Origin of the sequence: Rhodanobacter thiooxydans (assembly GCF_021545845.1) — a bacterium.
In the GTDB taxonomy this organism is placed as follows: domain Bacteria; phylum Pseudomonadota; class Gammaproteobacteria; order Xanthomonadales; family Rhodanobacteraceae; genus Rhodanobacter.
Genome location: NZ_CP088923.1, coordinates 3,854,384 through 3,912,054, shown reverse-complemented (window position 1 = coordinate 3,912,054; position 57,671 = coordinate 3,854,384). Strand labels below are relative to the sequence as shown.

Below are 57,671 nucleotides of genomic sequence, written 5' to 3'. Positions count from 1 at the left end.
ACTGCTCGACACCCAGCACAGCCTGGAACTGAACGTGCAGCTGGCGCGGGTGATCGGCGTGGATCTCGGCGCCTATCGCTACCAGCTCACCCTGAACATGGGCGCCCGCGACGGAGTCAGGCCAGGCCAGCCGGTGATCGACGCGCACGGGGTGATGGGCCAGGTGAAGGAAGTGCTGCCGACCACCTCGGTGGTGATGCTGATCACCGACCCGGCCCATGCGATCCCGGTGGTGGTCGAGCGCACCGGCCTGCGCACGGTGGCCTACGGCTCGCGCGACGGTGACCAGCTCAGCCTGCCGACCATTCCACAGGCTGCCGACGTGCGCGTGGGCGACAAGTTGCTCACCTCGGGTCTCGGCGGGCGCTTTCCGCCGGGTTTTCCGGTTGGCGAGGTGCGCTCGGTGGCGCCATCGGCGACCGGCATGTTCCTGGTGGCGATGGCGAAGCCGTCGGCGGATCTCGACCGCAGCGAGGACGTGCTGCTGCTGCATGATCAGGCCGAGCCGGACGGCCCGCCGGCGCCGGTGACCCCGATGGGGCCGCCGGCCGGGCTGGCGCCGGCCGTTGCCGGCTCGACCCCCGCGCCGGCGAGCACCAGCGGAGCGCCGCGATGAACCGACAGCGCCTGAGCCTGTGGTGGTTCGTCGGCACGCTGGTGTTCGCGCTGGCGTCTATGCTGGTGCCGCTGCCCGGCGTGCTGGAGCCGTTCAAGCCGTACTGGCCAGCGCTGATCCTGCTGTACTGGTCGCTGGAATCGGAAGACCGGGTTACCCTCGGACTGGCGTTCACGGTGGGCCTGGCGGCGGACCTGCTCAACGGCGTGGTGCTGGGCGAGCAGGCGCTGCGCCTGTGCGCGCTGGCATTCATCGCGCTGCGCTTCCGCTCGCGGCTACGCTTCTTCCCGATGTGGCAGCAGGCGCTGGCGGTGCTGGCGCTGCTGCTGAACGACCGCATCCTGCTGCTGATCGTGCGCGTGCTGGCCGGCGCGTCGCTGCCGCCGGCGAGCTGGTGGATCTCGCCGTTCGTGGGCGCCGCGCTGTGGCCGTTCCTGTTCCTGCTGCTCGACGACCTGCGCGCGCGGCTACGGATCCAATGAGCCATGAACCCGTGACATGAAACCCCGGCGATCGATCAAGGATCCCCGCGGCGAGAGCCTGCTGTTCCGGCGTCGCGCGCTGGCCGGTTTCGTGCTGATCGTGTTGTGCCTGTGCCTGCTCGTCGGCCGCTTCGTGTTCCTGCAGGTGATGCGCCACGACGAGTTCGTCACCCGTTCGCAGGCCAACCGGGTCAAGCCGCGCGCGATCCCGCCGGCGCGCGGGCTGATCTACGACCGCAACGGCGTGCTGCTGGCCGACAACGTGCCCGCGTTCCGCCTCGAAGTGGTGCCCGAGCAGGTCAAGGACATGCCGGCGCTGCTGGCCCGGCTGGGCGAGGTGGTGCCGCTGGACCCGGGCGACCTGGACGCGTTCCGCAAGCAGCTGAAGCAGAGCCGGCGCTTCGAGAGCGTGCCGCTGAAGCTGCACCTGACGGAGGACGAGATCGCCCGCTTCGCGGTGAACCGCTGGCGCTTTCCCGGTGTCGACGTGGTGCCTTACCTGACCCGGCGCTATCCGCTGCGCGGGTTGTTCGCGCACGTGGTGGGCTATGTCGGGCGCATCGACGCGGACGATCTGGAACGGCTCGACCCCAAGCGCTACCAAGGCACCAGCCACGTCGGCCGCAGCGGCATCGAGCGTTCCTACGAAAACATCCTGCACGGCACGCCGGGCTACGAGCTGCTCGAGGTGAATGCCGACGGGCGCACGCAGCGCGTGCTGGAGACGCATGCGCCCACGCCGGGCAGGAATCTCTACCTGAGCCTCGACGTGCGCCTGCAGAAAGCTGCCGAAGCGGCGTTCGAGGGCCGTCCCGGCGCGGCGGTGGCGATCGATCCGCGCAATGGCCAGGTGCTGGCGATGGTCAGCGTGCCCAGCTTCGACCCCAACCTGTTCGTCAACGGTATCGGACAGGCCGACTACGCCGCGCTGACCAACGACCCCGAGAAGCCGCTGTACAACCGCGCGCTGCGCGGGGTGTATCCGCCCGGCTCCACGGTGAAGCCGCTGATCGGCCTGGCCGGGCTGGAAACCGGCATGCGCACGCCGCAGGACACCGTGGTCTCCACCGGCGTGTTCTACATTCCCGGCCAGCAGCGCGGCTATCGCGACGACCAGCGTGGCGGCGTGGGGCGGGTCGACCTGGTGGGGGCGATCGAGCAGTCGGTGAACACCTACTTCTACAAGCTCGCGCTGGACATGGGTATCGACCGGTTCAGCGGGTACATGGGCAAGTTCGGCTTCGGCCGCCCGACCGGCATCGATCTGGTCGGCGAATCCTCCGGCGTGCTGCCCTCGCGCGAATGGAAGGCGGCCAACTTCCGCCAGCCGTGGTACCCGGGCGAGACGGTGATCGCCGGCATCGGCCAGGGCTACTGGGCGGTGACGCCGCTGCAGCTGGGCCACGCGATCGCCACCTTCGCCGGCCATGGCGTGCCGTACGCGCCGCGTCTGGCGATGGCGACCCAGGGCGGCGTCAACGCAGCGCCGCAGCCGCTGGCCAATCCGCCGAGTGGGCCGTCGGTGATCCGCAAGCCGGCCGACTGGGACGTGGTGAACCAGGGCATGCAGCAGGTGATCTACGGCGCGCGGGGCACCGGTCGCCAGCTTGGCGTCGGCTTTCCCTACCTGATGGCCGGCAAGAGCGGCACCGCCGAGCGCTTCTCGCGCCGGTCCGAGGCCTACGATACGAACCGCAGCACGGAGTACCTGGCGACCCGCCATCGCGCCTGGTTCGTTGCCTACGCGCCGGCCGACAACCCGCAGATCGCGGTGGCGGCGATCCTGGAATCCGGCGCCTGGGGCGCCTCGGCGGCTGGACCGATCGTGCGTACCATCCTCGATACCTGGCTGGCGTCGCACGGTGGCGAGATCGCGGACGCGAAACGCCTGTCGGTATCGGCCGCGCCGTTGCCGCCGATAGCCCGGAACGCTCCGCCCGACGCCGGCGTGGAAGACAGCGAGCCGGTGGAGGATCTGCCGACGCCGGCCACGAGCAGCGGAGGCACGCCATGATCGAGGCGCTGTACGCGCGCACGCGCCGCTTCCTGCGCCGCAGTCTGACCCGGCCGCGGATCGACCTGCCGCTCGCGCTCGGCCTGTTGGTGCTGGGGCTGACCGGCCTGGTCACGCTGTACAGCGCGGGCGACGGCAACCTGGCGCTGGTCGGCGGCCAGGCCGGCCGCTTCGTGCTGGGCGGCGTACTGCTGCTGCTGGTGTCGCGCATTCCGCCGCCGGTGCTGCGCGGCTGGACGCCCTGGCTGTATGCCGGCAGCACCGCGCTGCTGGTGGTGGTGGCGATCCTGGGCGAAGGTCGCGGCTCGACCCGCTGGCTGGACCTGGGCTTCATGCGCTTTCAGCCGTCCGAACTGCTCAAGCTGACCATGCCGATGATGGTGGCCTGGTACCTGCACCCGCGCCAGCTGCCGCCGGGCTGGAAGGACATCGCGGTGGTCGGCTTGCTGATCGCGATCCCGGCCGGGCTGATCGTCGAGCAGCCCGACCTGGGCACCGCCGTGCTGGTAGCCGCGGCCGGCGCGTTCGCGCTGTTCCTGTCCGGCATGGCGTGGTGGCGCATCGGCCTGCTGCTCGGCGCAGTGGCCGGGATGATTCCGGTCGGCTGGCACTTCCTGCACCAATATCAGCGCGACCGCGTGCTGACCCTGCTCAATCCGGAATCCGATCCGCTCGGCAACGGCTGGCACATCATCCAGTCGCAGATCGCGGTAGGCTCCGGCGGCGTCTTCGGCAAGGGCTGGCTGCACAGTACGCAGTCGCGGCTGGATTTCCTGCCCGAGCACACCACCGACTTCATCTTCGCGGTGTTCTCCGAGGAGTTCGGCCTGGTCGGGGTGATCGCGCTGGTCGCGCTGTACGCGTTCATCATCGGCCGCTGCCTGTGGATCGCGATGGAGGCGCGCGACACCTATTCGCGCTTGCTCGCCGGCGCGATCGGCATGAGCTTCTTCGTTTACGTGTTCGTCAACGGCGGCATGGTCGCCGGCATGCTGCCGGTGGTCGGCGTGCCGCTGCCGCTGATCAGCTACGGCGGCACCTCGGCGGTGTCGCTGCTGACCGGCTTCGGCGTGCTGATGTCGATCCACGCCAACCGCAAGATGCACCTTTAGAAACGCCGACTTTCCGCCCGGCTCGCGTCTGCGTGCGTGCTAGGCTTCCGGCGACGTCGACATTCTGTGAGGCAAGCCACGACATGACAGTTGCGCCCGTGCCGTCAGCGGCCCGTTTCCTCGCCATCCTCCTCGTGCTGTGGATGGGCGCTTCGACCCCCGCCACGGCGACGACGCACCCCGGCCAGGCCGAGCTGGTGCGCGAGGTGGCGCGCGAGACCGGCAAGAGCCCGCAGGCGCTGAATGCGTTGCTCGACGGCGCGAAAAGGCAGCAGGCCATCCTCGACGCGATCAGCCGTCCGGCCGAGGCCAAGCCATGGAAGGACTACCGGCCGATCTTCCTCACCGACGAGCGCATCAATGACGGCATCGCGTTCTACCGCGCGCACCGCGCGCTGCTGGAGCAGGTCGGCAAGCAGTACGGCGTGGCGCCCGAGTACATCGTGGCGATCGTCGGCGTGGAGACCAGCTACGGCCGCAACACCGGCAAGTACAAGGTGCTCGACGCGCTGGTCACGCTGGGGCTGTACTACCCGCCGCGGGCCACGTTCTTCCGCGCGCAGCTGAAGGAACTGCTGAGCCTGCCGGACAACCACCTGGCCGGGCCGGTCGACACGCTCACCGGCTCCTACGCCGGCGCGCAGGGCTGGGGCCAGTTCATGCCCACCAGCATCCGCGACTTCGCGGTGGACGCCGACCACGATGGCCATATCGATCTGTCGAATTCGCTGCCGGATATCTTCGCCAGCGTGGCGAACTACTTCGTGCGGCACGGCTGGATCGCCGGCGGCCCGGTGGCGGCGCAGGCGCAGCCGGACGGCGCGGCGAAGCCGATCGCGGTGAAGGACGCCACGCCGCAGTGGCCGCTGGAACAGCTGGTGGCGTGGGGCTACGCGCCGCTGCAGCACCTACCGCCGGGCGAACCGGCCAGCCTGCAGACGCTGGACGGCCCGAACGGACCGGAATACTGGTTCACCTTCCAGAATTTCTACGTGATCACCCGCTACAACCGCAGCCCGCTGTATGCGCTGGCGGTGGACCAGCTGGCGCAGGCGATCGCCGCCGGCGCCGACCCGGCGGAAGTCACGCGATGAGGGCGGCGGGTGCTGCGGTGCTGCTGCTGGCGGCCCTGCTGCTGGCCGGCTGCGGTGGTCATCGGACCAGGCCCTCGCATGGCGGCAGCCGGCAGGATCGCGCCTGGGGCCAGCCGGCAGACAGCCGCGGCGGTTTTTACGACGACCTCGGCAAGCCACAGGGCAGTCGCTATCGCGACGGTGCCGACAGCGTGCCGCCGCCATTGGACGTCAGCAAACTGGTTGAGCCGGTGCCGAAGGTCGAGCCGCGTTCGCTGTACGGCAACAAGTCGCCGTACAGCGTGCTCGGGCAGACCTACCGCGTGCTGCCCAGCGCGCGCGGCTACGACGAGCGCGGCATCGCCTCGTTCTACGGCAACAAGTTCCACGGCTACAAGACCTCCAGCCTGGAGACCTACGACATGTACACGTTCAGCGCGGCCAGCACCACGCTGCCGCTACCCAGCTACGCGCGGGTCACCAACCTGGAGAACGGCAAGAGCGTGATCGTGCGGGTCAACGACCGCGGCCCGTTCCATCAGAACCGGCTGATCGACCTGTCCTACGCCGCCGCGGTGAAGATCGGCATCTGGCCCAAGGGCACCGGACTGGTCGAGGTGCGCGGGATCGATCCGTCTACTCCGGCGCAGGAACTGCCGCCGCCGGTTGCGGTCCCAGCCGGACAGCCGGACATCTATCTGCAGGTGGGTGCGTTTGCCGACGCCGACAACGCCGAAAGGCTGGCCCGGCGCCTGCGCCAGGCCAACCTGGGCGCGGTGCAGGTGAGCGATGCCACGGTCAACGGCCGTCGCGTGCGCCGCGTGCGCGTGGGGCCGCTGGTCAGCGTGGATCGCGCCGACCAGATCAGTGCCCGGATCGAGAACATGGGTCTGCCGCGGCCCCAGGTCGCAGTAGACTGAGCAGGATTTGCGCATTCTTTTTCCTTCCGCCGGCGCCGCGACGCCGACACCAGCCATCGGACCGATTTCCACGATGAATTTTCTCCGCCGCACCCTGATCCCGTTCGCCACCGTCCTGCTGGTCGGCGTTGCCGTTGCGCAGACGCCGCCGCGCCCGTCGCCGGTGCCGCGCCCGGTGGTGCCGGACGCGCCGGTGCCGCCGCCGCCGGACGTCGACGGCAAGAGCTGGGTGCTGATGGACTACGCCACCGGCCAGATCCTCGCCAGCAAGGAGCCGGACCTGCGCGTGGAGCCGGCCTCGATCACCAAGGTGATGACCGACTACGTGGTCTCCGCCGAGATCGCCAACGGCAAGATCCACATGACCGACCCGGTCACCATCAGCGAGAACGCCTGGCGCGGCGGTGGCGCCGGCACCGACGGTTCCACCAGCTTCCTCAAGCTCAACAGCCAGGTGCCGCTGAAGGATCTGCTGTACGGCATGATCATCCAGTCCGGCAACGACGCGGCGATCGCGCTGGCCGAGCACACCGCCGGCTCCGAGCCGGCGTTCGCCGGGCTGATGAACGCCTACGCCAAGCAGCTGGGCATGGTCAACTCGAACTTCCAGAACGCCTCCGGCTATCCGATCGCCAACCACTACACCACCGCGCATGACATCGCGATTCTGTCGCGCGCGCTGATCCACGACTTCCCCGAGGACTACGCGATCTCCGCGGTGAAGGAGTTCGAGTGGAACGGGATCAAGCAGCACAACCGCAACACCCTGCTGTGGCGCGACCCCAGCGTGGACGGCATCAAGACCGGGCACACCGCGGCCGCCGGCTACTGCCTGGCCGCCTCGGCCAAGCAGGGCGAGGCGCGCATGGTCGCGGTGGTGATGGGCGCCAGCAGCGAGAAGGCGCGCGCCGATTCGGCGATGGCGCTGATGAGCTACGGCTTCCGCTTCTACGAGACGCACAAGCTGTACGGCGCCGACAAGCCGCTGGCCACGCCGCGGCTGTGGAAGGGTGCGGCCAACCAGCTGCCACTGGGCGTGGCCGAGGACGTGCTGGTCACCGTCAAGCGCGGCCAGTACGACCAGCTCAAGGCGACCATGGACATCCCCGCCACGCTGATCGCGCCGTTCACCAAGGGCCAGCAGATCGGCACGCTGCGCATCACCCTGGACGGCCAGCCGGTGCAGAGCGTGCCGCTGATCGCGTTGCAGGATGCGCCGCAGGGCGGCTTCTTCTCGCGCCTGTGGGACAGCATCCTGCTGTGGTTCCACAGCGACAAGAAGGCCGATGCCCCGGCACCGGCCAAGGGCGCGGACGCGAAGTGATGCAGCCGATCGACTTCAGCAAGGCGAAGCAGGAAGGCAAGGGCTTCCAGTTTCCCGGCGAGTTCGAGATCACCGCGGTCGGCAACGCCAGCGCGAACCTGCCGGCGCACGTGCCGCAACTGCTGGAGCGCGCCGGCCTGCACGTGCTGCACGAAACCGTGCGGCACCGGCACTCCGGCGCCGGCAACTTCGTCTCGGTCACGGTCAGCTTCCGCTGCGACACCCGCGAGCAGTACGAGGCCGCGCACCACGCGCTGCGCGCCGACCCGGATATCCGGTATACGTTGTGAGAGCCGGGATTTAGGATTCGGGATTCGCAAAAGCCGCCCCCCGACCCCATGACGGAAGCGAGTTGCGCTTCTTTCGCCTAGGAAAAATGCAAGGCCACAAGCTCGCCGTGAACCACGAATCCCGAATCCCGAATCCCGGCTTTCAACAGCCGCATGGCTGGTCATCCCGGCCCCTCGCCATCCGCCGCCTCGGTCGCCAGCCCTACGCGGCCACCTGGAAGGCGATGAGTGCGTTCACCGACAACCGCACCGCCGACACGCCCGACGAATTCTGGCTGCTGGAGCACGACCCGGTGTTCACCCTGGGCCAGGCCGGCAAGATGGAGCACGTGCTGGCGCCGGGTGACATCCCGGTGATTCCGGTCGATCGCGGCGGTCAGGTGACCTACCACGGGCCGGGCCAGATCGTCGGCTATCCGCTGATCGACCTGCGCCGCGCCGGCGTGGGCGTGCGCGAGCTGGTGCACCGGATCGAGCAGGCGCTGATCGACACGCTGACGCACTGGAACGTGGTGGCGGTGCGCCGCGAGGGCGCGCCCGGGGTCTACGTGGCCGACGCCAAGGTCGCCGCGCTCGGCCTGCGCGTGCGCCGCGGCTGCAGCTTCCACGGGCTGGCCTTCAACGTGGCCATGGACCTGGAGCCGTTCCAGCGCATCAACCCCTGCGGTTACAAGGGTTTGGCGGTCACGCAGCTGCTAGACTTGGGCGGTCCGTCGCAGTTGGCTACGGTCGAGGACGTGCTGGTAGAGGAGTTTTGCCGCCAGTTCGGCTTCACCGCCATGCCCGCCGCTCCCATCCTGCCCGAACTCCCCGCCCGCAAGGCGGTCTGAGCCGTCTACCCATGAGCGAAATCTCCGCCCCTTCCCCCAAGATCATCCCGCTCGCCGTGGTCAGCGGCGCGCCCGCGGGCGAAAAGCAGCTGGGCAACGACAAGATCGCGCTGAACCGTGCCGGCTTCGATACCGGCGCGCCGACCCTGCGCAAGCCCAGCTGGATCCGCGTGCGGCTGCCGCAGGGCAACGCCGTGCAGCAGCTGAAGGCGCGCCTGCGCGAGAACTCGCTGGTCACGGTGTGCGAGGAAGCGTCCTGCCCGAACATCCACGAGTGCTTCAGCAAGGGCACCGCCACCTTCATGATCCTCGGCGAGGTGTGCACGCGGCGCTGCTCGTTCTGCGACGTGGCGCATGGCCGCCCGGTGGCGCCCGATCCGCTGGAGCCGGCGCGGCTGGCCGAGACCATCGCCGACATGCGCCTGAAGTACGTGGTGATCACCTCGGTCGACCGTGACGACCTGCGCGACGGCGGCGCCGAGCACTTCGCCGCCTGCATCCGCGCCACGCGCCATGCCAGCCCGCACATCCGCATCGAGATCCTCACCCCCGACTTCCGCGGCAAGGGCCGCATGGAACGCGCGCTGGAGGTGCTGAAGGACTTCCCGCCGGACGTGTTCAACCACAACCTGGAAACCGTGCCGCACCTGTACCGCGAAGTGCGCCCCGGCGCCGACTACCAGTGGTCGCTGGACCTGCTCAAGCGCTTCAAGGCGCAGCACCCGCAGGTGCCGACCAAGTCCGGCGTCATGCTTGGCCTGGGTGAAACGATGGAGCAGGTGCTCGAGACGATGCGCGATCTACGCGCCCATGACGTCGAGATGATCACCATCGGCCAGTACCTGCAGCCCACGCCGCACCATCACCCGGTGCTGCGCTACTGGAGGCCGGAAGAATTCGATGCGCTGCGCGCGGAAGGCGAGGCAATGGGTTTTCACCACGTCGCCTCCGGTCCGCTGGTGCGCTCGTCCTATCACGCCGACCTGCAGGCCCATGCAGCCGGCGTCACCGAGTCAGCCTGAGAACCCCCATGAAATTTCGTCCCGCGCTGCTCCTGCTGCTTGCCTTCACCGCGACCTGCGCGTTCGCGCAGTCGGCTGCCGACCTCGGTGCCGGCAAGGCCCGCAAGGCGGCTACCTGGCCGCTCACCTCCACACCCGAGGAGGCGCAGGCCGCGCAGCTGTCGGCGCGTTTCCTGACCCGTTTCCACTACGACGCGCAGCCGCTCGACGATGCGATGTCGGCGCGCATCTACAAGGCGTATTTCAAGCTGCTGGACAGCGAGAAGGTGTTCTTCACCCAGGCCGACATGGCCAAGTTCGCGCCGCTGAAGACCCAGCTGGACGACGCGATCTGGAACCAGGACCTGTCGGCGCCGTTCGCCGTGTTCAACCTCTATGTGCAGCACGCGGTGGAGCGCATGAACTACGCACGCGGCCTGCTCAAGCAGGGCTTCGACCTCGCTGCCGACGAGAGCTACACCTTCGACCGCGAGCACGCCGACTGGCCGAAGGACCAGGCCGAGTTGAACGACCTGTGGCGCAAGCGCACCAAGAACGACTGGCTGCGCCTGAAGCTGGCCGGCAAGGACGATGCCGAGGTCCGCAAGACGCTGGACAAGCGCTACGCCAACTACATCGAACGGGTCCGCCAGCTCGACGGCCAGGACGCGTTCCAGGCCTTCATGACCGCGTACGCGGAGACCACCGACCCGCACACCGACTACCTCGGCCCGCGCGCGGCGGAGAACTTCGACATCGCGATGAAGCTGTCGCTGGAAGGCATCGGCGCGGTGCTGCAGCCGCGCGACGACTACACTCAGATCCGCGAGCTGGTGCCGGCCGGGCCGGCCGCCAAGTCTGGGCGGATCCAGGTGGGCGACCGCATCGTCGGCGTCGGTCAGGGCGACAACGGCCCGATCGTCGACGTGATCGGCTGGCGCCTTGACGACGTGGTCAACCTGATCCGCGGCAAGAAGGACACCACCGTGCGGCTGGAGGTCATCCCCGCGGACGTCGGCGTGGACGGCAAGCACGAGATGGTCAGCCTGGTGCGCAAGAAGGTCAGCATCGAGGAGCAGGCGGCGAAGAAGAAGATCGTGGAGATCAAGGAAGGCGGAGCCACCCGCAAGATCGGCGTGATCGAGCTGCCCACGTTCTACTCCGACTTCGGCGCGCGCAATGCCGGCGACAAGGATTTCAAGAGCGCCACCCGCGACGTCGCCAGGCTGCTCGGTGAACTGAAGCATGAGGGCGTGCAGGGCGTGGTGATGGACCTGCGCAACAACGGCGGCGGCTCGCTGGCCGAGGCCAATACGCTGACCGGCCTGTTCATCGACAAGGGTCCGGTGGTGCAGGTGCGCGACTCCAAGGGCGGGGTCGAGGTGCAGGGCGACGACGACCCGGGCATGGCCTGGAGCGGGCCGCTGGCGGTGCTGGTCAACCGCGGCACGGCGTCGGCTTCGGAGATCTTCTCCGCGGCGATCCAGGACTACCACCGTGGTCTGATCATCGGCGAGCCCACCTTCGGCAAGGGCACCGTGCAGAACCTGGTGGACCTGGACCGCTTCGCGCAGGGCGACAGCGAGAAGCCGCAACTCGGCGAGCTGAAGATGACCATCCAGGAATTTTTCCGCATCAACGGCGGCTCCACCCAGCTGAAGGGGGTGACTCCGGACATCGCGTTCCCGAAGAACGGCGACGACAAGGACTTCGGCGAGTCGACCTACGACAACGCACTGAAGTGGACGCAGATCGCGCCGGCCGACTACCAGGTGGTGGCCAATCTCGCCGCCTACCTGCCGCAGCTGCAGCAGAAGCACGCCGAGCGCGTGGCCCATTTGCCGGCGTGGAAGCTGATGCTGGACGAGCTGGCGCAGTACCGCAGCATGCGCGCGAAGACCTCGGTCTCGCTGAACTTCGCCACGCGCGAGGTCGAGCGCAAGCAGCTGGAGGCGATCCAGGCCGACTTCCGCGCGCGGCACAAGGCCATCGACGGCAGCGACGCCTCGCTCGCCGACGAGGCCAGCAGCAGCCTCGATGACGGCCTCAACGCGAACGAGCGCAGCCTGAAGAGCGAGCTGAAGCAGGAGAAGGACGCGAAGAAGGCGAAGGACGTGCAGCTCAACGAGACCGCGCACATCCTGTTCGACGCACTCGGCATGATCAAGACCGACCCGAAGCTGGCCAGCGAAGTGCTGCCCTATGGCGGAAAAGACAGCGGCAGCCTCGCTGCGGCACCCGCCACACCGGCGGCAGCGAAACCTACGCACTGAAAAATCGTGCGATTGAAGAAGGGCAGCGCGAGAGCGCTGCCCTTCTTCTGCCCGATCATCCGGCGCCGGCCACCCACGGACTCGGCAGCCTTGACGGCAAGGGTCAGCCCGGCGTGACAGGTATCTCGCAGGACTGGTTGAAATCGCCGATCGCCTCGACCAGGTCGGTCACGGCCGCGCGCTCCGCCTCGCTGAGGTCGGGATGCCAGCAGTCCAGGATCAGCACCACGCGCGTCTGCCCGCTGCGGTTCCACGCCTCATGCTCGTAGGTGTCGTCGAACGTCACGCATCGACCTTCCTGCCAGACGTGCTCTTCGCCACCTACGCGGATGGCGCAATCGGGCGGAACGATCAGCGGCAGATGGGTCACCAGTCGCGTGTTGGTGACCCCGGTGTGCGGCAGGATGTGGGTACCCGGACTCAGCACCGAGAATAGCGTTTCCGGCGCGTGGTCGCGGATGCGTACCAGCGGCAGCGTATCGAGCAAGGCGGTCGTTTGCGGGCAGCGCGCACAGTGTTCGTCATGGCGCTGGCCGTGGCGATAGAAAAAGTACGCATCCCAGGCGGGATCCTGGTTGCTGGACGAACGCAGCATGCTGCGACTGGCCTGCGCCGGCACCTGGCCCAGAAACGCCTCCAGCTGCTGTCCCCGCGACAACACGGCGTGCAGTTCCGCGCGCACCGTATCGGTCGCCGCCTCCAGCTGCTCCAGCCAGGGGAAGTGCTTGCGCGGATAGTACGGCTGACTGGCGATGCCGGGGAAATACAGGAATTTCGGCTTCTGTCGTGGATCGGGGATGTTCGCCGGCTGATCGAGGAAGTAGATCGCCAGACTGCGTTCCACCCGCGCCAGTTCGTCGCTGCCGTAACGCTCGCGCAGCGGATCCAGCGCGCCGCGGAACAAGCGGCGCCGTCCCTGGTTGACGTAACTCACAGCATGTTTCACCGCATCGCGCAGACCCGGCGCGGTGGTTGCGTCGTCCTGCCAGCGCCCCCGCGCCCGCGCGCTTTCGATGGCCATGAAATAGGCCTTCAGCGCCTCGTGCGATTGCCCCAGTTGTTCCAGCGCCATGCCCAGCTGCAGGCGTACCACGAACGCCCGTGGCGCCAGCGAAAGCCCGCACCTGAAGCTGGTGACGGCTCCGCTGAAATCATCCACCGCCATCTGTGCGGTAGCCAGCTGGACCCAGGCAGCCGGGTCGTCCCGCGTCACCTGCACGGCGACCTGCAGGCGCTGGATGGCCGCCGCATGCTCCCCGCGCGCGGAGTGACAGCCGGCTACGAACCGCAGCGCCTCGACGTCCTGCGGGTGCCGCTCGAGCAGGCTCAGGAAAGACTTCTCCGCAGCGTCCGGCTCGCCCCGCTGCGCCTGTTGTCGCGCCACGCTGCGACCGGCTTCCAGGGTATCGTCGTGCGATCGGCTCATTGGCGGTCAATGGTCTCGCATAAACACGGTCGGCTCCCGCAGCGCAATCCGCGAGAACTCCGCGTCGCCATCATACGCGGGATGCCCGGCCGATCGCCGGCTCCGCATGGCGTCGGGTGACAGGGGCGCGGGACCCGCGGCGCGCCTTGCGCAACCCGGCCTTCGCCGGCCGCGGGCAAGCGTCAGTCCGCATAGCCGAGCTGCTTCATGACGGGGCGCAGGGTGGGCAGCACCGGCTCGAACCATTCGCGGTAGGCGTGCCAGCGCCCCACCGCGTTGCCGTTGATGCCCTGGGTGACCTGGGCATAGCTCGGGGTACTGATGAACGACTTGCTCCGTGCGTGTTCCGAAAAGCGTGCCATCGGCGACGCATCCTCGATGCCGAGGAATTCGCCGAGGCCGGCAACGCTGGCCTCGAAGCGGCTGACCACCGATTCGTAGCGCCACTCCAGCAACTGCGGCGCGAATACCTCGACCTGCTTTTGCCATTGCCCGAAGGCCTGCACGTAGCCATCCGCGAGGCGCTGCAACGACGAGCACAACACCATGAAGGCGGGCGAGCGGAATGGCTGCATGTAACAGCTGAGCAGCACGTCGCAGGGGTGGCGCAGGCACAGGATGATGCGCGCTTGCGGGAACAGCCGCATGATCATCGGCAGGCACAGCATGTTGAGCGGATTCTTGTCCACCAGCCGGCGCCGTCCCCGATCCGGCAGGGCACGGTCGACCCGGCGGAAGTAGACGGCGCGCAACTGGTCGGCTTCCGTCTGCGTCAGGTTTGCCAGATCGGCCGGGTAGTGCTGGCCGAACAGTTCCATGCCTTCGATCAGCTCATGGATGAAGGCACGCTCGTCCATGGACTGGAAGTCCGGGTGGGCATCGAGCATCTGTTCCAGCAAGGTAGTGCCGGAACGCGGAAAGCCGACCACGAAGACCGGACTTTGCCCGGCGGAAGGCGAGGACAGCGGATGCCAGGCCTCATGGGCGGCGCGGCCGACGACGCGATCGGCCATCTGCAACGGTTGGCTGTCGGGTGCCAGCAGCTCCGGCAGCACGTTCCGCGCAATATCCAGTTGTGCCGCATGTGCGGTCTGCAGCGCTTGCCAGGCCTCATGTTGCCGGCCCTGCTTGTCACAGGCAGAGGCCAGCCCAAACGCGGCGCCGGCCCGGCTCTGGTCGTCGGGGGCAACGGCAAGCACGCGCTGGTACAGCGCCGCGGCGCCGCCATGGTCGGCGCCGCGCATGGCCAGTGCGGCATGCGCGCTCCAGCCCTCGGCGCGTGCGCTCTGCGCTTCCGGTGGCAGCCGGTCGAGCGTGCCCAGCGGCAGCTCCAGCAGCTCGTCCCGCGCAAGCTCGACCTGGTTGCTCCTTTCGTGCAGCGCGATCCGTTGTGCGGCGATCCGCAGCAGCATCACCCCGGAATCGGGTCCAGGAGGCAACTGCGCGTGTGCCAGCGTGCGCAGCGCCGCATCCAGGTCGCCCTGCACGGCCAGCATCGCGGCCAGGACCAGGGCCTGCTCGGCGGGTTGCGGCGGCCAGTCGATGGCTCCAGCCAGCATCGCCTCCTGGCTGCCGTTGTCGCCGCAGACGTAGCAGGCATGCGCCGCCTGCAAGCGGGCTTCGATGAAGTGCGGCTCGAGGGCCACCGCATCCATCAGGGTCTGTCGGGCCGGCAGCCAACGTCGCTGCTGGAGGTAGAGCAGGCCGAGGTTGTAGAGCACCTCGGCATCTTCCGGTGCCAGCGACTGCGCCTTCAGAAAAGCCTGTTCGGATGCCGCCGTATCGCCTGCGTGGCGACACGCAAGGGCCAGGTTGTTCCAGTACGCGGAGACCTCCGGCCGCAGCTGCGACAGCCGATGAAACGTCGCTGTGGCCGGGCCGTAGCGATGGGTGGCCTGTTGCGCCAGGCCGAGCCACAGCATGGCGCTTTCGTCCGCGTCGCCGGTTTGCGGGGCCTGCGCCGCGAGGGCGATGACGTGTTCCATCTCGCCGGCGTGGTAGGCGGTGGCCATGGCGTTGGCGAGTGCGCTGGTTGGGGTAGGCATGCCTTCTCGATCGATCGTCCGCCGAGCCCCATTATGCAAGAGGGCCGCGAGAGTATCCCGCGGCCCTCCTGGGCAGCTTGACGCTTTCCTGGGTGATCAGGAAATCAGAACTTGAACGTGGCGCGCATCCAGTAATAGCGTCCGAGCGCGTCGTAGGTGGCGGTATCCACGTTGTAGTTCAGGCCGTTCTGGTAGACCAGCGGCGGAGCCTTGTTGCTGAGGTTGTCCACGCCGAGGTCGATCCGGGTATGCCATTCCGGGATCGCATAGCCAACCTGGATCGAGTGATACAGCACCGAGGCCATCGGTATGTTGACTCCGGAGAAGCTGGCGTCCGCATTCAGGTTGGTCAGATGGTGGATGTAGCGCGTCTGCCACTGCGCACTCCAGTTGCCCTTCGCCCAATTGAGCGTGCCCGTCCCGCGCCAGCGCGAGATGTTGCCGAACTGCTGGGAGTAGGTACCGGCGTAATTGACCGTCTGCGCGCCGGCTTGGCCGGGAGTGGCGTTGTTCTTGTAGCTGGAGAGATAGGTGGTGGAAAGGCCGGCCTTGAAATTGCCGGGGTCGACGCTGCCCAGGTCGAAATGCGGGATCTTGTAGTTCAGCGTGAAGTCGATGCCGGTGGTGCTCAGGTTGCCCAGATTGACCACCGGCGTATTGATGACGTTCACCTGGCCCGGCTGCTGGGTGGTGGTGGTGTAGCGATTGATGAACGAGCAATACGGGCTGCTGTTGTTGGCGAAGCACGCATTGACCACCGTCGACGCCTGAATCGGTGTCAGCAGGTCACTCAGGTAGATGTGCCAGAAGTCGACGCTGGTGGACAGGCCATCGGCCCAGCTGGGGTTGTAGACCAGGCCGAAATCGATCGATTTGCCCTGCTCCGGCTTGAGCGAGGCACCGACCGTCTTGGCGCCGGCGTAATAGGTGTTGACCTGGGCCGGTGAGTTGCCAGCCCAGTTGACCGGGACGTACTGGCAGGCGGCGGGGTGCTGTGCGAGCTGGGCGGCGGTGAGACCGACGCAGGGGTCGTTCAAGTTCGGCTGGACCAGGGTGACGCCGTCGTAGAGTTCATCCAGATTGGGGGCGCGGAATACTTCGGAGATGGTGCCGCGCAGCAGCAGATCCTCGATCGGGCGCCACTCGATGGCGATTTTCTTGTTGTTGGTGTTGCCGGAGGAGCCGTACTTGGAGGCACGGATACCCACGTCGAGGTTCAACGAATACGCCCACGGTTGCTGTGAGAGCAGCGGGATCAGCGATTCGGCATAGACTTCCTTGACGTGGTCGGCGCCACGACCCGGCGAACCGCAGGCTTCCTGCAGTATCTGGCAGCCGCCGGTGGCGAGGTTGAGGACAGCGTCGGGTGACACCGTGTAATTCATCGATTGATGGCGGTACAGGGCGCCGACGGCCAGTTGCACGGCACCTGCCGGCAGATCCCACAACTCGCCGTTGGCATCGATCTGGACTTGCTTGGTGGCATTGGTGAATACGTACTTCGGGGTATCCACGCCGGCCTTCAGGGCGGCCGTCTGGTGGGCCTGGTCGAAGATGTTCACGCCGCTGTTGATGGCCGCCTGGAAGTCGGCGATGTTGACCTCGTTGTAGTCGCGCTGCACGCGATTGGCATGGCCGTAGTTGAGCGTGGCATCCCAGCTCCAGGTGCTCTGGCCGAATGTGCCGCGCAGGCCCGTGTTGATCTGCACGTTGGAGGTGGTGTACGTGTGCAGGCGCGTACCGAGCCCGGTCAACCGGGTGTTGAAGCCATAGCCGGTGCCCGGAGCACCCGGGTGGGCGGGATCCGTGCCGAACGTAACCCCGAACGGATTGATCGGGTTGCTGGCCAGCACGTACCAGCCGTCGCTGTTGGCCGAGGTCGGCGCGGGCGCGTCCTGACCGCTCGACTGGGTGTGGTTCAGGAACGCATCCGCGAAGAAGGTCAGGTTGTCCGCCAGCTTGTAGTTGCCGAGCACGAAGGTGTTGAAGCGCCGTTGCGCGGTCTGGATGTAGTTGAACGCGTTGTAGTTGTACGCATCCGGGTTGCCGCGGTCGCAGCGATAGTCGCTCACGCTCGATCCATTGCCTTGCGCCAATGTGATGTATTGGGTCGGGCAGGTGCCGGCGGCTTTGGCGGCGATCGACGCGGGCGTCTGGATCTTGCCGGTCGGAAGGGTGCTGGAACCGGCCGGGCTGATCACGCCGCTGGACAGGTACAGCTGGTGCGCGGAGTACTTGCGCTGGGTGGCGAGCACGGCGTCGTACTTGTTGTAGTCCATGCCGCCGACGATGTTGTAGTTGTCGCCGCTGGCGCCGGCGGTCAGGCTGATGCCGTGCCGATGGCCATCGCCGTGGTCGGACTCACCCACGTTGACACTGGCTTCGGCGCCCTTGTAGTCCTTGCGCAGGATGAAGTTGACCACGCCGCCGATCGCATCCGAGCCATACACCGTCGAGGCGCCCTCGGCCAGCACGTCCACCCGCTCGATCATGTTCTGCGGGATCATGTTGAGATCGGAGTTGGCCATGCGCTGGCCGTCGATCAACATCAGCGTGCGGTTGGTGCCCAGGCCGCGCAGGGAGACGCGCGCCGCACCGTCGCCACCTTCCAGCAGGGGGCTGGCGACACCGCCGCCATTGCTGTTGTTCTGGGTGTTGGTGGCATTGCCGGAAATGCTGGGCAGCTGTTGCAGCACGTTGCCCAGGGTCGGGCTGCCGGCATTGGTGATCGCGGCGCGATCCACGGTCACCACCGGACTGGACGTCTCGGCGTCGACGCGACGGATCAGCGAGCCGGTGACGACAACCGCCTCGAGATTCTTTGCCTTGCTTTTTGCGGCTGGCGCCGGCGTGACCTGCTTGGCGGCCGGTGCATCGCTGGTGGTCGATTCCTGTGCCTGGACGGCGCCTGCCGCCGCAAAAATGCCCACGCTCAATGCCAGACGCACGGCCAATGACAGGTGATTCAAGTTGTGTTTCATGTGTTATCCCCGTTTGAAGTAGAGAGTTCCCCGTGCTTTCCCGGCGTGTCGGACGCGGTACGGATGGGTACCGGTCGCGCTAGGTCAGGCACTAATTGCTCGATGGCGGCAGTCCGTATTTCTCGGGCGGAACGATGCTGCCGCTGAAGCCGCTTCGGGCCTCGCCGTGCTGCAAGCCTTGGTTACCTTGCCTGCAGACGGATGGTGCACCCGTCGCCGGACTAGGTGACGCTGAACGGATGGCGGCCCTGCAGGTGGCGTGCGCTCGGCGGTATGTCGATGAAAAGTGCGGTGGGCGTAGCCAGTGGGGGCTGGCCAGGAGGCAGTACGCGATGCATCTAGTTCTCCCCGATCGTAGTGAATGGTCCGGGATTCATGAAGGTGGCGCTTCTTCTGATTCAATCCCTGATGAGCGCTTCCAGCGGCCCTCTTAATGGGGCGCGTGTCGCCATGATCCGGTGTGTATGACACAAGGCGGGTGGGTTTCGCCGAGAGCGTGCCGTATCGCAATATATTGCGATACGGCTGGCGCGGGCGACGGAAGACACAGGCCAGTATTCAGGATCACACGGAAGCGGAGAAAAAAACAGCGTCATGACATCAGTTTTGTTTTCCGTGCCAACCCGGCACTCGTTCAGCGCGGGGCGCCGACGGCCGGGTCCGCATCCGTGATAGCCGTATAGACGTCCGCCATGGCACGCACGAGACGGTGCGGCGAGCTGCTTCTCGCTGATCGTGTGGTGCCGGCATCTCCTGCGTAACGGGCATCGAGCGGCTGGACAGACGTCGGTGTCGCACGTACACCCTGCACTGCAGGGCGTCCTCCGCGCGAGAGGATCCGCATGACGTGTTGCCGAACGTTGCGCCTGCCGGTGGCCTGGCCTCAGCCAGTATCATCCGCCTGTATGCCACGATCTTGTGGCCGGCATGCTGGCCGGTACGGCTGCGTACGCCTGCCGGACGGTCTGCTACCGCTGACTGATACCCTGGCGCAGAAAATGCGCGGCCTGCGCGGCGCGTTGCCCGGCAGCGGTTGACGGGTGCGCCGCGGCGGCGCGCCCGCGGCTCTCACCGTTTCGCTGCCTCGCGCTGCGCAGGTTGCTGTTTCATCCACTGCTGGAATTCGGTGATGCGCGGCTCGTCGCGCAGCAGTACCGAGTGCGGATCGATCATCACCAGCGCGCCGGTGGGCACGGCGAGGCTACCGGCGTCGTCCGTCATCGGCACGGTGTGCACGACGTCGCCCACCTGCACCTCGATCGGCATCGGGAACGGCTTGCCGTGTCCGGTGATCCAGCGCAGCGTCGGCGTGTCGCCGTCGCGCTGCTGCTCCAGCCGCGGCAGCGCGGCGTCGCGCAGGTAGACGTCGAAGAACCAGTCGAGCCGGCGCCCGCTGACCTGGTCGACGATCGCGACGTAGTCGCCGGTGCTGGCGTAGCGCGGGCTGAAGTTGCCGAGTTGCGGGTCGGGGCGGCCATAGACCAGCCGGCGGATGCTGTCGAAGAAGGCCTCATCGCCGATCAGCTGGCGCAGCGTGTGCAGCATCAGCGCGCCCTTGTTGTAGATGTCCTGACCCGGACCGGCCTTCTCGTCGTAGACCTGTTCCTCGGTGCGGCTGCTGCCGGAGACGATCGGATGGTGGTTGCGCAACTTCAGGCGCAGCTCGTGCAGCCAGCTGAAATAGTCCATGTCGCCGTTGAGGTACTGGCTGTACAGCGGCTGCATGTAGGTGCCGAAGCTCTCGTGCAGCCACATGTCGTCCCAGCCGGCGTTGGTCAGCTGGTTGCCGAACCACTCGTGGGTGAATTCGTGCTGCAGCAGGCTGTCGTAGCCGTAACCGTTCAGGCAGTAGCGGTTGCCGTAGGCGTCGATGGTCTGGTGCTCCATGCCCAGGTGCGGGGTTTCCACCACGCCATCTTCTCGTCGCCGAACGGGTACGGGCCGATCTGCTGCTCGAAGAAATCCAGCATATGCGGGAATTCGCCGAACAGCTGCTGCGCCTGCGCCTCGTGCCCACGCAGGTACCAGAACTGCATCGGGATGGTGTTGCCGTAGCGGCTCTTGTAGTCCGCCTTGAGCTCGTCGAAGGGGCACACGTTGATCGAGATCGCGTAGGTGTCCGGCTGCCTGGCGCGCCAGTGGTACGTATGGCTGTCGCCCGCGTCGGTGACGCCGACCAGCACGCCGTTGCCGGGCGCGACCAGCGTCTTCGGCACGGTGACGTAGGTGTCGACCAGGTCGGGCTCACCCTGCGGCTGGTCGATGCACGGCCAGAACAGGCCGCAGCCTTCGCCCTCGACCGCGCTGGCCACCCACGGCTGGCCGTCGGCGCTGTGGCTCCACACGAAGCCGCCGTCCCACGGCGCCTTCTTCGCCACATGCGGCTTGCCGCCGTAGCGGATCGTCACGCTGACCTTGTCGCCGGCGGCGAGCGGCGCGGGTAGCCGGATGCACAGGCGGCCGTCAGGGTTGCTCCAGGCGTCGGCGGCGAGCAGTTGGCCGTCCAGCGCGATCGCGCCGATCGCGAGGTTGCGGTCCAGGTCCAGCAGCAAGGTGTCGGTGGCGGACTTCGCGGTGAAGCTCAGGATGGCGCACGCGTCGATGCTTTGCGTAGCTGGCACCACCGTGAAGTGCAGCTCGGCATGGTCGAAGTGCACGCGCGCCTGTTCGGCCGGCATGGTGCCGCCGGAGTTCAGCGTCTGCGCGGTCAGCGACGGCTGGGCCGGCGCCACGGTTCGGGCGACCGGAACGCTGGTGCAGGCGGCGAGGCCGAGCGCTACGCTGATGGCGAGCAGGTGCAGGCGGGAACGCATGGATGCTACCGACAGAAGGGATTCCGCAGCATGCAGTCTTTCACCCGGGCGCGACAACGCCGGAAATCATGCCGCGGCCCGGCCACCGTAGCGCTGCCGCAGGAACGCGAACATCGCGCGCAGTCCCATCGCCTCGCCGCCGCGCGGGCGGCCGGGGCGGTCGGCGTCGTTCCAGGCGTAGGTGTCCAGGTGCAGCCACGGCGTGCCTTCCGGCACGAAGCGCTCCAGGTACAGCGCCGCGGTGATCGCGCCGGCGTGGCGTGACGCGCCGGCGTTGGCGAAGTCGGCCAGGTAGGAATCGAGCATCTTGCGGTACGGCCGCCACAGCGGCAGCCGCCACAGCGGGTCGTCGACCGCGCGGGCGGCGGCGAGCAGCGCGACGGCCGCGGCTTCGTCGTTGGCAAACAGCGCCGGCAGGTCCGGGCCCAGCGCCACACGGGCGGCGCCGGTGAGGGTGGCGAAATCGAGCATCAGCTCCGGCTGCTGTTCCGCGCCGTAAGCCAGCGCGTCGCACAGCACCAGGCGACCCTCGGCGTCGGTGTTGTCGATCTCCACCGAATGGCCGGCGCGGGTCACTACCACCTCGCCCGGGCGCAGCGCGTTGCCGGCCACCGCGTTTTCCACCGCGGGGATCAGCAAGGTGAGGCGCACCGGCAGTTGCGCCTGCATCACCAGCCCGGCCAGCGCGATCGCGTGTGCGGCGCCGCCCATGTCCTTCTTCATCCAGCGCATGCCGTCGGACGATTTCAGGTCGAGCCCGCCGGTGTCGAAGCACACGCCCTTGCCGACGATCACCAGCTTCGGGTCCGCCTTGCGGCCCCAGCTCAGCTCGACCAGCCGCGGCGCGCGATGGCTGGCGCGGCCCACCGCGTGGATAGTCGGGAAGTTCGCCTTGAGCAGTTCCTCGCCGACCCAGTCGCGCACCTTCGCCTGGTGCACCTTGCCGAGCCGCCTGACAGCATCGCCGAGCTGCTCCGGGCCCATGTGCTCGGTCGGCGTGTTGACCAGGTCGCGCACCAGCACGGTGGCTTCGACCAGCGGCGTCAGCTGCTGCAGCAGGTCCGCCGGCACGGCGAGCCGGGCCGGCGCGCGCTTCGCCTGGCGATAGCGGGTGAACTGGTAGGCGCCCAGCGCCCAGCCCAGCGCGGCTTGCAGCGGATCCGCCAGCACGCCTTCGTCGGCGAGATGGTAGGTCGCTTCGGGCAGGCTGCACGGCAGCGCGGCCAGCGCCGCCAGCGGCTCGCGCGAATCGACGGCCGCCAGCACGCGCACCGGCTTGCCCGTGGCATCGGACAGCAGCGCGTACGTGCCCGCCGCCGCCTCGAAACCGCTGTCGGTCAGCCAGCGTCGCTGCGCCGCGGTGAGCCGGCGACGGGTCGCGGCGTAGTGTGCGGCGTCGGTGGTCTCGATGGCGATGCTGCGGCGGTTGCCGGACTGGCGTTCGATCAGGGCGGACATGCGGGATCCTTCGGGCTTGCGGCGGCACGGTGCGCCACGACATGGGCGATGAGCCGGCAATGATGCGCGCATCGCGCACAGCTTGCCTATGGTCCCTTGGTCAGCGGGCGCCGTGCGCGTCGAGCCAGTCGGCCAGCTCGGTCATGTCGCGCAGGTCCAGCTCCGGCGCCACGCCCAGTTCGGCCGGCCAGGGCAGGCCCGCGCGGTTGATCCAGGCGGTACGCAGGCCGGCATCGCGGGCGCCGGCCATGTCTATCGCCGGATCGTCGCCGACGTGCAGGATCTGCCCGGGCGGCACGCCCAGCCGTTCGGCCGCGGCCAGGAAGATGCGTGGGTCGGGCTTGGCCACGCCGCTGTCGCGCGCGCAGACGTGGTGGGCGAAGTGCGCGTGGATGCCGATACGCCGCAGGTCGGCGTTGCCGTTGGTCAGGCTGGCCAGCGGCCAGCGCGTGGTGATCCGTTCCAGCGCGGGCAGGCTGTCCGGGTACAGCTCCACGCGGTTGCGCGCGGCGAAGTAGATTTCCCATAGCGCTTCTACCGGCGCGTCATCTACGCCGCAGGCGGCGAATGCCTGCTGCAGGGTGAGCTGGCGCTGGCGGGTGAAGTCGTGCGCCAGGTCGAGCCGCTCGGCGGCGACCTGCAGGCGCAGCGCGCGCATGGCCCCGATCGGCCAGGCGCGGGCGACCTCGGGGTGGTGCTGCCGCAGCCACGCGTCCACCGCCTGGTCGGCGCGTTCCAGCGCCGGCAGCACCGGCCACAAGGTGTCGTCGAGGTCGAGCGTCAGCGCGAGGATCGGCACGTCCGCGCGGGCTTAGCGGTCGCGGAGGCGCAGCACCTGGCCGAGCTTGAGCTGGTCGTTCTTCAGGTGGTTCCACTGGCGCAGCTGGGCCACCTCGACCGAGTGCCGCTTGGCGATCGTCGACAGCGTGTCGCCCTTGGCCACCTTGTAGGTGGTCAGCGCGTGGCTGGCGTTCGCGTCGACCTTGCCGAAGTCCTTGCCCACGCTGCGATCGAACGAGGTAGCGCTGCCGCTCGCATGGTCCACGCCGGTGACGGTGACGTCGCTCACGCTGCCCTGGATCCGGCTCAGGCGGGCGTTGTCCTGTGCTTCGGCGCGGCGGCGCTCGACCGCCTGCCGGGCCGCCAGCGTATCGGGCGAGGTCGGCGCGATCGCGGCGCGTGCCGCGTAGGTGGCGCCCGGCGCCGACAGCGGCGTGCCGCGGACCGGGCGCGCGCCCGCTTCGGCCAGGATCCGGCTGCGCCGCGAGGTGTCCAGCGCCACCAGTGCCGCACCGTCCTGGTAGGGCAGCACCGCGTGCTTGCGCAGCGTGGCCTCGGCCGGCGCGGTCTGCATGAAGTCGATGAAGGCTTGCGCCTGGGCGGCCTTCGGGCTGCGCGGGTTGGTCACCAGGTACAGCGGGATGAACAGCGGGTAGCTGCCATCGGCGATATTGGCGGCGGTGGCCGGCTTGCCGTCGATCGGGATCGCCTTGAGCTTCGGGTTGCCGCTGATGCTGGCCAGGGTGCTCACGCCCAGGCCGTTCGGGTTCAGCGCGATGCCTTCCTCCAGCTTGCGCGTGTTGACGTACAGCCGGGGCGCCGCCACCGGCTGGTTGCCGCGGCCGAACAGCAGCTCGCGCAGGCTGTATTCCACGCCGTCGCCGGGGCTGGCCACCGCGTAGACGTCGATCGGCGCGTTGCTGCCGCCGACTTCGCTCCAGTTGTGGATGCGGCCGTAGTAGATGTCGTGCACCTGCTTCAGGCTGAGGCTGCGCACCGGGTTGGACGACTGGGTGACGATCACCAGCGCGTCCCACGCCACCGGGGTGAAGGTGAGGTTCGCGTTCTGCGCGCTGTTGTCGCTGGCGCGCGCGCTGCCGGCCAGGTCGGCAGCGCCGCTGGCCACCGCGTCGATGCCCGAGGCGGTGTTGAACGGCTGCAGCTCGATCCGCCCGTGGCCGCTCTTCTCCCACGCCTTGGCCACTTCGTTGACCACGCCGTTGGCGGTGGCCACGTCGCCGCGCCACACCAGGCTGCTCTTGGCGGGAGTGCTGGCGTGCTGCGCCTTGGACTTGCTCTTGGCGAACGCGGGAGTGGCGAGACAGGCCCCGATCAGGGCAACGGACAACAGGCGGGCAAGACGGACGGACATGATGGTGGGGAGCCCCGGGGTCAATGGGTGTGGAAGGAGAGGCGCGAGTATGGCGCCTCGCGGGCGCACACTGGGTGAAGCGGTGCGCGTATTTCATCGGCCCGAATGCAGAACATCAAGCGCTTTCACCGCTTCGCGCGGCGGCACGGGCCCAAGCTGTGCACCGGGACACGGCGCGTGGGCGATCCCGGCCACGCTTTCGCCTGAATGGTTTTGGCCCAAGGATGCACTGAACGGGTCAGCGCATCCTTGGAAAGGTCTTCTTGCCCGTCATTCCTGCGAGGCGCGTTTCAACAGCCTTCGGCCGCTGAAACGCGCCTCGCATGGTGCGCAGAATCCAGCGCGTCGCTAGTTCACCACCACGTAGCGCGTGCCGTCGTCGTCGGCGACCACCAGCACCAGCTGGCGCGGTTTCACCCCAGCCAGCCCGCGCAACATGTGCAGGCTGGTGATGCGCTGGCCGCCCACGCCGATCACCACGTCGCCGGCGCCCAGCCCGGCGCGCGCCGCGCGGCTGCCCGGCTGCACCGCGCTCACCGCCGCGCCGTACCAGCCCTGGTTGCGCTGGCCCTGGCTCAGTTCGCTGAAGCGCACGCCGGCCAGGCGCGGATCGAGCTGGCCGCCGTCGACGCTGGCCAGCTTCTCCTCGGTGAGCGTAGCGTTGACCTCGCGCAGCTTGCCCTCGCGCAGCACGCCCAGGCGCAGCGTGCTGCCCAGCGGCAGCAGGCCCTCGGCGTTGTTCAGTTCCTGCACGTTGTGCAGCGGCTTGCCGTTCAGCGTGGTCAGCACGTCGCCCGGCTGCAGGCCGGCGTGCGCGGCGGCCGAGCCGTCGGTCACGCCGGTGACCACCACGCCGTTGCTGTCCTTCAGGCTCAGCAAGCGGGCGATGCGCGGGGTGATCGCCTGGGTCTGCACGCCCAGGCTGCCGCGCTGCACCTTGCCGTGGGCGAGCAGCTGCGCCATCACCTCGCTGGTGAGGTTGCTGGGGATGGCGAAGCCGATGCCCACGTTGCCGCCGGATGGCGAGAAGATCATGGTGTTGATGCCGACCAGTTCGCCGCGCAGGTTGACCAGCGCGCCGCCGGAGTTGCCGGGGTTGATCGAGGCGTCGGTCTGGATGAAGTTCTGGTAGCCCGAGCCACCCAGCCCCGAGCCACCCAGCCCCGAGCGACCCAGCGCCGAGACGATGCCGGCGGTAACCGTCTGGCCCAGCCCGAACGGGTCGCCCACCGCCACCACGTAGTCACCCACCTGCAGCGCGGAGGAGTCGGCCAGCGGCAGCGCCTTGAGGTTCTGCGCCGGGATCTGCACCACCGCCACGTCGGTGGCCGGGTCGGTGCCCAGCAGCTTGGCCTTGAACGTGCGCCCGTCCTGCAGCGTCACGCTGATGTCGTCGGCGCCGCCGACCACGTGGTTGTTGGTCAGCACGTAGCCCTTCGCCGCATCCACGATCACGCCCGAACCCAGGCTCTGCTCGACCCGCTCGCGCGGCGTCGCCGGCAGGCCGAAGAACTGGCGCACCATCGGGTCGTCGAAATACGCATCGCGCACCTGCACCCGCGTGGTGGTGGAGATGTTCACCACCGCCGGCGTCACCCGCGTCAGCATCGGCGCCAGCGAAGGCATCGGCTGGCCGCCGACCGCGGCCGGCAAGGTGGCCGCGCGGCCACTGGCCGGCACGCTGCCGAAGGCGACCACGGCCAGCGTCAGCAGGCCGGTCAACCAGGGCACGAGGCGCGAAGGCAGCTGCAACATGGGGTCCTCCTGAAAGCGACGAAAGCGGCGCAGGTTCGACCGATGGGCGGCGCCACGGTTCCATGGGGCCGCCTGCACGCGCCGGCCTTTGACAACCGGCAGCGAGGAGGGTTAACTTGCCTACCCGATATCAACCACAACATCTTGTGTTAACTAGCTAGCGCTCAGACTAGCACTGGTGTCGACCGTCGCGATCTTGGGGGAGAGTCGTTGCCGTCGGAAATCAGCTGACGCATGGGCCGGGGGGCATCCCCGCTGGCCCTTCAGGCGCCGCCCACGTGGCATCAGCAACAGTGCCGTATCGAATAAAAAAACAACGCCGGCCGCAAGGTCGCAGCGAGAGGTCAGGAAGCCAATGAGCACAGTGCGTGCACCAGCCACCAATCCAACCACCGGCGCGAACCCAGGCTCGGGCACGCCGGCCGCCAGCCGTGACGCCGCCGTGGAAATCCCGCTGCAGCCGGCGTCCTACGACATCTGGGACAAGAAGTATCGTCTGAAGGCGAAGTCCGGCGAGCCGGTGGACGCCACCATCGACGGGACCTACCAGCGCGTGGCGCGCGCGCTGTCCGAGGTGGAATCCAGCGACGAGCTGCGCGGCCACTGGTACGAGCGTTTCCTGTGGGCGCTGCGCCGCGGTGCGATCCCGGCCGGCCGCATCACCTCCAACGCCGGCGCGCTGGCGCACAAGCCGGCCACCTCCACCATCAACTGCACCGTCTCCGGCACCATCCGCGACTCGATGGACGACATCCTGGAGAAGGTGCACGAGGCCGGCCTCACCCTGAAGGCCGGCTGCGGCATCGGCTACGAGTTCTCCACGCTGCGCCCGCGCGGTGCATACGTGTCCGGCGCCGGCGCGTACACCAGCGGCCCGCTGTCGTTCATGGACATCTACGACAAGATGTGCTTCACCGTGTCCAGCGCCGGTGGCCGCCGCGGCGCGCAGATGGGCACGTTCGACATCAGCCACCCGGACGCCAAGGAATTCATCCGCGCCAAGCGCGAGGACGGCCGGCTGCGCCAGTTCAACTTGAGCCTGCTGATCACCGACGGCTTCATGCATGCGGTCGAGTACGACCAGGACTGGCCGCTGGTGTTCCCGGTGCACGTGAAGGAGCAGGACGAGATCGACCTGACCGACCCGGCCCAGGTGGTCTGGCGCGAATGGCCCACCCACGAGAACTACGTCGACCGCGCGGACGGCCTGGTCGCCTGCAAGATCTACAGCCACATCCGTGCGCGGCACCTGTGGGACATGATCATGGTCTCGACGTACGACTACGCCGAGCCCGGTTTCATCCTGATCGACAAGGTCAACGAGATGAACAACAACTGGTGGTGCGAACACATCCGCGCTACCAACCCGTGCGTCACTGCCGATACGCGCCTGGCGACCCAGTACGGCATGGTGCCGATCGGTGAACTCTGTATCTCGGGCGCGCCGCTGGAGGTGTCGGTCGATCGGCGTTCGCTGGAACTGGAGGGCCGTGGCGTCGAGACGCGCCAAGCCAAACCCGCTTTCATGACTTCGCCGAAAGCGCCGGTTTACCGCGTCACCACCGAGGACGGCTACGAGATCAAGGCCACCGGCTGGCATGATTTCTACACCGAGCGCGGCAAGATCAAACTGCGCGACCTGGAAGTCGGCGACCGGCTCCTGGTGCAGTCCGGCAAGGGGCAGTTCGGCAATCAGGGTAGTGAAGACCTGGGGCTGTTGCTGGGGCTGATCGCGGGTGACGGTCACTTCACCAATCGCGGCCAGGATCAGCAGGCGGCCATCGTCACGCTATGGGGCGAGGAGCGCGCTCTGGCCGATCGCGTGGCAACGGTGATCAACGGCCTGATCGCGCACACCGCCACGGGTGACCATCGCCAATACCGGGTATCTCCCGTGGCGGTGCCGGATCGAAACCAGATATTCATCCGTTCCGTCCTGCTGGCGCGCTTGCTCGAGCACTATGGCTTCACGGCGGCGACCAAGCTGCGTGTGCCCGAGGTGATCTGGCGTGGCAGCGAGCACTGCGTCAGGGCCTATCTGCGCGCTTTGTTCCAGTGTGATGGCACGGTCAATATTTCGGGTCGCAGTCTGAGTTGCTCGGTTCGGCTTGCCTCCAGCCAACCCGACCTGCTCAAGGACGTGCAGACGTTGCTGGCCAATTTCGGAGTGTTCTGCCGCATCAGGAAACGTCGTGCAGCGGGTCGGCGCAGTTTGCCCGATGGCCATGGTGGAATGCGCAGCTATGCGTGCGAGGCTGACCACGAGCTGATCATCGATGGTGAGTCGCGCGAGCGTTTCATGGACCAGATCGGTTTTCTGCTGGCGACCAAGACGCAGCGCTATCTCGACTGGCGCGAAGGCAAGGCTCTGCGCAAGACGCAGCGCTTCACCTCGCGCATCGCCACCATCGAATTCATCGGCGAACAAGCCGTGTTCGACACTACCCAGCCCGACCACAATGCGGTGATCTTCAACGGCCTGGTGACAGGGCAGTGCGGCGAGCAGCCCTTGCCGCCGTACGGCTCGTGCCTGCTCGGCTCGGTCAACCTGACCACCTTCGTGCGCGACCCGTTCGGCCCCAAGGCGCGCTTCGACTGGGACGAATACCGCGAAGTGGTCAAGGTGTTCACCCGCATGCTCGACAACGTGGTGGAGATCAACGGCCTGCCGCTGGAGCAGCAGCGCAACGAGATCATGGGCAAGCGCCGCCATGGCATGGGCTTCCTCGGCCTGGGCAGCACCATGACCATGCTGAAGCTGCGCTACGGCTCGGCCGACGCGGTCGCCTTCACCGAAGAGGTGTCGCGCGAGATGGCGGTGGCCGGCTGGGAAGTCGCGCTGGAGCTGGCCAAGGAAAAGGGCGCCGCGCCGATCCTGCTGCGCGACTACACCGTCACCGGCGACATGCTGCGCAAGCGCCCGGAAATGACGCAGGACGGCTGGAAGGTCGGCGACAGCATCCCCGGCCGCGTGCTGCATGCGAAGTACAGCCGCTACATGCAGCGCATCGCCACGGTGGCGCCGAACCTGGTCGGGCAGCTGGCCGAGACCGGCGCGCGCTTCACCCACCACTCGTCGATCGCGCCCACCGGCACCATCTCGCTCAGCCTGGCCAACAACGCCAGCAACGGCATCGAGCCCAGCTTCGCCCACAGCTATTCGCGCAACGTGATCCGCGAGGGCAGGAAGACCAAGGAAAAGATCGAGGTGCTCAGCTACGAGCTGCTGGCCTATCGCGCGCTGATCAACGCCGACGCCGAGATCTCCGGCGACGAGCCGGCCAACAAGCTGCCGGACTACTTCGTCGCCGCCGACGACATCAGCCCGAAGCAGCACGTGGACATCCAGGCGGCCGCGCAGCTGTGGATCGACTCGTCGATCTCCAAGACCGCGAATGTGCCCACCGACTACCCCTACGAGGACTTCAAGGACATCTACTTCTACGCCTACAAGCAGGGCCTGAAGGGATGCACCACCTTCCGCTTCAACCCCGCCGCGTTCCAGGGCGTGCTGGTCAAGGAAGCGGACCTTGAAAGCACCCTCTACCGCTTCGAGCTGGAAGACGGTAGCGTTGTCGAACTGAAAGGCAATGAGCAGGTGGAGTACGACGGCGAAATGCACTCCGCCGCCAACCTCTTCGATGCCTTGAAGGAAGGCTACTACGGCAAGTTCTGAACCGCCGTCCCTGCAGCCGCGGGCGGCAACTCAAAGCGGTCCACCGGAGGGGAACACCAGCATGTCCATCGATAACGAAGTTGAAGTGAGCAACACCACCGCCACACCGGTCGCCGCCGAGGCGCCCGCCGTCGTCCTGCCGATTCTGCCGGACGTGCCGCCCGCCGCGCCGGTGGCCGCACCCGCGCCGGCGAAGAAGCCGGCGGCGAAGAAGAAGGCTGCACCGAAGAAGGCTGCACCGAAGAAGGCCGCCGCCAAGAAGAAGGCAGCGCCCAGGAAGGCTGCGGCCAAGAAGAAGGCCGCGCCCAAGAAGGCTGCAGCGAAAAAGACCGCGTCGAAGAAGGCTGCCGCCAAGAAAGCCGTGAAGAAGGCGGCGAAGAAGGTTGCGAAGAAAGCAGCGGTGAAGAAGGCCGCGAAAAAGGCCGTCAAGAAAGTCGCGAAGAAGGCCGGCGTGGTGAAGAAGGCCGCGAAGAAAGTCGCCAAGGTGGTGAAGAAGAAAGCCGCCAAGGCCACGAAGAAGGTCAGCAGCAAGAAGACGGCCGGCAAGAAGGCCGCACCGAAGAAGGCGGCAGCGAAGAAGTCCGCCAGCAGGAAAGCCGTCGCCAAGACGGCCAAGAGGTCCACTGCCAGCAAGAAGGCGGGCACCCGGTCGGCAGCGCGCAAGCCTGCCGCCAGGAAGGCCGCCGCAAAACGGAAGTAAGCGACACCCGCATCCGGCCCGGCCGCTGCGCCGGGCCGGATGACCTTCGCCGCACGCCGCGTCCACTCCGGCATCGACACCCATAAATAGAAGAAGCGAACACCATGGCGATCAAGATCGACAAGAAGATCACCGGCTACAACGTGGTCAAACCCGAGGACAAGGTTGCCGCCGCCCCGGTCGCCGCCGCCGCGCCGAAAGAGGCGCCGATGGCCGAAGTGATCCAGATGCACGAAAGCGTGGAGCGCCCCGAAACCCTGGTCGGCTCCACCTTCAAGATCAAGTCGCCGCTGTTCGAACACGCGCTGTACGTCACCATCAACGACATCGTGCTCAACGCCGGCACCAAATACGAGCAGCGCCGCCCGTTCGAGATCTTCATCAACTCGAAGAACATGGACCACTTCCAGTGGATCGTGGCGCTCACCCGCATCCTCTCCGCCGTGTTCCGCAAGGGCGGCGACGTCACCTTCGTGGTCGAAGAGCTGAAAGCCGTGTTCGACCCGCGCGGCGGCTACTTCAAGGCTGGCGGCGTGTACATGTCCAGCATCGTCGCCGAGATCGGCGGCGTGATCGAGCAGCACATGAAGAACATCGGGCTGATCCACGACCCGGAGATGGACGAGGCCACGCGCAAGCTGATCGCCGAGAAGCGCGCCGCCTACGAGGCGCTCGGCGCAAAAAAAAACTCTGAAGTGAGCGCAGCTTCCGCGGCGTCGGCCGAAGCTGCGTCCTCCGAGACACTCACCTTTCCCGCCGGTTCGATGATGTGCGACAAGTGCAACACCAAGGCGCTGGTGCTGATGGACAACTGCCAGACTTGTTTGAATTGCGGGTATTCGAAGTGCGGGTGAGTTCGTATTCAATCGGAACGTTGTTGGTCTCGTTTCACCCGTTCTAGGAAAGCCATGAGCCATATTGGCGTAGGAGAAAACCCGCCTGAGACTCTAGTTGAGAGTGTGGTTGATTCCGCCGGAGAAGTCCGTGAGCTCGCGACGGATGGTTGGCCTCGTGGCTACATTTATGGAGCGACTAGGTACGCCGATGTCATTCTTCGCAAAGCTTTTCCTGCTCGCTCTGATGACTTGATCGTCGCGCTAAATCAGTTTGCTCCGACGCTGGACGAGCTCCGTTCGGGAGGTGGCGGTCGGACTGTGTTCGTCAAGCGTTTCGACGATTCGTTGGCTGCAATGAAGGATCAAGAGCAAACGGTTTGGGGGAAACAGAACATATCCATATCCAAAGAGCTTGCTTTGGATGGAACAACGCTGAAGAAAGTGCGCACGCGCGGCCATGAAATCGACATGTTTGGCAAGGGCTCGGTTGATAACCCTCTGCCGGGGATCGCTGTCGAAATGGAGTGGAACAATAAAGATCCGTTCTTCGATCGAGATCTTCTGAGCTTTCAGGCGCTCCACAAGGAGGGTGTAATTGCGATTGGTGTGATCATCACTCGCGGCCCTGAACTGCAAGCCCTAATAGGGAACACCATTCAAAGCAGAGATAGGGGCTGCAAGTATGGGCAATCATCGACGCATTGGGACAAGCTGTTGCCCAGAGTGAATCTTGGCGGGGGAGGCGAATGCCCGTTGCTTCTTGTTGGAATAGAACCGGAGCGCGTGGACGGAATTGAGCTCGCGCAGCGGGTCAAAGGCAAACTGATGCAGGCAGAGCAACTGAAATTGGACTGGCGGAGGTTGCGGCCAGGAAAGAAATGGAACGACGTTAAAACGGAGTATCAAGAAATGCAGAAGCAAGCGCACGATCTGATGCCTCCGGTCAAAGAAGAGTAAACCTAGCTGTTCGTCCTGCGGTTGGTACCCGAGAACAGGATTCGAAAGGGGCGGCAGATACGCTGACGGTGCATCCCTTCGTGAAGTTGCGACCGAAGCCCATCGTAGCGGCGCCTTTCTGGCCGGTGCTGGCTCCCGACGCAGTGCTCGGGATGTCAGTAAAAACGTACTGGCGTGGAGGCTCAAGATCTACTAAGCTTCACTCTGAAGATCTTAATTCGGGTGAAGAGATGGTGCGTCCGCTTGTCGAGCAAACACACAACGTTGCTTTGCCTCCAATTGACGGCGGATGGAGCACCATCCTCGCCGATCCGCCATGGCGATTCACGAACAGAACAGGAAAGGTTGCACCTGAGCATCGGCGCCTTGACCGCTATTCGACGATGGATTTGAACGAAATTTGCGCGATGCCGGTGCAAGCCGTGGCTGCGAAGAACAGCCACTTGTACTTGTGGGTCCCGAATGCGCTGCTGCCGGATGGCCTGAGGGTTATGCAGGCATGGGGCTTTCGCTATATTTCGAACATTGTCTGGGCAAAGCGTCGCAAGGACGGGGGGCCAGACGGTCGCGGTGTTGGCTTTTACTTTCGGAACGTGACCGAGCTACTGCTGTTCGGTGTGCGAGGTTCGCTTCGCACGCTGGCTCCTGCACGAAGCCAAGTCAACATGATTGAAACACGGAAGCGAGAGCACTCGCGCAAACCGGATGAACAATACGCGCTCATCGAAGATTGCTCCCCGGGACCGTATCTAGAACTGTTCGCGAGGCATGCACACCTTGGTTGGACGGTATGGGGAGCGGAGTCTGCCGCTACGGTTGAGCCTCGTGGCAAGCAACACAAAGGCTATACCGGAGGGCCGATACAGCTCCCCTTGATCCCGGCGCATGGCCGTTTAAGCGAGGATCAAGCCGAATATATTGGTCGAGTGCTCAAGCAAAAATACGATAACGGGTGTTCCATCCGAGAGCTGTCAGAAGAGACTGCTTATTCGATCACACGCGTCAGGGCTCTTCTCGATGCAGCCGACACGAAGTTGCGCGCACGTGGTGGATCAAGGTAGCGGAAGGGGAAAGGTGGGATATCGACGTCCCCCCGCTTTGAGTAGCAAGGCGGTTTTGAGTCCAACCCTCCGAAGGGGATTGGGCGTGCCACGCCGATTGGAGAGGACGCCGTTATACTCCCTCCCGCCGTGTGCAGCCGGCCCGGTGGCCGGCTGCACTTTGTCGCTTCCCGCCGTCAGTTCGCCTGCACCAGTGTCCACTGCTGATTGGGGCCGCCATGACAGGTGTACTGGATGAGCGCAGTGCCTTTCAGGGTCGAGGAGTTGGGCACGTCGAGGCATTGGCCGCTGTGCTCGATAACGGGGTCAGGTTCACTTATCTAGCTCTCAGAAGTGAACCTGATCCTGCTTTTAATTTTTGAAGTCGGTTCTGATCCGTTTTATCCCGTGTCCCTGGAAGCTCTGGTCCCGGCCGACTGCGCTGCCGCGGGGCCGCGCCGCTCGTCTCCACCGGTGGTTTCTGCTTGGAGCAAGTCGATGTCCGTATTCCTCATCCGCAGTTTTGACGACCCGCGCAGTTTCACTCCGAAGAACTTCCCGCAAGGCGCGCTGTCGCGCACGCCGGCGGAGAGTTACGTGCCCTGGGGGCTCACGGCCGACCAGCGGGTGGTGTACGCCAAGACCGGCGAACACACGGGGTGGCGTGGCGGATCGGCGGGTTTGCGGCCTTACGACAGCCTAGTCAGCCAGGATCGCCGCCGCCTTGCCGAATCGGCGCTCGGCTTGATGGCGCTGGATCATCCACAGTTCACGGGCTGACAGGGTCAGGTTCACTTATCTAGACCAACGAGGGAGTCCCCCCGGCTCTGCCGGGGAGGCAGTAGAAGTTTGACGTTTACAGGAGTCCATCGGGGAAACTCCAACTCGTGAGCCGCCAAGCACACGAGAGGAGAGTCCGCCGATGGACGAGTACAAGAGCTTAAACCACACGCCATGGGAATGCCTGTACCACGTGGTGTTCATCCCGAAGTGTCGACGTCGCACGTTGTACGTCGAGCTTCGAAAGTATCTGGGAGAGGTGTTCCGCCGGTTGGCGGAGCAGAAGGAGAGTCGGGTCGAAGAGGGACACCTGATGTCCGATCATGTGCATATGATGCTGAGTATTCCGCCGAAGTATGCGGTGTCGGAGGTGGAGGGTTACATCAAAGGGAAGAGTGCTATCCACTTGGCGCGAGTGTATGCAGAGCGCAAGCGAAATTTTGTAGGGCAGAGCTTCTGGGCGAGGGGCTACTTCGTCTCGACGGTGGGTCGGGATGAGCAAGTGATCCGGGCGTACATTCGCAATCAGGAGGAAGAGGATCGACGATTGGAGCAGTTGCAACTGCTTCGATAGGCAGGCCACCGTAGGGTGGCCCGATCAGAGGGGCCGCGTTAGCGACCCCGCCCAAGCCGCTTTGAGCGGCTCACACAACTAAAGCCCCCGGCTTTGCCGGGGGATACTTACCTCTTGGAAGTGAACCTGACCCCGTTCTTGGAGGAGCTCCGCTCAAAGGGGCAGCGTACGGAGAAAGAGGAGCGCCACCTCAAAAATCTGCAGCAACTTGAAGAGGTCGATCACGAGAAGGTCCGGGAGGCGCAGGCGCGCTCTGACGAGGCAATCAACGGCTCGATCAACAAGAAGTACTACCGCAGCAAGAAGTTCGCGAAAAACGTCGCCAAGACCAGCATCAACGAAGCCAAGCGCATGGCGTTTCAGCAGGCTATTGGCACCGCTCTGTCCGAGTTCTTCCTTGCTGCTATCGATGAGATCCGAGATTGGCACAAGTCTGGGCGTAGCAGCCTGATGCTGGGCCAGCGGCTGAAGAACATCGGGATGCGTGTTGCCAAGAGCTGGAAGAAGGTGCTGAGCGCTGCAGCGCAGGGCGCTCTGGCTGGTTTCCTGTCAAATCTCGTCACTGTGCTGGTGAATGTCTTAGTGACCACCCAGGCCCGCGCCGTACGAATGATCCGCGAGGGATTCATGTCCCTGGTGCGCGCGGTGAAGACGCTGGTGATGCGGCCGGAAGGAACAACCTTTGCCGAGGCGGCTCACGCGGCGACGAAGGTGGCGTTCGCTGGCGGTATTGTCATTGGCGGCATCGTGCTGGAGGAGCTGATCATCCAGCAGCTACAAGTGTTAGGCCTAGGCTTCGTCGCCGGCGCAGCGACGGCCGTAATCGTCGGTTCCGTAACGGGTATCGTCACTGTGCTGGTCACATACTCACTAGACAAGCTCGACCTTTTCGGCGTAGAGGCCGAGGCACGCGGCGAGCGCTTACAGCTGACGCTGGACAGGGAGGTTGAACGGTCGGCTGCAGAGTGCGACGCGATGTTGCTCGAGCTCGAGCATCTGCTCCCACAGCCTGCAGGGACCTGAGATGGACGACCGGCGGTGGCTAATGATTGTCGCGCCATGGCAGTCCCCGCCGATCGACAGCGCCTTGCGTGCGCGCTTGGCTTGCGAAATAGTCATAAAAGCTGAACGTCGTTGCATACGCACTCGGTAGATCCGCTTCCGGCCCAAATCGGACGTCGGCGGATGTGAGCATCTTCGCGTTGCTTTCTGCGAAACACCTTGACATCGCAGCTCTCGCTCTAGATTTCTGGTGATCGAACTGGCCCGACTTCGGCCGGGCTGACAGGGTCAGGTTCACTTATCTAGCTCTTGGAAGTGAACCTGACCCCGTTCTTGACCCCGTTCTTGGAGCCGAGCCGTACAATGGCAATTTTCGGAAGCTCATTAACCGGCAATGCCGAGCATCCACCAGCATAATCAATGCCCAGCGGCATCATGAAGCCAAGAAGACTCCCTTCGCACTACGGCAGGTACGTTATGCCGCTGATCCTGACATTCCTGATGACCTTCGCGGTCGCTGGGATCAGTACATGGATCGCCGTGGAATCGCTGAGTGTGTTCTTCCTGAAGAGCTGGATGAAATCCTGGATGGTGTCGTGGGCGATCGCATTTCCGGCGATGGTGATGTTGATGCCTGTGACCCAGCGCATCGTCGCGCTGATCGTGCGCAAGGATCAGGAAGATCGATAACGGGGCCACCTCAAACTGACCCTGCTCAGTTGGCTATTTCAAGGCCGGCGGCGTCTACATGCCCGGCATCGTCGCCGAGATTGGCTCGGTGGTGGGGCAGCACATGCACATGAAGAACGTCGGACTGATCCACGATCCGATCCGGAGATGGATGAGGCGACCCGCAAGCTGGTCGCCGAGAAGCGCACGGCCTGTGAGGCGTTGGGCGCAAAAAAAAGTTGATGCCGGCGTAACTGCCGAGTCGACCAGCGCCGAGACGCTGACCTTTCCGCCCGGCTCGATGATGTGCGACAAGTACAACACCAAGGCGTTGGTGCTGATGGGCAACTGCCAGGCCCGCTTGAATTGCGGGGCCGCCCTGAAGCCATCAATAGTCAAGGCCCTTGCCCGAGCATGGTGCCTCGGCATAAATGACCTATTTGGACCATTTTGGGTACTATGGGCCAAGACTGACGCAGGAGATCCCCCATGTCCTTTGCCGCAAAATCCGATGCGATCGATGCCTTGCCGAAGACCCCGGCGTCCGACGTGAAGAAGCTTGGCTGGCGCGGCGTGATGCGCGATGTCCAGAAGAGCGGGCGCCTCGTGGTGACCAATCATGATGCGCCTGAGGCGGTCATCCTGTCGGCGCGCGAGTACGAAGCGATCGTCCAGGCCTTGGACAAAGCCAGGGGTAGGGACCAGGCAACACTGGAGGCCCTGCGGGAGCGCTTCGATGAACGGCTGAAGGCGCTGAAGGCGCCGGGAGCGGCGGCGAAGTTGCTGGTCGCCGCGAAGAAGCCCGTGAAGCTGCATGGCAAGGTCAAGGCCGGGGGCTCGTATTGAGCGGGCGCCCTGTTCTTTATGTGCTGGCCGGCGTGAACGGTGCCGGCAAGAGTTCCATTGGCGGCCGGCATCTGCTCGACGTGGCCGGGATGCCCTGGTTCAACCCCGACACGTTCGCGCGTGAGTACCGGGAAGCCACCGGATGCAGCCAGGAAGAGGCCAACGCCATTGCATGGGGCGAAGGCATGCGATATCTCGACGAGGCCATCGCGAACCGTACGAGCTACGCTTTCGAGACCACCTTGGGAGGCCGCACCGTTCCTGCGAAGATCGCGGCGGCGGCTGTCACGCACGACGTTGCGATCTGGTACTGCGGCCTGGCCTCGCCGGAACTGCACATCGCACGCGTGAGGGCTCGCGTCGCTTCAGGCGGCCACGACATTCCCGAAGACAAGATCCGCGAGCGGTACGAATCGTCCTTGGTGAACTTGATCGCGTTGCTCCCCCGCCTGTCGTCATTGGCGGTCTACGACAACAGCGCAGAAGCGCCATCGGGAGGAGCGATCGCGGATCCGGTGCCGGTCCTGGCCATGTGCGGGGGGACGATCTTTTTCCCGGACACGGCCGCAGCCGTCGAGGCGACGCCCGATTGGGCCAGGCCGCTGGTCGAGGTGGCCTTGAGCGAATGGGGGTAGACACGCGAGCTAAAGGGGGCCGTCAAACTCGTACGATAACGGGGTCAAGTTCATTTCCTAGCTATCGATTAAGCGAACCAGCGCCCGTTCTGGTTCAATCTGACAATTCGCTCAAGGTGGAGGGCTTCGCCGCCGGTCAGGACAATGGTCAGTTCGCGGCGGTAGGAATCGGCCGTGGCGACAGCACACGGTGGCAATCGTGTCCAAACCGTGTGCTGCGATCAGCGGCGGGTCAACGGGGGACGTTGCGCGGCTAACGGGGTCAGGTTCACTTCCTGGCTAAAGTGAACCTGACCCCGTTCGACTGCAGATTGCGGGCCCGGTGCTGATCCTGGCCCTGCCCCTACCTGAAGGGGAGGGCCTTTTCCCGGACACGGTTGCCGCCATCGAGGCGACGCCCGACGGGGCCAGGCCACTGATCGAAGCAGCCCTGCGCGAATGTGGGTAGACATGCCGTTCGTATGACGTGCAGGGGGAATAAAGTCGAAAGGGGCGCGGTCCCTAGGTTCGACTTGCTTGCTGTCGAGGCGCCCGGTTTGGACGTCCCCAACTCGTACCTTGGCCATAGCGACATCCCCAGCTTTGAGTAGCGGGAGGCGGTGACTTCGAGGGCATGGGATCCACCGCGGTAACCAGGCAGGCAAGTCACAAGTTACGTTCGGCCGGGCGTACGGATTATCTATGGGGAGCGATTGCACATCTGCTTGGCAGCTTCCGATCAGCGCCTGCCCTTGCTTCGCCCCTTGAAATTGGCAATCAGCTGCGCAAGTTCGTCATCTTCGGCATAGAAGTAGGCCACCGGCAGCTTGAGGACCGTCGCAAGGCGTTGCAGGGTCTGCAGGTCGGGCTGGTGTACGCCTGTTTCGTAACGGTTGACACGCGTGCTGGCGACGAATTCGTCCAAGCCGGCCTTGATGCCCAGGGTGCGTTGTGAGATGTCGAGGGCTTCGCGTGCCTCGCGCAGCCGACGACTATATACGGGGAGCGGGCCCTTCTCAGCCACGGGTGCATGTGTCTTGAGCTTCCATGTAGGGAAGCTTCCTGATACATGTGCGTATGCGATACTACGTTAAACGTAATTATCTTCTGGCCCGCTGAGGAGCTCCACTGGGATGTCCTGGGGCGCGTCTGGTCAAGTGGGCATAATGGCTACAGGGAGGATGGCCGCCCGATCGCATGGCGGTCTTACTTCTCAAGCACGTCGTTTACGCATGGGCATGCGTCGACAGCGATGGCGAGGGCCTGCTCCCGATGGCGGCCCTACTTTCCCTTCAGCTTTCTCTCGGCCGCTTCTTTCAGCTTGGCCGGCTTGTCGCTGCGCGAAGCTTCCGCGATCAGTCGTGCTTCCTCGTCGTCCTCGACGTAGAAATATTTCAGAGGCAGTGCCAAGGCCCTGGCGAACAGTTTCTGCAGTCCAAGCTTCACCTCGTGCTTGCCAGTCTCGTAGCGGCTGACGCGGCTGCTCGCAACGGACTGATCAAGTCTCGCCGCTACCCCCAGCTGGGCTTGAGAGAAGCCATAGCTCTTCCGTGCCTCGCGTAGGCGACGGCCGTAGATGGTTGCCGGGCACTTCTCGGTCATAAGCGCATATCAGTTTCGATATGCAGCAGCTTCCCGACGGGCGCTTGACATTGATACTACGTAAAACGTAGTGTTAACGAAGCTACGTTTATCGTAGCAATGGGGCTTTTTGCTGGCGATCCGGTGCAAATGCAATCCAGCCGGAGCCAGTGAGGGGTGAAGACAGACATGGCGGCTTAGCTGGCGGCAGGCTTGTACGCGCTGAGAAGCGCGATCCAAGCCTGTGATTAGGCAGCAACTGGCAAGGCGCCAATCAGGGGAAAGCAAGGGACGCAGCATGAAGACAAACACGCTACGCAACGCCATTTCCATCGTCTTGTTCGCGGCCGCTGCCGGCGCTAACGGGTGGGCCGTTGCCCAAGACGCCACGACAGACACCGCCGCGCAGGGTAGGGCGCCGGTGACCAAGGCTCCGGCCAAGACGCAACCAAAAAAACCGGCCGACAAGTCCGCGACGCCAGCAGCAACCAACCTGCAGACCGTGACCGTCACCGGTACGCGCATCCGCGGCGGCAGCTCGCCGTCGCCAGTCATCACCATCGGCAGCGAGCAAATCCGGCAGGAAGGTTTCACCGATCTAGGCGAGGTGATCCGCAGCGTGCCGCAGAACTTCAATGGAGGGCAAAACCCGGGCGTGATCGGCGCTGCCAGCGGCGTCGGCAACCAGGATCTCACCGGTGGCTCTTCGTTGAACCTGCGCGGGCTTGGCGCCGATGCATCGTTGACCCTGCTCAACGGGCGCCGCCTGGCCTATGACGGGTTCTCCCAAGCGGTTGACATCAGTGCCATCCCCGTGGCGGCGGTCGAGCGCATGGAGATCATCCCGGACGGTGCATCGGCGGTGTATGGCTCGGATGCGGTGGGTGGTGTGGCCAACGTGATCCTGAGGTCCGACTTCGATGGGGTAGCCTTGGGCGCACGCTATGGTGGTGCGACCGATGGCGGATTGGCGACACGCGAGTACAACGCGACCGCCGGCACCACCTGGCCGAGCGGTGGATTGATCGCAACGTTCAAGGACGTCGATGCCGATGCCATCCATGCCAGCCAGCGCAGCTATACCCGGCACCTGATCGAGCCGTATACGATCTACGACGCCAGCGATTCGCGCAGCGGCCTTGTCAGCGTGCACCAGTCGATGGACGACGTGGCCGAGCTGCGACTCGATGTGCTCAGAACCGAGCGCAACATGACCCGATATGTCAGTCAGAAGGGTTCGTACTACCGCTACAGCCCGGAGACGTCGATCACGCTGGTGTCGCCGAGCATCGCGTTCTTTCTTCGCCATGACTGGACCCTCACTCTGGGCGGGACATATGGCAAGGACGAGAACGTCGATGCGCGCCATCTGGTGTCGGCGGCGAGGAACAGGCTGGTTACCGATACCTGCTATTGCAACGAAAGCCGTTCCTGGGAGGTGGGTGCCGAAGGCCCTCTGTTTTCGGTGGGGGGAGGGGACGCGCGGCTTGCCGTTGGAGCCGGGTCGCGGAAGGATAAATTCCAGTATGTGCCGAGTGTCTCCGGCAGCCCCTACGGTGGCGACGAACGTGCCCGGTTCGCCTACGCCGAGTTGGGTCTTCCGTTCGTCTCGCCTTCCTCGGGTGTTCCGGGCGTCCACCGGCTGGAATTCAGTGCAGCGATGCGTGGCGAGGACTACGCCAGTTTTGGCCGGGTGACCACGCCGAAATTCGGCCTAATCTACGACCCGACCGCCGACTTCACACTCAAGGCCTCTTGGGGAAAGTCGTTCAAGGCACCTACGTTGCTGCAGCGGTACCAGAACAAGATCGCTTTTCTCTGGAGCGCCTCCGCAGTGGGTGCGAGTGGCAGTCCCGCCGATGCCACCGCACTGATGTCCTATGGCGGCAACGCCGATCTGCACGCCGAGCGGGCACGAATCTGGACAGCCTCGTTGGCCTTGCATCCGGAAGCGCTGCCGGGGCTGGAGGCGGAGCTCACCCGATTCGACATCGACTACACCGATCGGGTGATCGAACCGGTCAACTATCTACAGGCGCTGAGCAACCCGGCCTATGCGGATTTCGTGGACCGGTCGCCGACGCCGGCGCAAATACAGAATCTTCTCGCGGTCTACGGCAGCGCGTTCTACAACCTCTCCGGTGCTGCCTATGACCCGGGTAACGTGGTGGCGATCATCCGCGACCAATATGTGAATGCGGCACGGCAACGGATCAAGGGCATCGACTTGTCGGGCTCGTACCGCTTCGATCTCGGCGATAGCCGGCTAACGGTGCGCGGATCGGCCAGCTGGCTCGACAGTACGCAGACGACCAGTGCTGGGCAGCCCAAACATGCACTCGCCGGTACCGTCTTCAATCCGGCCAGGCTCAATGGGCGCATCGGGGCGGTTTGGGTATCGGGAGGCTTCAGCGCGTCCGGCTTCGTCAATTACACCAGCGGTGTGAATAACCGCTTCGCGCTGGTGGCAGAGAAAACTGCTTCGTTCACCACGCTGGACACCACGATCAATTACGACATCGGCGAGCGTGCTAATGCTCTCTCGGGAGTGTCGCTCGGGCTGTCGGTGCAGAACCTGCTGAATCGCGCACCTCCACGTTATAGCGCACCTGTGGCAACCGCCGTGCCGTACGACGCCACCAATTACTCCGCGATCGGACGCTTCGTCAGCGTTTCGGTTTCCAAGCACTGGTAGGGGGAGACAGACATGAAGCTTTTTCGTCAACCGGCCCCGTGCGTGGCCGCGATGGTACGTATGCGTGTATATGCCTCAAAAACCCGAAAACGCCCCGTGCATTGGGCTTCGGTACTCGCATTCGCGGTGCTGGGGATGGCCGTCGTAGGATCGCTACACGCGGAAACGATTCCACCGCGGCGCCTGCTGGAGGTGACCGATCTGGGCAATCCAGCGATCTCGCCCGATGGACGGTACGTGGCTTTCCGGTCTGAGCGTGCTTCGGTCGAGCGCAACACGTACGACACTACTTGGTATGTACAGGGCGTGGATGGGAAAGCTCCGCCGCTCCGCGTCGCGGATGGGGGCATGCCGTTGCTCCAGTACGTCAACGGAACCGTGCTCCCATCGCCGGCAGTCTGGCCGCCGGACGGAAAATGGATCTACTACCGCGCGCTCTTCAATGGCCGCGTCGCTGTCTGGCGTGCGGCAGCGGACGGCTCCGGAGCTCGTGCGGTGACGGCAGATCCGGCGGACGTGCGGGATTTCACGCTGAGCAGAGATGGCCGAAAACTGATGTACAGCGTCGGCGCGACACGGGAAGAGGTTATCGCTGCGGAAGATTCCGAATACGATCGCGGCATCCGCATCGATGACACGGTGAATATTGACGACGGACTGTTTCGACAGAGTGTACTCAATGGGCGACCGACTACGCGACGGTACTTGGCGATACCCGGAGTAGAGGGGTGGACCGCAATCGGGCCCTTGCTGGAAGAGGTGCCAGACCGCTGGAAGGCCGTCGATCTGGCAACGATGACAACCCGGGATCTGCTCACATCGGAGCATCCGGCGCTCCGGCTGACGCCGGCCGATCTTTCGCCCGATTTGCCGGTGGCGCCCGTCAAGATCTGGAATGCGCTGCGACCGCAGCGCTACCAGATAACCCAGCATCCAGACGATGGACGCATCGCGGTGCTATTGCCTGGACACAAGGACAAGGGGCTGTTTGAAAGTCGGTATGTCGAGCTCACCATGCTGGCGGACAGGCATGCGTCGCAACCGATCTACTGTACGGCCGAGCTATGCCGCCACAAGAACATCACGGATATCCAGTGGCGATCCGGGAGCGACGAGGTCCTTTTCACGATTGCTGATTATGGCATGGGGCATGCCCAGTTCATTTACGGATGGAATGTCGTAACGGGCAAGGTGCGGCCGATCGTGCTTTCGCAGGGGCTTGTCAGTGGAAGCCAGCGCTTCTGGGATATCCCTTGTGCGCTGTCGTCCGACACACTGGTGTGTGTGGCTGCCGAAGCCGATCATCCGCCACGTCTCGAGGCGATCGATGTGAAGAGCGGGCGCCGGCGAATCCTGTTCGCACCCAACAAGGGCTTGGACGCGGATATCGCGGCTACGGTGCCGGCAAAACCGATCCGCTGGAAGGATGCGCAGGGACGAGAGTTCACCGGCCAGCTTTTCGAAGTGCGGGGAGCGAGTGCCGGCCATCCGCCGCCGTTGTTCGTGACGTTCTATACCTGTGAAGGCTTTCTGCGTGGGGGGAAAGGTGACGAATGGCCGCTTACCACCTTGGCCGAGGATGGGATCTCGGCTTTGTGTATCAACGAGCTCCCAGGGGCTAACCTCGATGCCGTTGCCAATGACAATCAGGGACCCGCGGCCGTCGAGAGTGTCGTGAAGCGTCTGTCCGCAGAAGGGCGCATCGATCGAACGCGTGTCGGCATGGGCGGACTCAGCCACGGCAGCGAGGTGACGATGTGGACGCTGGCACATTCGGATGTGGTGAGCGCCGCGTCTGTCAGCAGTGGCTTGGTGACGCCGACCTATTATCTGTTCAATAGCTTGCGAGATTCCTTTCGTTCCAGTTTTAGGAAATTTTGGCAGCTCGGCACGCCGAACGAAACGCCTGAGCGATGGAAAGAAATCTCGCCCGCATATCAGTTCGACAGAATCAAGGCACCGATCCTGTTCCAGGTTCCCGAGAAGGAATACCTGGATACCTTGGACTATGCGATACCGTTGATGCGTAGACATCAGGCTGATATGTACGTATTCCCGTACGAGACACATATCAAATACCAGCCGCGACATAAGCTGGCAGTGTACGAACGCAACGTCGATTGGTTCCGCTTCTGGCTGCAGGGGTATGAGGACCCAAGTCCGGAAAAAGCAGGGCAATATCGCATCTGGCGCGAAATGGAGAAGGCTGCAAAACATCATTTTGGCGTGAGCGCCCACGATGGCCCGTGACTTTGTTGACGTGTCCAGTTCTCGACTGCACACAGGTCGAAGATGCGAAGAAACGACAGGTCTCTGGAGGTGAGCTCCTTGGCGAAGAAATTCGCCAGGGCAGGGCGGTCGAGCAGGTCATGTGCGCAGAGCTGTCCTTCCTCAAGGAACTCGCGAATCTTCCGTTTGTTACGCGTATAGACACCCGCCATGTGTCCTGTGTACGAGCCTTTGCTGCGTCGATCGAGAATGGCTTGCGGCAGGCGGTCGGCAAAGGCTTGGCGGGCGATGGCGCGATTTCGACCGTCGGCGATCCACATCCAGGATGGTACTTTGAGGCATGCCTCCATGACCGGTTGAGACAGCAATGGAAAGTGCATGGAGCGCTCCAGGCCGCGTAGCCCGGCATCCCTGAATAGCTGATTCCCGATAAGGTCATGAATTTTCTCGTGATCGCCGGGCAGTGCACTCGATGGTGCATCCATCCAGGGATGATGCTCCGAGGTTGGTGCCGCGCAGGCGGGGTTTAGCAGTGTGCGATCTTCTTTCCAGGTCGCACGTGGCCGACGCACCACTTTCTTGAGCGTCAATCGGCCGGCCTTGAAGACCGTACATCGGTGAAGGGTGGCGAGGTTCCCGATGGCAGCAATGCCTGCTCTGACGCCACGTTCCAGGAACGCGTCGGCGGCAGGTGCGGCGGTCTTCAGGTAGCAGAAGACGGTATCGCCACCGGCACCCGAGAAGAAGCCGTCCACGCCATATCGGTTGCCCGCGGCTTCCCATGCACCGTTGATGACGTGTTGTAGCATTCCGATCGTGGGCAAGACGGACGAGCGGGGCACGGGAAATTCGAGGTGGACATTGTCGAACCCGATTTCCACCGAGAAGAGTCCCTGCCCCAATGCTTCCGTTACCAGCCGGGCGTATGAGCGCTCGTCGGTTCCGGCCACGGGCATGACCAGCGTGCAGAAAGTGGCACGCAGCAAAGCATGGCGCAGACATATGGCAACGATGGAGGAATCCAGTCCGCCCGACAGCTCGACCAAAAACCTATCGTCACCCGTGGATAAAGACTTGACCGCGCTGGATACGGCGGCTCCGACATCTTCGGCTGCTACACGATGATCCTCGTGCCGGACGCCCTTTTCCACGAAGCGCCAGGGCGACCATGCGGAGCGAACCGAAACATCCCTTCCCAGACAGGTCAGCACGCAGCCTGGAAGCAATTCACTGACGCGCTGCAGTGCCGTACGCGCCGTCTTGAGGTAGGGAAAGGTGAGGCCGTGTGCGATGGCCTGCCAGTTTACCTCCCTGCGATAGAGCCCCAGATCGACTGCGAGGCTGATGTCCGAAGTGATGAAGCCTTCGCCATCGGCGAGCGAATAGACGCAGGGCACGGCGCCAGAAGGATCGCGTAGCAGAGTGATCGCCGAGATATTGTCGCGGTCGCCAAAAATGGCGACATAGTTGCCCCAAGTGTCTTGCAGCAGGCGCCTGGTGAGTTCGCGTGCCGAACCATCGATATCCAGAGGTTGTGAGATGGGCTGGCCGTCTTTGGCGAAAACTTGGCCAATAAGCAGACCGTGCCCGGGTATCGCAAGGGTAGGGACATCTGTGGAAGCGAAGACCCTGACCGACGCTGATTCAAGCTTGCAGGTCATTCCCGCAGCGCGCAGGAGCGTGCCCAGCTGTGGCATGTAGTCGGCATTCCGGTTCAATCTTCCGCCGAGCAGGATGATGTAACGGTATTTCATCAGACCAGCCTGATGGGGGTGTATGCATGAGTGTCGAAGAGTGTTTCATTCAGGACCATGTCGCCGGCTTGTATCCAGCAATGTGCTGCGAAGGGTTCCGGTGTCACGCCGAAAACGATGTTTGCCGACAGCCCCCGCCGCGAAAGGAACCGGAGCATGGACAAGGAATCCAGGAGGCAGATTGGCTCGATAGGCGCATAGCGGCGCGCACGAGCGAATTGCCCGCTTGCCTGGAGCAGCTTGCCTTCATCAGCGGCGGGCGTAGCGTCTCCGCGTACGCATGTTTTTCTGTTGCGGTAGGCGCTGGCTTCGTCGAGATTCGTTTTGAGTGTGCGAGTCTTCAAATGGCGACGGGTCGACCAGACGATAGCCATAACTTCGACGACGATGGCCATACTGATCCGTTGACTGGCAAACGTGATGGGTTGCTCGATCGCACTGCAAGTCGGGCGCAGGATGCTCGCTCTTGCAGCACGTGTTTTTGGGTTCGGCGCCTCGACCAGTATCTGTGCGGCTGCAAGACCCTCCACTAGCGTGGGGGCGATATCTTCATGTACCTGGAAGCGTCGCATGGCCCTCTCAAGGGTGCCAGTCAGCTTGAAGTACCGATCTTGCGCAACGTCGAGAAAAATCAGGTGTCCGTCGACGTCACAGCACGAGAGATTTTCCCTGAGGCGATAGTGCATCGTCCGTTCCTCGAGTAGGGCGCGCACCACGGTGCGCGCCCCGAAGCGATTACTCCTCGGAAATCCCCGGGATCAACGGCAGGCCGGGTCCGCCACTCGGTTCGATCGGGCCACTGCCACCCTTGGTCTCGACACTGGCGATGCCGAGCTCGATGACATCGTCCTGCGTATTGCTGCAGATGTTCTCGTTCGTATCCATCTCGATCTCCTACGTTCGCGTCATGGCAGTCCCATGACGCAAGCAGCGTAGGAGGCGGAGATTTTGATTTTCAAATGATTATTGCGTTGTTATCCGATAATTATCCGGGGGCGTGATGGCCGTCCTTGTCATGACGGACTCTGCTTCGACGCTTCTTCGGCTGATGCGCGCTAGTGGAGGTGATTGCTGCGGTCGCTGAGCAGGGCCACGATGCACGGGACGAGCTGCTTGCGGCGCTCGTGATAGTCGCGCAGTGCGGACTTCAGGGAGGGCATGTCGCGCATGAGCCAGTGCCGGCTCAACTGCGAAAGTTCTTCGCCTGTGTGCTCAAGCAATTCCTGTTTGGCCCGTCGTATCGGTGCCAGCCGGTCGTTGGCTCGCTTCACCGCATGGTGCAGGGGTTCGTGGGCTGTCGCGCGGGCGATCGCATCGAACAGCTGCCACGTCAGCTTCACCAGATCGTCGTCGGCGGTCACGGACTCCGGTTTTTCGACCTTCTGGAATGTCGGCACCTCGCCGATATCGCATGCCATCAGCAACAGTCGCTCCATCCAGTCGTAGAGGTTGCGCAATGCGACCTCGTTGAGTAACGGCACGTGCAGTCCGTCGCGGGCATGGTCGGCGACCGTGCCTTCGCCGACCATGCGGTACAGCGCGAATCGAACCGGTGTGGGGCTGGTATTGAACTCTGCGGCGAGCCGGGCCGGATCGATCCGCTGCCCAGGTGCGTAGCGTCCCGACTGCAGGGCGCGCCTGACCTGTCCGTACACGAATGCACTCTTGGAATCCATCCGGAGGACCTCCGGACCCGCTTTTAGCACGAAAGTTATTGCATCACAACGCAAGATGTTGCGTGCCGAAACCCGGGTCACCATTTCGCCGCTGGGGTCGATAGGCACGCGCTTGTTCTTCCAGAGCAGTGTCGAGGGGTAGATAGCGATGCCACCGGCGCGACGGCCTACACCCACACGCCCGAGAGCTGAATCGCGGGACGCGGTTTCTCGATCAACGGCACTACCTACTCCTTGGGCTACGGTTGTGACGCCGTGGGTCATCTCGCAGCGGTGACCTATCCCGACGGCCATCAGGCGATTCACAGCTATACCAATGGTGCGGTATCCGGCATCACCTTCACGATTGGCAGCACCCAGCTCACTGCCGCGAGCGCTGTGACCTGGCGACCGATGGATAGCGCGCTGGTCGGCTGGACGGCGAGCAACGGGCTGAGCAATACGCTCAGCTACGACACGGACGGCCGGTTGACCGGCATCTACGCGCCGGCGGTGGAGAACCTGGGCTTCAGCTACGATGCCGCCAACCGGCTCGTCGGCCTTAGCAACGGCATCGACGGCATCATGAGTCAGGATTTCGGCTACGACGACCAGTGCTATTCGTGTCAGGGACAATTTCCCCCAAATCGCGATCGAGGTGATGCGCAGCAGCACGTCGATGGTTTCGCGCATCTCCGCGTCCGGCACATACCGGACGACGATCTTGCGTGTGTCATCCAGAATGACCGCCTTCATCGTCATTCACTGCTCGCGGATGATCAGACGAACCGCGGGATGGGTCCGCGTTGCGGCGTCATGCGATCGGACAAATCCAGCGTGACTTCGTCGACGTAACACCAACCCCAGCCTTCGGGCGGGTCATAGGCCTCGATGATGGGATGGCCGGTCGCGTGGAAATGCCTGGTGGCGTGGCGATGCGGTGAGGAATCGCAGCAGCCGACGTGGCCACAGATGCGACACAGCCGCAGGTGGACCCACGGCGAACCGATCTTCAGGCATTCCTCGCAACCCCGTGCGCTGGGCACCACGTCGCGGATCATGTTGACATGCGAACACTCATTACTCATGGAAGTTCTCCTGTCACCTGGGAAAAGGCAAAAAGGGTCAGGTTCGAATGGCACTTGCTTGGGGAAACTCTGAACAAGCCCGCTACAGTTAGACGTCCAAACGAGCGGTGGCCACGATGACGCAGATGAGCTTCTCCGATGCCCAGCCATGCTCCTGGTTTCTACCAGCATGCTCTTGGTGAAAATAACGGTACCCGATAATCCGCCACGGCCCTCTTTATAGTGTAGGCGTCGCTATACGGCTGCCGACCTGAGAGGGGACGTGAAGCCCGACAACCGCACATTCTGGGCGCGAATGTTCGCCACGCACCAGGCCGCGCTCGCCGGCTTTTTCCGGCGTCGGATGGCGCATCCCTGGGATGCGCAGGATCTGGCCCAGGAGGTTTATGTGCGTCTGCTGCGAATCGATAGCGGCGAGAGCGGCAACATCGCCAATCCCGAAGCCTACCTGTTCACCGTCGCGTCCAACCTCGTCAAGGAGCACGCCGTGCTGCAGAAGCGGTACGGGCGTGGTGTGGATATCGCGCAGGTGCTGCCGGAACTGGAAGCGCCGCAAGGTTCGGCCGAGGACGAAGCGATAACGGGGCCAGGTTCACTTCCTCGCATGTCATGAAGCAAGCCGACCAGGCCAGGGAGGCACGCACCAATGTCACTCGGATGGATCCTGCCCGGCGCGATCAGCCAACTGCATCGGCCCAGGGGGAATTAGGCGCCGCTCCATTCCGGCAACCCGCTGCGAGTAGGCTGGTGGCTTCTCTGCGCGCCGTCGAGGCTCGCGGAACTCCCAGACTGACCATCGGATACCTCCCCATGAACCTGCATCGTTCTCTGTTTACTGTCGCGCTGGCCGCTGCCGCCGGGCTTTCTTTCGCCCCCGTGACGCCGGCGCAGACCGTCGCCGCGCCTGCCGCCCATGCGCTCGAAGGCGATCCGGTGCCGGGCGTGTGCATGCTTTCGCGCGAGGCGGTGTTCGCGCAGTCCAAGGTGGGGCAGGCGGCCAGCGAGCGGCTGAAACAGCTGGCGACGCAGCAGCAGACGCTGCTGGAGAACCAGCGCAAGCCGCTGGATACCGACGTTCAGGCCTTCCAGCAGAAGGCTTCGTCGCTCACCGAAGCGCAGCGCCAGCAGCAGGGCCAGGCCCTGCAGCAGCGCATGCAGGGCTACCAGGCGCAGGTGAACCAGCTCGGCGAGCGCATCCAGCTCACCCGCGTCAAGGTCATGCAGCAGATCGGCGAGCAGGCCCAGCCGGTCATCGCCAGCTCCTACACCAGCCACCACTGCGGCCTGCTGCTGAACCGCGACGCCGTGCTCGGCGGCAACGCCACCAACGACCTCACCAGCGACGTGGTGCGCGGCCTGGATGGCAAGACCACCACGCTCAACTTCAACCTCGAGCCGGCGCCGGCGCCCGCGAATACCGGCAAGTAAATCCGGGATGTGGTGGGCGAGACGGGTTGCGTGTGCTGGCCGGCATCGGCCAGCGACCGGCGGCGAGAACCGGGCAGAGAATCGTCCGCAACAGCGTTTCCCGCCCCGCGTTTGCCCGGACGTATACTGATGCCCGCTGCGCCACGGCCGCGACAACCATCCGTTGCGGCCGCCCGACCCGTTCCGGGAGAGCCGTCATGAAATCTTCCCCGCTGCTGCGCCTGCTGTGCCTTGCCTGCCTTGCCCTCGCGGCCGCCGTCGCGCAGGCCGCGACCACGCCGGACAACGTGAGCGTGCGCTACAAGGACTCGCAGCACTTCACCGAGGCGACGCGCAGCCTCGGCGTGCATCTGGTCAACCCCGACGCCTACCTGGCGCCGCTCAAGGCGTACATCGCCCAGCGCGCCTCGCGCATCCTGGCGCCGGGCCAGCGGCTGGAGATCGAGGTGACCGACGTGGTCCGGGCCGGCGCCTACGAACCCTGGCGCGGTCCCGACTTCAACGACGTGCGCATCGTCAAGGACATCTATCCGCCGCGCATCGACCTCAACTTCACCCTGTACGGCGCCGACGGCAAGGTGCTGCGCCAGGGCCAGCGCAAGTTGCGCAACGCGGCCTTCCTGAGCAGCAGCTCGCCGGTCGACCAGGACTCATTGCGCTACGAGAAGTCCCTGATCGATCTCTGGCTGCGCCGGGGCACCGGTAGTCTTTAGACGGCCATCCGGCGGATTCGCGCCGGTACCTCCGCGGCAGGCCGACTCAAAGGTCGTGCATGCTTCGCTTCGCCGCTGGCCGGCCCGCACGATGGCCGGCCGGCTCGCCCACTTGTCGACAGGAGATTCCCATGGAACCCGAGTTCTGGTTGCAGCGCTGGCGCGAGGGCCGCACCGGTTTCCACCAGGCCGCGCCGACGCCGCTGCTGCTCAGGCATTGGCCGGCGCTGGCGCTGGGCGCGGGCAGCCGGGTGTTCGTGCCGCTGGCCGGCAAGTCGCTGGATCTGCTGTGGCTGGCGGGGCAGGGACATCGCGTGCTGGGCGTGGAGTTGTCACCGCTGGCGGTGCAGCAGTTCTTCGACGAGCACGGCCTGACCCCGCAGGTGCATGACTCCCGCCTCGGCCGGCACCACGTGGCCGGCGAGATCGAGCTGATCTGCGGCGACGTGTTCGATCTGGATGCGGCAGCCCTGGCCGACTGTGCGGCGGTCTACGACCGCGCGGCGCTGATCGCCCTGCCGCCGGAGCTGCGCCGCCGTTACGTGCATGAGCTGTATGCGCGCCTGCCCGCCGGCTGCCGCGGCCTGCTGGTCACCCTGGAGTATCCGCCGCACGAGATGCAGGGCCCGCCGTTCCCGGTGCCGGAAGCCGAAGTGCGAGAGCTGTATGGCCGCGACTGGACGGTGACGACGCTGGAGCGCGCCGACGTCCTCGCGCAGCAGCCGGGCTTCGCCGCCGGAGGGGTGAGCGCGCTGGAGACGGTGGCGTACCGGCTGGCGCAGCGCTAGCGCTGCGCCGGACTTGCCGCGCGTCGTCGCCGGCAGGAAAAACGGGACCGGGTTCCGCGTTTGCGGCGGCGCGGCCTTCAGGGGGCGGCGCCGTAGCCGAAACAATGGCAGACTGCCTCCACCGGCTTGGCCGGGTTGGTCGGCTGGTGCTCGCGCTGGATGTGCCGGGCAGACGGAGTGGCCGCGCGATGCGAGTCTGAGCGACGCCGCTTTCGCCGTACTCCCCGCCGATCTGTCATGCGCAGCCAGGGGGCTTTGTGATTGAAGGGTTGTTGCCAGTGAACCGCCATGGGGTCGAGGGGATTTGCGCGCATGACGGGTGAGCGCAACGGTGTTCCCGGCTGGCTGGCCGTTGCATCCCTCGCGTTGATCACCCTGCTGGCCCTGTGGGCGCTGGTGCCGCGGCGCGTGCATTTCGCGGTGGTGGGCGAGGTGATCCTGGCGCCGCCGCCGCCGGAGGCCGCGGTCAGGCTGTGGCTGAGCACGGCGGACCGCCGACTGCTGCTGGCACGGCAGCCTGACATCGAGGCTGGCACCGGCGAGCCGTCGCCCGCCGACGTGGTCATCGACATCGACCGCAAGTACCAGTCCATCGTCGGCTTCGGCGCGGCGCTGACCGATTCGTCGGCGTGGTTGCTGCAGAACCGGCTGAACGCGCCGCAGCGTGCCGCGTTGCTGCACGAATTGTTCGGGCCGCCGCCCGCGCTCAACCTCAGCATGGCGCGGCTGACCATCGGCGCCTCGGATTTCTCGCTGCAGCCCTACACCCTGGACGACCTGCCCGCCGGCGACACCGACCCGCAGTTGCTGCACTTCAACGTGGCGGCGAACCTGCAGGATGTGATGCCGACCATGCGCGAGATCCTGGCGATCAACCCGCAGCTGCGCGTCATCGCCTCGCCCTGGAGCGCGCCGGCATGGATGAAGACCAGCGCGAACCTGATCGGCGGCGCCTTGCTGGAGCAGTACGAAAGCACCTATGCGGACTACCTGGTCAAGTACGTCGACACCTACCGCAGCTACGGCATCCCGATCTTTGCGCTGACCCTGCAGAACGAACCGTCCTTCGTGCCGCTGACCTACCCGGGCATGGAAATGCCGCCGGCCACGCGCTCGCGCATCATCGCGCAGTACCTCGGGCCGGCGCTGGCGCTGCGCACCCCGAAGACGCTCATCCTCGGCTGGGACCACAACTGGGACCAGCCGGAGCAGCCGCTGAGCGTGCTGGGCGACCTCGACGCCAGGCCCTATATCGACGGCATCGCCTGGCACTGCTACAGCGGCAGCCCGTATGCGCAGGGCCAGGTGCATCGCGCGTTCCCGGACAAGGACACCTACATCACCGAGTGTTCCGGCGGCGACTGGGAGTCGGCCAGGAACGGCGAGCTGCTGTGGTTCACGCGCGACCTGATGCTAGTCGGGCTGCGGCAGTGGGCGCGCGGCATCGTGTACTGGAACCTGGCGCTGGACGAGCAGCATGGCCCGCATTTCGGCGGCTGCGACCTGTGCAAGGGCGTGGTGCTGATCGACTCGCGCACCGGCGAGGTGAGCCGCAACGACGAGTACTACGCGTTCGCGCACTTCAGCCGCTTCGTGCTGCCCGGCGCGGTGCGGGTGCGATCCACCGACACGAGCAAGGACGTTGCCAACGTGGCGTTCCAGAACGCCTCCGGCGGGTCGGTGGTGCTGGTGATGGTCAACGGCGATGCGCAGCCGCGCCGCGTCACCGTGGCGCAGGGCCGGACCCGCTTCGCTTACACCCTGCCGGCGCAAAGCGTGGCCACCTTCGAATGGCGGCCGGCCAGCGCCCGTCCGCCCGCGGCGGCGGCGCCGTCGCCGGCCACTGCCGCTGCGGCCGCAACCTCGCGCGAGGTCGGCGGTTGAGCCCGGTGCTACAGTGCTGCGCTCCCCTAGCCACAGCGAAGCGAGCAGCGCGATGACCAACCCGGCCTTCTACCCGATCGGCATACCCGGACGTCCCTGGGGCGACGCGGAGGTGGCGGCCTGGCGATCGCTCCAGCGCGTGCAGCGCAGCTACGCGGCGGAGGTGGCGAGCATGATCGAGGCCTTGCGCGCACGCTTCGACGTGACGGAGTACGGCCGGCTCGACTATCCCTCCGGCAGCTATCCGCTGTTCGCGATCAGGAGCCGCGGCTGGCGCGATGAACTGCCGGTGGCGCTGGTGACCGGCGGCGTGCACGGCTACGAGACCAGCGGCGTGCACGGCGCGCTGCAGTTCGTCGAACGGCATGCGGCGGACTATGCGGGGCGGGCCAACCTGCTGGTGGTGCCGTGCGTGAGCCCGTGGGGCTACGAGCGCATCCACCGCTGGAATCCGGACGCGCTCGACCCGAACCGCTCGTTCCGCGAGCACAGCCCGGCGCAGGAATCGGCGGCGCTGATGCGCCTGGTCGCGCCGTGGCGCGCGCGCGCGCGGGTGCACATCGACCTGCACGAGACCACCGACAGCGACGAGAGCGAGTTCCGCCCGGCGCTGGCCGCGCGCGACGGCAAGCCGTACGAACCGGGCACCATTCCCGATGGCTTCTATCTCTGTGCGGACAGCGCCAATCCGCAGCCCGCGTTCCAGCAGGCGGTGATCGCCGCGGTGGCGAAGGTCACCCACATCGCGCCGGCCGATCCGGACGGCACCATCATCGGCTCGCCGGTGGTGGCGCGCGGCGTGATCGAGTACGACTACGGCAGGCTGGGCCTGTGCGCCGGCATCACTGCGGCGCCGTACAAGACCACCACCGAGGTCTACCCCGACAGCCCACGCGCCACGCCCGAACAGTGCAACGCCGCGCAGGCGGCAGCGGTGTGTGCGGCGATCGACTACGTGCTGGCGCATCGGCCCGCCTGAGGGTGCTGCGATCTTGCTCGTCATTTCCGCGAGGCGCTTAGACGGCCGAAGGCTGCTCAGGCGGAAATCCCGTGGTTGTGCTTTCAAGGGCCTGGGTACTGCCGGACTCCATGATTTCCTCGCGCCGGGCACCTCTTCACGATGACATTGCGCAACGCTGTTGCCGCCGATTTTCCCGCCATCCTCGCCCTCAACGCGGCGTTCGTGGCGGTGCTGAGTCCGCTCGACCACGCGCGGCTGGCGCGGCTGCATGCGCAGGCGGCGCTGCACCGGGTGATCGAGCGGGCGGGGCGGGTCGAGGCGTTCCTGCTCGCCTTGCGCGAGGGCGCGGACTACGACAGTCCGAACTACCGCTGGTTCGCGCAGCGCTATCCGCGTTTCCTGTACGTGGACCGCGTGGTGGTGGCCGGCGACGCGCAAGCACGCGGCGCCGGCAGGGCGCTGTACCGCGAGCTGTACGCGCAGGCGGCACGCGATGCGGTGCCGCTGCTCGCCTGCGAGTTCGACGTCGAGCCGCCCAACCCCGTGTCCGCGCGCTTCCACGCCAGCTTGGGTTTTCGCGAGGTCGGGCGGCAATCGCTGCACGATGGCCGCAAGGCCGTCTCGCTGCAGGCGCTCGACGTCGCTGGCGACACGCCGCTGGCAACGTGGCGCGGCATAGCCCGTGCTGGCATCGCCGCCGAAGGGGAGTAGCTCCCGATCGCTGTCGCCGTCATGACGAGCCCGTGCTCCACGGGCCCGGGCTCCGGTGCGGCAGCAAGCCGCCCACCGGTTTGCGGGCAAGACCTTCGCCGTTCCTCGGCGATGTATGCGCAAGGTGAAGCCGAACGGGTTCGCGTGGCCGCCGTCGTGCCGCACGGCGGCAGGGTTCGAGTTGACCATGATCAATACTGCCGGCTTGACGAGGAGTACGCTCAAGAGCGGTGCCGCTTCATGCGCACTGGTCGTGCGCGTGAAGCGGGTTGGCCCGGCTTCCGTGAGGGGGCTGAAGCGGGCGTTTTGTGCGTCGAGGAATCAGCCCATGTCAAGCATTGCACGCTGGAATCCCGTCAAGGCGGTGACCGGTTTCGATCCGCTGGTCACCTTCGAGGACATGTTTCGCGGCCTGCGTCCGCGCGCGCCCTGGCGCGAACTGGAGGCGGCGGCGCCGGACATGCGCCTGGACGTCTCCGAGGACGACAAGTCGTTTCTGGTCAAGGCCGAGATGCCCGGCGCCAGCAAGGACGACATCCAGATCTCGATCGATGGCAACCAGGTCGCGATCAGCGCCGAAGTGAAACGCGAGACCACGAAGAAAGGGGATAGCCGGAGGGACCTGTACACCGAGCGCTACTACGGCAGCGTCTATCGCGCCTTCACCTTGCCCAGCGACATCGACGACAGCAAGGCGGACGCTCGTTACGACAACGGCGTACTCACCTTGAGCCTGCCGAAGAAGGCGAACGGCAGCGCGCACAAGGTCAAGGTCAGCTGAGTCGACCGGGCCGTTGCACGGCGCCGCTGCGCGGCCCGGGCAACGGTCGGCATGCCGATGCGTTGCCCGGGGGCGGCGGCACGGCCGCATGACGCGTGTGGCCGGACAACCCGCCCTGTCGCGGTGACGGCGAGGATCGTCGCGCCAGCGGGTTCGGGCCGTGAGCACGGTCACCGGCAAGACGAAGAACGGCTTCATCCACCAGGGGTGGCCGATAATGTCTTCCTTTTGACCGGCGGACATGATCATGGTCGACCATCGGCAGCCGCTGTGGCTGCTTCCGGGGTTCCTGTGTGATGAGGACCTGTGGCGCGACCAGCTGACCGGACTGGCCGACCTCGCCGAGTGCACGGTGGCCGACCTCGGCCACGCCGACAGCATCGCCGCGCTGGCGCGGCAAGTGCTGGCCGCGGCGCCGCCGCGCTTCGCGCTGGCCGGCTTCTCGTTCGGCGGCTACGTGGCGCAGGAGATCGCGCGCCAGGCGCCGCCGCGCATTGCGCGGCTGGCGCTGCTCGATACCTCGTTCCACGCCGATACACCCGAGCGCATCGCGCAGCGGCTGGCGGCCAACCGCACGGTCAGCCTGCCCGGGAAATTCCGCGGCATGACCGAACAGCTGCTGCCGGGCTTCGTGGCGCCGCCGCGGCTGCACGATGCGGCGCTGGCGCAGCGAATCAACGCGATGACCTTGCGCCAGGGCCGCGAGGTGTTCATCCGCCAGAACGCGATGCGGCGGGAGGACGGCGAGGCGGTGTTGCGCAGCCTGACGTGTCCGGTCATGGTGCTGTGCGGCCGGCTGGACGTGCTCACGCCGCCCGCGCTGCACGAGGCGATGGCGGCGCTGATGCCGCAGGCGCGGCTGGTGGTGGTGGAGGACAGCGGCCACATGAGTCCGATGGAGCAACCCGCGGCGGTGACCCGGGCGATGCGCGACTGGCTGACGGCGTAAGCTGTCGGCGCCGGTGACGCTGCCGGTTGGGCGGCGCGGACCTCCGCAACCTCCACGAGAGAGCACGACGATGACCGGCTTGCGCGTTCGAACGCTGTCCGACAAGGCCTTCGCCGTCGGCCTCGCGCTGAAGGGGCTCGACGGTATCGCCGAGGTCGTGGGTGGGCTGTGGCTGCTGCTGATCGGTCCGCTGCG

At 65.4% G+C, this 57,671-nt stretch carries 52 protein-coding genes (2 of these 52 running past the window's edge); 34 read left to right on the top strand and 18 right to left on the bottom strand.

Features of this window, described 5'->3' with window-relative positions:
- The 11 genes from mreC to LRK53_RS17760 form a co-directional block, all read left to right on the top strand.
- Nucleotides 1-616, top strand: partial view of a rod shape-determining protein MreC gene (gene mreC, locus LRK53_RS17810; RefSeq protein WP_027493859.1) — the 3' portion only. It extends 338 nt beyond the left edge of the window; 616 of the gene's 954 nt are visible here — the last part of the coding sequence; its start codon lies off the left edge, out of view; the stop codon is at nt 614-616.
- Complete coding sequence (gene mreD / locus LRK53_RS17805; protein ID WP_027493858.1) at nt 613-1,098, top strand: rod shape-determining protein MreD; 486 nt, start codon at nt 613-615, stop codon at nt 1,096-1,098. The genes mreC and mreD overlap by 4 nt, the downstream gene beginning before the upstream one ends.
- A gap of 16 nt (nt 1,099-1,114) precedes the next feature.
- Nucleotides 1,115-3,112, top strand: a complete 1,998-nt coding sequence (gene mrdA / locus LRK53_RS17800) for a penicillin-binding protein 2 (protein WP_027493857.1) — start codon at nt 1,115-1,117, stop codon at nt 3,110-3,112.
- Nucleotides 3,109-4,224: a rod shape-determining protein RodA gene (rodA, locus tag LRK53_RS17795; protein WP_027493856.1), complete on the top strand. Its 1,116-nt coding sequence runs from the start codon at nt 3,109-3,111 to the stop codon at nt 4,222-4,224. Before mrdA ends, rodA begins: the two co-directional genes overlap by 4 nt.
- Nucleotides 4,225-4,307: 83 nt before the next feature.
- On the top strand, nt 4,308-5,318 hold the full coding sequence (gene mltB / locus LRK53_RS17790; RefSeq protein ID WP_027493855.1) for a lytic murein transglycosylase B: 1,011 nt from the start codon (nt 4,308-4,310) through the stop codon (nt 5,316-5,318).
- The gene (locus tag LRK53_RS17785; RefSeq protein ID WP_027493854.1) at nt 5,315-6,217 is read left to right on the top strand and encodes a septal ring lytic transglycosylase RlpA family protein; all 903 of its coding nucleotides are present in this window, start codon (nt 5,315-5,317) and stop codon (nt 6,215-6,217) included. The genes mltB and LRK53_RS17785 overlap by 4 nt, the downstream gene beginning before the upstream one ends.
- A 73-nt stretch (nt 6,218-6,290) precedes the next feature.
- The gene (locus LRK53_RS17780) at nt 6,291-7,541 is read left to right on the top strand and encodes a D-alanyl-D-alanine carboxypeptidase family protein (RefSeq protein WP_027493853.1); all 1,251 of its coding nucleotides are present in this window, start codon (nt 6,291-6,293) and stop codon (nt 7,539-7,541) included.
- Nucleotides 7,541-7,831: a DUF493 family protein gene (locus tag LRK53_RS17775; protein WP_027493852.1), complete on the top strand. Its 291-nt coding sequence runs from the start codon at nt 7,541-7,543 to the stop codon at nt 7,829-7,831. The genes LRK53_RS17780 and LRK53_RS17775 overlap by 1 nt, the downstream gene beginning before the upstream one ends.
- A 179-nt stretch (nt 7,832-8,010) precedes the next feature.
- Entirely contained in the window at nt 8,011-8,661 is a 651-nt protein-coding gene (gene lipB / locus LRK53_RS17770; RefSeq protein WP_027493851.1) for a lipoyl(octanoyl) transferase LipB, read from the top strand.
- Between the two features lie 11 nt (nt 8,662-8,672).
- Nucleotides 8,673-9,683: a lipoyl synthase gene (gene lipA, locus LRK53_RS17765; protein ID WP_425504525.1), complete on the top strand. Its 1,011-nt coding sequence runs from the start codon at nt 8,673-8,675 to the stop codon at nt 9,681-9,683.
- An 8-nt stretch (nt 9,684-9,691) separates the two neighbouring features.
- The gene (locus tag LRK53_RS17760) at nt 9,692-11,935 is read left to right on the top strand and encodes a carboxy terminal-processing peptidase (protein ID WP_235642421.1); all 2,244 of its coding nucleotides are present in this window, start codon (nt 9,692-9,694) and stop codon (nt 11,933-11,935) included.
- Nucleotides 11,936-12,038: 103 nt separating this feature from the next.
- On the opposite strand, the gene LRK53_RS17755 is transcribed toward LRK53_RS17760, so the two are convergent.
- The 9 genes from LRK53_RS17755 to LRK53_RS17720 form a co-directional block, all read right to left on the bottom strand.
- On the bottom strand, nt 12,039-13,361 hold the full coding sequence (locus LRK53_RS17755) for an aspartyl/asparaginyl beta-hydroxylase domain-containing protein (protein ID WP_027493848.1): 1,323 nt from the start codon (nt 13,359-13,361) through the stop codon (nt 12,039-12,041).
- A 182-nt stretch (nt 13,362-13,543) separates the two neighbouring features.
- Nucleotides 13,544-15,406 (bottom strand): tetratricopeptide repeat-containing sulfotransferase family protein, encoded by a 1,863-nt coding sequence (locus tag LRK53_RS17750; protein WP_027493847.1) that lies wholly within the window; start codon nt 15,404-15,406, stop codon nt 13,544-13,546.
- 104 nt (nt 15,407-15,510) lie between these two features.
- Complete coding sequence (locus LRK53_RS17745; protein ID WP_027493846.1) at nt 15,511-18,387, bottom strand: TonB-dependent receptor plug domain-containing protein; 2,877 nt, start codon at nt 18,385-18,387, stop codon at nt 15,511-15,513.
- Nucleotides 18,388-19,455: 1,068 nt separating this feature from the next.
- Nucleotides 19,456-20,295, bottom strand: a complete 840-nt coding sequence (locus tag LRK53_RS19340; RefSeq protein ID WP_338109831.1) for a M1 family aminopeptidase — start codon at nt 20,293-20,295, stop codon at nt 19,456-19,458.
- Nucleotides 20,229-21,200, bottom strand: coding sequence for a gluzincin family metallopeptidase (locus LRK53_RS19335; protein WP_255324915.1), 972 nt, complete (start codon nt 21,198-21,200; stop codon nt 20,229-20,231). Before LRK53_RS19335 ends, LRK53_RS19340 begins: the two co-directional genes overlap by 67 nt.
- Before the next feature lie 66 nt (nt 21,201-21,266).
- Complete coding sequence (locus LRK53_RS17735; protein WP_027493845.1) at nt 21,267-22,658, bottom strand: leucyl aminopeptidase family protein; 1,392 nt, start codon at nt 22,656-22,658, stop codon at nt 21,267-21,269.
- Nucleotides 22,659-22,758: 100 nt separating this feature from the next.
- On the bottom strand, nt 22,759-23,457 hold the full coding sequence (locus tag LRK53_RS17730; RefSeq protein ID WP_235642420.1) for an HAD family hydrolase: 699 nt from the start codon (nt 23,455-23,457) through the stop codon (nt 22,759-22,761).
- A 12-nt stretch (nt 23,458-23,469) separates the two neighbouring features.
- A complete protein-coding gene (locus LRK53_RS17725) occupies nt 23,470-24,810 on the bottom strand; it encodes a substrate-binding domain-containing protein (RefSeq protein WP_037090426.1) in 1,341 nt (446 codons plus the stop codon).
- A gap of 348 nt (nt 24,811-25,158) precedes the next feature.
- Complete coding sequence (locus tag LRK53_RS17720) at nt 25,159-26,565, bottom strand: Do family serine endopeptidase (RefSeq protein ID WP_235642419.1); 1,407 nt, start codon at nt 26,563-26,565, stop codon at nt 25,159-25,161.
- A gap of 355 nt (nt 26,566-26,920) precedes the next feature.
- Here LRK53_RS17720 and LRK53_RS17715 point away from each other — a divergent pair, with 355 nt between their 5' ends.
- From LRK53_RS17715 to LRK53_RS17695, 5 genes are all read left to right on the top strand, one after another.
- Nucleotides 26,921-30,241 carry an LAGLIDADG family homing endonuclease gene (locus LRK53_RS17715; protein WP_235642418.1) on the top strand — a complete coding sequence of 1,107 codons (3,321 nt, stop codon included), beginning with the start codon at nt 26,921-26,923 and terminating at the stop codon, nt 30,239-30,241.
- Nucleotides 30,242-30,326: 85 nt separating this feature from the next.
- Entirely contained in the window at nt 30,327-30,941 is a 615-nt protein-coding gene (locus LRK53_RS17710) for a hypothetical protein (RefSeq protein WP_235642417.1), read from the top strand.
- Nucleotides 30,942-31,045: 104 nt separating this feature from the next.
- Nucleotides 31,046-31,795, top strand: coding sequence for a TSCPD domain-containing protein (locus LRK53_RS17705; protein ID WP_027491623.1), 750 nt, complete (start codon nt 31,046-31,048; stop codon nt 31,793-31,795).
- A 54-nt stretch (nt 31,796-31,849) separates the two neighbouring features.
- On the top strand, nt 31,850-32,734 hold the full coding sequence (locus LRK53_RS17700; protein ID WP_081666539.1) for a BglII/BstYI family type II restriction endonuclease: 885 nt from the start codon (nt 31,850-31,852) through the stop codon (nt 32,732-32,734).
- An 80-nt stretch (nt 32,735-32,814) separates the two neighbouring features.
- Nucleotides 32,815-33,795: an MT-A70 family methyltransferase gene (locus LRK53_RS17695; protein WP_235642416.1), complete on the top strand. Its 981-nt coding sequence runs from the start codon at nt 32,815-32,817 to the stop codon at nt 33,793-33,795.
- Nucleotides 33,796-33,971: 176 nt separating this feature from the next.
- Here the strand turns inward: LRK53_RS17695 and LRK53_RS19475 are convergent, their stop codons facing one another.
- On the bottom strand, nt 33,972-34,067 hold the full coding sequence (locus tag LRK53_RS19475; protein WP_221174170.1) for an RICIN domain-containing protein: 96 nt from the start codon (nt 34,065-34,067) through the stop codon (nt 33,972-33,974).
- Nucleotides 34,068-34,128: 61 nt separating this feature from the next.
- On the opposite strand from LRK53_RS19475, the gene LRK53_RS17690 reads away from it, so the two are divergent.
- The 4 genes from LRK53_RS17690 to LRK53_RS17675 all read left to right on the top strand — a co-directional run bounded on the left by LRK53_RS17690 (nt 34,129) and on the right by LRK53_RS17675 (nt 36,820).
- Entirely contained in the window at nt 34,129-34,554 is a 426-nt protein-coding gene (locus LRK53_RS17690; RefSeq protein ID WP_185754565.1) for a hypothetical protein, read from the top strand.
- 142 nt (nt 34,555-34,696) lie between these two features.
- Entirely contained in the window at nt 34,697-35,128 is a 432-nt protein-coding gene (gene tnpA / locus LRK53_RS17685; protein WP_027491642.1) for an IS200/IS605 family transposase, read from the top strand.
- A 114-nt stretch (nt 35,129-35,242) separates the two neighbouring features.
- Complete coding sequence (locus LRK53_RS17680) at nt 35,243-36,151, top strand: hypothetical protein (protein ID WP_185754674.1); 909 nt, start codon at nt 35,243-35,245, stop codon at nt 36,149-36,151.
- Between the two features lie 456 nt (nt 36,152-36,607).
- On the top strand, nt 36,608-36,820 hold the full coding sequence (locus LRK53_RS17675; RefSeq protein WP_051257612.1) for a DUF2798 domain-containing protein: 213 nt from the start codon (nt 36,608-36,610) through the stop codon (nt 36,818-36,820).
- Nucleotides 36,821-36,874: 54 nt separating this feature from the next.
- On the opposite strand, the gene LRK53_RS17670 is transcribed toward LRK53_RS17675, so the two are convergent.
- Nucleotides 36,875-37,198, bottom strand: coding sequence for a hypothetical protein (locus tag LRK53_RS17670; protein WP_027493333.1), 324 nt, complete (start codon nt 37,196-37,198; stop codon nt 36,875-36,877).
- A gap of 90 nt (nt 37,199-37,288) precedes the next feature.
- Here LRK53_RS17670 and LRK53_RS17665 point away from each other — a divergent pair, with 90 nt between their 5' ends.
- Nucleotides 37,289-37,645 carry a type II toxin-antitoxin system prevent-host-death family antitoxin gene (locus tag LRK53_RS17665; protein ID WP_037090086.1) on the top strand — a complete coding sequence of 119 codons (357 nt, stop codon included), beginning with the start codon at nt 37,289-37,291 and terminating at the stop codon, nt 37,643-37,645.
- Nucleotides 37,642-38,280, top strand: a complete 639-nt coding sequence (locus tag LRK53_RS17660; RefSeq protein WP_027493334.1) for an ATPase — start codon at nt 37,642-37,644, stop codon at nt 38,278-38,280. Before LRK53_RS17665 ends, LRK53_RS17660 begins: the two co-directional genes overlap by 4 nt.
- A 718-nt stretch (nt 38,281-38,998) precedes the next feature.
- Here the strand turns inward: LRK53_RS17660 and LRK53_RS17655 are convergent.
- Entirely contained in the window at nt 38,999-39,283 is a 285-nt protein-coding gene (locus LRK53_RS17655; protein ID WP_027493335.1) for a helix-turn-helix domain-containing protein, read from the bottom strand.
- A 257-nt stretch (nt 39,284-39,540) separates the two neighbouring features.
- Nucleotides 39,541-39,861 (bottom strand): helix-turn-helix domain-containing protein, encoded by a 321-nt coding sequence (locus LRK53_RS17650; protein WP_037090088.1) that lies wholly within the window; start codon nt 39,859-39,861, stop codon nt 39,541-39,543.
- A gap of 277 nt (nt 39,862-40,138) precedes the next feature.
- Between LRK53_RS17650 and LRK53_RS17645 the strand changes: the two genes are divergently transcribed.
- Nucleotides 40,139-42,535, top strand: a complete 2,397-nt coding sequence (locus LRK53_RS17645) for a TonB-dependent receptor plug domain-containing protein (RefSeq protein WP_027493337.1) — start codon at nt 40,139-40,141, stop codon at nt 42,533-42,535.
- 12 nt (nt 42,536-42,547) lie between these two features.
- On the top strand, nt 42,548-44,785 hold the full coding sequence (locus LRK53_RS17640) for an Atxe2 family lasso peptide isopeptidase (protein ID WP_027493338.1): 2,238 nt from the start codon (nt 42,548-42,550) through the stop codon (nt 44,783-44,785).
- Here the strand turns inward: LRK53_RS17640 and LRK53_RS17635 are convergent.
- The 5 genes from LRK53_RS17635 to LRK53_RS17615 form a co-directional block, all read right to left on the bottom strand.
- Entirely contained in the window at nt 44,752-46,518 is a 1,767-nt protein-coding gene (locus LRK53_RS17635) for an asparagine synthase-related protein (RefSeq protein WP_027493339.1), read from the bottom strand. The two genes, LRK53_RS17640 and LRK53_RS17635, sit on opposite strands and share 34 nt — an antisense overlap.
- The gene (locus tag LRK53_RS17630; protein ID WP_027493340.1) at nt 46,518-47,204 is read right to left on the bottom strand and encodes a lasso peptide biosynthesis B2 protein; all 687 of its coding nucleotides are present in this window, start codon (nt 47,202-47,204) and stop codon (nt 46,518-46,520) included. The genes LRK53_RS17635 and LRK53_RS17630 overlap by 1 nt, the downstream gene beginning before the upstream one ends.
- A gap of 49 nt (nt 47,205-47,253) precedes the next feature.
- Nucleotides 47,254-47,403 (bottom strand): benenodin family lasso peptide, encoded by a 150-nt coding sequence (locus tag LRK53_RS17625; protein ID WP_185754675.1) that lies wholly within the window; start codon nt 47,401-47,403, stop codon nt 47,254-47,256.
- A gap of 170 nt (nt 47,404-47,573) precedes the next feature.
- Entirely contained in the window at nt 47,574-48,935 is a 1,362-nt protein-coding gene (locus LRK53_RS17620) for a GntR family transcriptional regulator (protein ID WP_235642415.1), read from the bottom strand.
- Nucleotides 48,936-48,952: 17 nt separating this feature from the next.
- Entirely contained in the window at nt 48,953-49,261 is a 309-nt protein-coding gene (locus LRK53_RS17615; RefSeq protein ID WP_039953919.1) for a UBP-type zinc finger domain-containing protein, read from the bottom strand.
- A 262-nt stretch (nt 49,262-49,523) separates the two neighbouring features.
- Here LRK53_RS17615 and LRK53_RS17610 point away from each other — a divergent pair, with 262 nt between their 5' ends.
- From LRK53_RS17610 to LRK53_RS17565, 10 genes are all read left to right on the top strand, one after another.
- Complete coding sequence (locus LRK53_RS17610) at nt 49,524-49,874, top strand: RNA polymerase sigma factor (protein WP_235642414.1); 351 nt, start codon at nt 49,524-49,526, stop codon at nt 49,872-49,874.
- Nucleotides 49,875-50,071: 197 nt separating this feature from the next.
- A complete protein-coding gene (locus LRK53_RS17605) occupies nt 50,072-50,689 on the top strand; it encodes an OmpH/Skp family outer membrane protein (RefSeq protein WP_027493343.1) in 618 nt (205 codons plus the stop codon).
- Nucleotides 50,690-50,886: 197 nt separating this feature from the next.
- Nucleotides 50,887-51,402, top strand: coding sequence for a DUF3016 domain-containing protein (locus tag LRK53_RS17600; RefSeq protein WP_027493344.1), 516 nt, complete (start codon nt 50,887-50,889; stop codon nt 51,400-51,402).
- A gap of 131 nt (nt 51,403-51,533) precedes the next feature.
- A complete protein-coding gene (locus tag LRK53_RS17595; protein WP_027493345.1) occupies nt 51,534-52,190 on the top strand; it encodes a thiopurine S-methyltransferase in 657 nt (218 codons plus the stop codon).
- A gap of 312 nt (nt 52,191-52,502) precedes the next feature.
- Nucleotides 52,503-54,074: a glycoside hydrolase family 30 protein gene (locus LRK53_RS17590; RefSeq protein ID WP_027493346.1), complete on the top strand. Its 1,572-nt coding sequence runs from the start codon at nt 52,503-52,505 to the stop codon at nt 54,072-54,074.
- Nucleotides 54,075-54,126: 52 nt separating this feature from the next.
- Entirely contained in the window at nt 54,127-55,053 is a 927-nt protein-coding gene (locus tag LRK53_RS17585) for a M14 family metallopeptidase (protein ID WP_027493347.1), read from the top strand.
- A gap of 141 nt (nt 55,054-55,194) precedes the next feature.
- Nucleotides 55,195-55,746 carry a GNAT family N-acetyltransferase gene (locus LRK53_RS17580; RefSeq protein ID WP_051257613.1) on the top strand — a complete coding sequence of 184 codons (552 nt, stop codon included), beginning with the start codon at nt 55,195-55,197 and terminating at the stop codon, nt 55,744-55,746.
- 328 nt (nt 55,747-56,074) lie between these two features.
- On the top strand, nt 56,075-56,527 hold the full coding sequence (locus tag LRK53_RS17575; RefSeq protein ID WP_027493348.1) for an Hsp20/alpha crystallin family protein: 453 nt from the start codon (nt 56,075-56,077) through the stop codon (nt 56,525-56,527).
- A 241-nt stretch (nt 56,528-56,768) separates the two neighbouring features.
- Nucleotides 56,769-57,476, top strand: coding sequence for an alpha/beta fold hydrolase (locus LRK53_RS17570; RefSeq protein ID WP_081666652.1), 708 nt, complete (start codon nt 56,769-56,771; stop codon nt 57,474-57,476).
- 70 nt (nt 57,477-57,546) lie between these two features.
- Nucleotides 57,547-57,671, top strand: the 5' portion of a protein-coding gene (locus LRK53_RS17565; RefSeq protein ID WP_027493350.1) for a DUF2127 domain-containing protein. The gene runs 379 nt beyond the window's last position; 125 of the gene's 504 nt are visible here — the first part of the coding sequence; it begins with the start codon at nt 57,547-57,549; its stop codon lies beyond the right edge, outside the window.

Coding starts and splice junctions, on each gene's coding strand:
- LRK53_RS17735 (WP_027493845.1), bottom strand. CDS start 22,658: ATGTCCGCCCTGATCGAACGCCAGTCCGGCAACCGCCGCAGCATCGCC.
- LRK53_RS17575 (WP_027493348.1), top strand. CDS start 56,075: ATGTCAAGCATTGCACGCTGGAATCCCGTCAAGGCGGTGACCGGTTTC.
- LRK53_RS17650 (WP_037090088.1), bottom strand. CDS start 39,861: ATGACCGAGAAGTGCCCGGCAACCATCTACGGCCGTCGCCTACGCGAG.
- LRK53_RS17675 (WP_051257612.1), top strand. CDS start 36,608: ATGCCGCTGATCCTGACATTCCTGATGACCTTCGCGGTCGCTGGGATC.
- LRK53_RS17595 (WP_027493345.1), top strand. CDS start 51,534: ATGGAACCCGAGTTCTGGTTGCAGCGCTGGCGCGAGGGCCGCACCGGT.
- LRK53_RS17665 (WP_037090086.1), top strand. CDS start 37,289: ATGTCCTTTGCCGCAAAATCCGATGCGATCGATGCCTTGCCGAAGACC.
- LRK53_RS17775 (WP_027493852.1), top strand. CDS start 7,541: ATGCAGCCGATCGACTTCAGCAAGGCGAAGCAGGAAGGCAAGGGCTTC.
- lipA (WP_425504525.1), top strand. CDS start 8,673: ATGAGCGAAATCTCCGCCCCTTCCCCCAAGATCATCCCGCTCGCCGTG.
- LRK53_RS17635 (WP_027493339.1), bottom strand. CDS start 46,518: ATGAAATACCGTTACATCATCCTGCTCGGCGGAAGATTGAACCGGAAT.
- LRK53_RS17600 (WP_027493344.1), top strand. CDS start 50,887: ATGAAATCTTCCCCGCTGCTGCGCCTGCTGTGCCTTGCCTGCCTTGCC.
- rodA (WP_027493856.1), top strand. CDS start 3,109: ATGATCGAGGCGCTGTACGCGCGCACGCGCCGCTTCCTGCGCCGCAGT.
- LRK53_RS19335 (WP_255324915.1), bottom strand. CDS start 21,200: ATGCGTTCCCGCCTGCACCTGCTCGCCATCAGCGTAGCGCTCGGCCTC.
- LRK53_RS17700 (WP_081666539.1), top strand. CDS start 31,850: ATGAGCCATATTGGCGTAGGAGAAAACCCGCCTGAGACTCTAGTTGAG.
- LRK53_RS17720 (WP_235642419.1), bottom strand. CDS start 26,565: ATGTTGCAGCTGCCTTCGCGCCTCGTGCCCTGGTTGACCGGCCTGCTG.
- mltB (WP_027493855.1), top strand. CDS start 4,308: ATGACAGTTGCGCCCGTGCCGTCAGCGGCCCGTTTCCTCGCCATCCTC.
- LRK53_RS17705 (WP_027491623.1), top strand. CDS start 31,046: ATGGCGATCAAGATCGACAAGAAGATCACCGGCTACAACGTGGTCAAA.
- LRK53_RS17755 (WP_027493848.1), bottom strand. CDS start 13,361: ATGAGCCGATCGCACGACGATACCCTGGAAGCCGGTCGCAGCGTGGCG.
- LRK53_RS17760 (WP_235642421.1), top strand. CDS start 9,692: ATGAAATTTCGTCCCGCGCTGCTCCTGCTGCTTGCCTTCACCGCGACC.
- mrdA (WP_027493857.1), top strand. CDS start 1,115: ATGAAACCCCGGCGATCGATCAAGGATCCCCGCGGCGAGAGCCTGCTG.
- LRK53_RS17715 (WP_235642418.1), top strand. CDS start 26,921: ATGAGCACAGTGCGTGCACCAGCCACCAATCCAACCACCGGCGCGAAC.
- LRK53_RS17620 (WP_235642415.1), bottom strand. CDS start 48,935: ATGACGATGAAGGCGGTCATTCTGGATGACACACGCAAGATCGTCGTC.
- LRK53_RS17605 (WP_027493343.1), top strand. CDS start 50,072: ATGAACCTGCATCGTTCTCTGTTTACTGTCGCGCTGGCCGCTGCCGCC.
- LRK53_RS17750 (WP_027493847.1), bottom strand. CDS start 15,406: ATGCCTACCCCAACCAGCGCACTCGCCAACGCCATGGCCACCGCCTAC.
- LRK53_RS17615 (WP_039953919.1), bottom strand. CDS start 49,261: ATGAGTAATGAGTGTTCGCATGTCAACATGATCCGCGACGTGGTGCCC.
- LRK53_RS17580 (WP_051257613.1), top strand. CDS start 55,195: ATGACATTGCGCAACGCTGTTGCCGCCGATTTTCCCGCCATCCTCGCC.
- tnpA (WP_027491642.1), top strand. CDS start 34,697: ATGGACGAGTACAAGAGCTTAAACCACACGCCATGGGAATGCCTGTAC.
- LRK53_RS17780 (WP_027493853.1), top strand. CDS start 6,291: ATGAATTTTCTCCGCCGCACCCTGATCCCGTTCGCCACCGTCCTGCTG.
- LRK53_RS17725 (WP_037090426.1), bottom strand. CDS start 24,810: ATGTCCGTCCGTCTTGCCCGCCTGTTGTCCGTTGCCCTGATCGGGGCC.
- LRK53_RS17590 (WP_027493346.1), top strand. CDS start 52,503: ATGACGGGTGAGCGCAACGGTGTTCCCGGCTGGCTGGCCGTTGCATCC.
- LRK53_RS17625 (WP_185754675.1), bottom strand. CDS start 47,403: ATGGATACGAACGAGAACATCTGCAGCAATACGCAGGACGATGTCATC.
- LRK53_RS17645 (WP_027493337.1), top strand. CDS start 40,139: ATGAAGACAAACACGCTACGCAACGCCATTTCCATCGTCTTGTTCGCG.
- LRK53_RS17745 (WP_027493846.1), bottom strand. CDS start 18,387: ATGAAACACAACTTGAATCACCTGTCATTGGCCGTGCGTCTGGCATTG.
- mreD (WP_027493858.1), top strand. CDS start 613: ATGAACCGACAGCGCCTGAGCCTGTGGTGGTTCGTCGGCACGCTGGTG.
- LRK53_RS17785 (WP_027493854.1), top strand. CDS start 5,315: ATGAGGGCGGCGGGTGCTGCGGTGCTGCTGCTGGCGGCCCTGCTGCTG.
- LRK53_RS17630 (WP_027493340.1), bottom strand. CDS start 47,204: ATGCACTATCGCCTCAGGGAAAATCTCTCGTGCTGTGACGTCGACGGA.
- LRK53_RS17570 (WP_081666652.1), top strand. CDS start 56,769: ATGATCATGGTCGACCATCGGCAGCCGCTGTGGCTGCTTCCGGGGTTC.
- LRK53_RS17640 (WP_027493338.1), top strand. CDS start 42,548: ATGAAGCTTTTTCGTCAACCGGCCCCGTGCGTGGCCGCGATGGTACGT.
- LRK53_RS17585 (WP_027493347.1), top strand. CDS start 54,127: ATGACCAACCCGGCCTTCTACCCGATCGGCATACCCGGACGTCCCTGG.